The sequence below is a fragment of the uncultured Kushneria sp. genome (assembly GCF_947497025.1).
Classification (GTDB): domain Bacteria; phylum Pseudomonadota; class Gammaproteobacteria; order Pseudomonadales; family Halomonadaceae; genus Kushneria.
Window position 1 is genome coordinate 572,607 of sequence record NZ_CANMFC010000001.1, and the last position, 56,982, is coordinate 629,588.

General features: G+C 59.7%; 56 protein-coding genes (2 of these 56 running past the window's edge). 34 read left to right on the forward strand and 22 right to left on the reverse strand.

What is annotated here, in order from left to right; translation table 11 throughout:
• The 6 genes from pgi to Q0931_RS02665 all read left to right on the forward strand — a co-directional run.
• Positions 1-698, forward strand: partial view of a glucose-6-phosphate isomerase gene (pgi, locus tag Q0931_RS02640; RefSeq protein WP_299256980.1) — the end only. Its footprint begins 946 nt before the window's first position; the window shows 698 of its 1,644 coding nt (coding positions 947-1,644); its start codon lies beyond the left edge, outside the window; it ends in the stop codon at positions 696-698.
• Between the two features lie 43 nt (positions 699-741).
• Positions 742-1,365 (forward strand): YqiA/YcfP family alpha/beta fold hydrolase, encoded by a 624-nt coding sequence (locus Q0931_RS02645; RefSeq protein ID WP_299256983.1) that lies wholly within the window; start codon positions 742-744, stop codon positions 1,363-1,365.
• 143 nt (positions 1,366-1,508) lie between these two features.
• The gene (gene parE / locus Q0931_RS02650; RefSeq protein ID WP_299256985.1) at positions 1,509-3,389 is read left to right on the forward strand and encodes a DNA topoisomerase IV subunit B; all 1,881 of its coding nucleotides are present in this window, start codon (positions 1,509-1,511) and stop codon (positions 3,387-3,389) included.
• A 1-nt stretch (position 3,390) separates the two neighbouring features.
• Entirely contained in the window at positions 3,391-5,637 is a 2,247-nt protein-coding gene (gene parC / locus Q0931_RS02655; protein ID WP_299256987.1) for a DNA topoisomerase IV subunit A, read from the forward strand.
• 88 nt (positions 5,638-5,725) lie between these two features.
• Positions 5,726-6,937: a phosphoserine phosphatase SerB gene (gene serB, locus Q0931_RS02660; protein ID WP_299256989.1), complete on the forward strand. Its 1,212-nt coding sequence runs from the start codon at positions 5,726-5,728 to the stop codon at positions 6,935-6,937.
• A gap of 92 nt (positions 6,938-7,029) precedes the next feature.
• Complete coding sequence (locus Q0931_RS02665; protein ID WP_299256991.1) at positions 7,030-8,760, forward strand: HD domain-containing phosphohydrolase; 1,731 nt, start codon at positions 7,030-7,032, stop codon at positions 8,758-8,760.
• A 4-nt stretch (positions 8,761-8,764) separates the two neighbouring features.
• Here the strand turns inward: Q0931_RS02665 and Q0931_RS02670 are convergent, their stop codons facing one another.
• Positions 8,765-9,094 (reverse strand): hypothetical protein, encoded by a 330-nt coding sequence (locus Q0931_RS02670; protein WP_299256993.1) that lies wholly within the window; start codon positions 9,092-9,094, stop codon positions 8,765-8,767.
• Positions 9,095-9,149: 55 nt separating this feature from the next.
• A complete protein-coding gene (locus Q0931_RS02675) occupies positions 9,150-9,620 on the reverse strand; it encodes a DUF4385 domain-containing protein (RefSeq protein WP_299256995.1) in 471 nt (156 codons plus the stop codon).
• A gap of 199 nt (positions 9,621-9,819) precedes the next feature.
• Between Q0931_RS02675 and Q0931_RS02680 the strand changes: the two genes are divergently transcribed.
• The 3 genes from Q0931_RS02680 to Q0931_RS02690 all read left to right on the forward strand — a co-directional run bounded on the left by Q0931_RS02680 (position 9,820) and on the right by Q0931_RS02690 (position 12,727).
• Positions 9,820-11,148 (forward strand): lytic murein transglycosylase, encoded by a 1,329-nt coding sequence (locus tag Q0931_RS02680; protein ID WP_299256997.1) that lies wholly within the window; start codon positions 9,820-9,822, stop codon positions 11,146-11,148.
• Between the two features lie 212 nt (positions 11,149-11,360).
• Positions 11,361-12,404: a M4 family metallopeptidase gene (locus Q0931_RS02685; RefSeq protein ID WP_299256999.1), complete on the forward strand. Its 1,044-nt coding sequence runs from the start codon at positions 11,361-11,363 to the stop codon at positions 12,402-12,404.
• Positions 12,401-12,727 (forward strand): protealysin inhibitor emfourin, encoded by a 327-nt coding sequence (locus Q0931_RS02690; protein ID WP_299257001.1) that lies wholly within the window; start codon positions 12,401-12,403, stop codon positions 12,725-12,727. Before Q0931_RS02685 ends, Q0931_RS02690 begins: the two co-directional genes overlap by 4 nt.
• Before the next feature lie 12 nt (positions 12,728-12,739).
• Here the strand turns inward: Q0931_RS02690 and epmB are convergent, their stop codons facing one another.
• On the reverse strand, positions 12,740-13,798 hold the full coding sequence (gene epmB / locus Q0931_RS02695; protein ID WP_299257003.1) for an EF-P beta-lysylation protein EpmB: 1,059 nt from the start codon (positions 13,796-13,798) through the stop codon (positions 12,740-12,742).
• A gap of 138 nt (positions 13,799-13,936) precedes the next feature.
• On the opposite strand from epmB, the gene efp reads away from it, so the two are divergent.
• Both efp and epmA read left to right on the forward strand, forming a co-directional pair.
• On the forward strand, positions 13,937-14,503 hold the full coding sequence (efp, locus tag Q0931_RS02700) for an elongation factor P (RefSeq protein WP_299257005.1): 567 nt from the start codon (positions 13,937-13,939) through the stop codon (positions 14,501-14,503).
• 91 nt (positions 14,504-14,594) lie between these two features.
• Positions 14,595-15,578 carry an EF-P lysine aminoacylase EpmA gene (epmA, locus tag Q0931_RS02705; protein WP_299257007.1) on the forward strand — a complete coding sequence of 328 codons (984 nt, stop codon included), beginning with the start codon at positions 14,595-14,597 and terminating at the stop codon, positions 15,576-15,578.
• Positions 15,579-15,660: 82 nt separating this feature from the next.
• On the opposite strand, the gene Q0931_RS02710 is transcribed toward epmA, so the two are convergent.
• The 3 genes from Q0931_RS02710 to Q0931_RS02720 all read right to left on the reverse strand — a co-directional run bounded on the left by Q0931_RS02710 (position 15,661) and on the right by Q0931_RS02720 (position 17,832).
• On the reverse strand, positions 15,661-15,957 hold the full coding sequence (locus tag Q0931_RS02710; protein ID WP_299257009.1) for a YciI family protein: 297 nt from the start codon (positions 15,955-15,957) through the stop codon (positions 15,661-15,663).
• 81 nt (positions 15,958-16,038) lie between these two features.
• Positions 16,039-16,917 (reverse strand): archaetidylserine decarboxylase, encoded by an 879-nt coding sequence (gene asd / locus Q0931_RS02715; protein WP_299257011.1) that lies wholly within the window; start codon positions 16,915-16,917, stop codon positions 16,039-16,041.
• Between the two features lie 87 nt (positions 16,918-17,004).
• Positions 17,005-17,832, reverse strand: coding sequence for a sulfurtransferase (locus Q0931_RS02720; RefSeq protein ID WP_299257013.1), 828 nt, complete (start codon positions 17,830-17,832; stop codon positions 17,005-17,007).
• A 230-nt stretch (positions 17,833-18,062) separates the two neighbouring features.
• Between Q0931_RS02720 and Q0931_RS02725 the strand changes: the two genes are divergently transcribed.
• Entirely contained in the window at positions 18,063-19,349 is a 1,287-nt protein-coding gene (locus Q0931_RS02725) for an NCS2 family permease (protein WP_366941560.1), read from the forward strand.
• 83 nt (positions 19,350-19,432) lie between these two features.
• On the opposite strand, the gene rsgA is transcribed toward Q0931_RS02725, so the two are convergent.
• The gene (gene rsgA, locus Q0931_RS02730) at positions 19,433-20,449 is read right to left on the reverse strand and encodes a small ribosomal subunit biogenesis GTPase RsgA (protein WP_299257017.1); all 1,017 of its coding nucleotides are present in this window, start codon (positions 20,447-20,449) and stop codon (positions 19,433-19,435) included.
• 154 nt (positions 20,450-20,603) lie between these two features.
• Here rsgA and orn point away from each other — a divergent pair, with 154 nt between their 5' ends.
• Positions 20,604-21,149, forward strand: a complete 546-nt coding sequence (orn, locus tag Q0931_RS02735; RefSeq protein WP_299257019.1) for an oligoribonuclease — start codon at positions 20,604-20,606, stop codon at positions 21,147-21,149.
• A 27-nt stretch (positions 21,150-21,176) separates the two neighbouring features.
• On the opposite strand, the gene queG is transcribed toward orn, so the two are convergent.
• Positions 21,177-22,289, reverse strand: coding sequence for a tRNA epoxyqueuosine(34) reductase QueG (gene queG, locus Q0931_RS02740; RefSeq protein ID WP_299257022.1), 1,113 nt, complete (start codon positions 22,287-22,289; stop codon positions 21,177-21,179).
• A 373-nt stretch (positions 22,290-22,662) separates the two neighbouring features.
• Between queG and Q0931_RS02745 the strand changes: the two genes are divergently transcribed.
• From Q0931_RS02745 to Q0931_RS02830, 18 genes are all read left to right on the forward strand, one after another.
• Complete coding sequence (locus Q0931_RS02745) at positions 22,663-24,165, forward strand: NAD(P)H-hydrate dehydratase (protein WP_299257024.1); 1,503 nt, start codon at positions 22,663-22,665, stop codon at positions 24,163-24,165.
• Positions 24,166-24,231: 66 nt separating this feature from the next.
• Complete coding sequence (gene tsaE / locus Q0931_RS02750) at positions 24,232-24,717, forward strand: tRNA (adenosine(37)-N6)-threonylcarbamoyltransferase complex ATPase subunit type 1 TsaE (protein ID WP_299257026.1); 486 nt, start codon at positions 24,232-24,234, stop codon at positions 24,715-24,717.
• Positions 24,718-24,778: 61 nt separating this feature from the next.
• Entirely contained in the window at positions 24,779-26,251 is a 1,473-nt protein-coding gene (locus Q0931_RS02755) for an N-acetylmuramoyl-L-alanine amidase (protein ID WP_299257253.1), read from the forward strand.
• Positions 26,252-26,293: 42 nt separating this feature from the next.
• Positions 26,294-28,276 carry a DNA mismatch repair endonuclease MutL gene (mutL, locus tag Q0931_RS02760; protein WP_299257027.1) on the forward strand — a complete coding sequence of 661 codons (1,983 nt, stop codon included), beginning with the start codon at positions 26,294-26,296 and terminating at the stop codon, positions 28,274-28,276.
• 12 nt (positions 28,277-28,288) lie between these two features.
• Entirely contained in the window at positions 28,289-29,233 is a 945-nt protein-coding gene (gene miaA, locus Q0931_RS02765) for a tRNA (adenosine(37)-N6)-dimethylallyltransferase MiaA (RefSeq protein ID WP_299257029.1), read from the forward strand.
• A gap of 118 nt (positions 29,234-29,351) precedes the next feature.
• Positions 29,352-29,603, forward strand: a complete 252-nt coding sequence (hfq, locus tag Q0931_RS02770; protein WP_299257031.1) for an RNA chaperone Hfq — start codon at positions 29,352-29,354, stop codon at positions 29,601-29,603.
• A gap of 11 nt (positions 29,604-29,614) precedes the next feature.
• Positions 29,615-30,931 carry a ribosome rescue GTPase HflX gene (hflX, locus tag Q0931_RS02775; RefSeq protein WP_299257032.1) on the forward strand — a complete coding sequence of 439 codons (1,317 nt, stop codon included), beginning with the start codon at positions 29,615-29,617 and terminating at the stop codon, positions 30,929-30,931.
• A 176-nt stretch (positions 30,932-31,107) separates the two neighbouring features.
• Positions 31,108-32,355, forward strand: coding sequence for an FtsH protease activity modulator HflK (gene hflK, locus Q0931_RS02780; RefSeq protein WP_299257034.1), 1,248 nt, complete (start codon positions 31,108-31,110; stop codon positions 32,353-32,355).
• The gene (gene hflC, locus Q0931_RS02785) at positions 32,355-33,326 is read left to right on the forward strand and encodes a protease modulator HflC (protein ID WP_299257036.1); all 972 of its coding nucleotides are present in this window, start codon (positions 32,355-32,357) and stop codon (positions 33,324-33,326) included. The genes hflK and hflC overlap by 1 nt, the downstream gene beginning before the upstream one ends.
• 165 nt (positions 33,327-33,491) lie before the next feature.
• Positions 33,492-34,676: an ATP phosphoribosyltransferase regulatory subunit gene (locus Q0931_RS02790; RefSeq protein ID WP_299257039.1), complete on the forward strand. Its 1,185-nt coding sequence runs from the start codon at positions 33,492-33,494 to the stop codon at positions 34,674-34,676.
• Positions 34,677-34,732: 56 nt separating this feature from the next.
• Entirely contained in the window at positions 34,733-36,028 is a 1,296-nt protein-coding gene (locus Q0931_RS02795; RefSeq protein ID WP_299257041.1) for an adenylosuccinate synthase, read from the forward strand.
• A 175-nt stretch (positions 36,029-36,203) separates the two neighbouring features.
• Positions 36,204-36,671, forward strand: a complete 468-nt coding sequence (locus tag Q0931_RS02800; protein ID WP_299257043.1) for an SUF system Fe-S cluster assembly regulator — start codon at positions 36,204-36,206, stop codon at positions 36,669-36,671.
• A 79-nt stretch (positions 36,672-36,750) separates the two neighbouring features.
• Entirely contained in the window at positions 36,751-38,193 is a 1,443-nt protein-coding gene (sufB, locus tag Q0931_RS02805; RefSeq protein WP_299257045.1) for a Fe-S cluster assembly protein SufB, read from the forward strand.
• A gap of 94 nt (positions 38,194-38,287) precedes the next feature.
• Positions 38,288-39,040 carry a Fe-S cluster assembly ATPase SufC gene (gene sufC / locus Q0931_RS02810; protein ID WP_299257047.1) on the forward strand — a complete coding sequence of 251 codons (753 nt, stop codon included), beginning with the start codon at positions 38,288-38,290 and terminating at the stop codon, positions 39,038-39,040.
• Positions 39,037-40,359, forward strand: coding sequence for a Fe-S cluster assembly protein SufD (gene sufD, locus Q0931_RS02815; protein WP_299257049.1), 1,323 nt, complete (start codon positions 39,037-39,039; stop codon positions 40,357-40,359). The genes sufC and sufD overlap by 4 nt, the downstream gene beginning before the upstream one ends.
• Complete coding sequence (locus tag Q0931_RS02820; RefSeq protein WP_299257051.1) at positions 40,356-41,603, forward strand: cysteine desulfurase; 1,248 nt, start codon at positions 40,356-40,358, stop codon at positions 41,601-41,603. The genes sufD and Q0931_RS02820 overlap by 4 nt, the downstream gene beginning before the upstream one ends.
• A 22-nt stretch (positions 41,604-41,625) precedes the next feature.
• Positions 41,626-42,189 carry a putative Fe-S cluster assembly protein SufT gene (gene sufT, locus Q0931_RS02825; protein ID WP_299257053.1) on the forward strand — a complete coding sequence of 188 codons (564 nt, stop codon included), beginning with the start codon at positions 41,626-41,628 and terminating at the stop codon, positions 42,187-42,189.
• A gap of 138 nt (positions 42,190-42,327) precedes the next feature.
• Complete coding sequence (locus Q0931_RS02830) at positions 42,328-43,110, forward strand: ElyC/SanA/YdcF family protein (protein WP_299257055.1); 783 nt, start codon at positions 42,328-42,330, stop codon at positions 43,108-43,110.
• Positions 43,111-43,126: 16 nt separating this feature from the next.
• Here Q0931_RS02830 and Q0931_RS02835 read toward each other — a convergent pair whose 3' ends face one another.
• The 4 genes from Q0931_RS02835 to Q0931_RS02850 all read right to left on the reverse strand — a co-directional run bounded on the left by Q0931_RS02835 (position 43,127) and on the right by Q0931_RS02850 (position 46,123).
• Positions 43,127-43,570, reverse strand: a complete 444-nt coding sequence (locus Q0931_RS02835; protein ID WP_299257057.1) for a hypothetical protein — start codon at positions 43,568-43,570, stop codon at positions 43,127-43,129.
• Between the two features lie 168 nt (positions 43,571-43,738).
• Positions 43,739-44,647: a 30S ribosomal protein S6--L-glutamate ligase gene (rimK, locus tag Q0931_RS02840; RefSeq protein ID WP_299257059.1), complete on the reverse strand. Its 909-nt coding sequence runs from the start codon at positions 44,645-44,647 to the stop codon at positions 43,739-43,741.
• A gap of 23 nt (positions 44,648-44,670) precedes the next feature.
• On the reverse strand, positions 44,671-45,108 hold the full coding sequence (locus tag Q0931_RS02845) for a RimK/LysX family protein (protein WP_299257061.1): 438 nt from the start codon (positions 45,106-45,108) through the stop codon (positions 44,671-44,673).
• Complete coding sequence (locus Q0931_RS02850; protein WP_299257063.1) at positions 45,101-46,123, reverse strand: DUF3549 family protein; 1,023 nt, start codon at positions 46,121-46,123, stop codon at positions 45,101-45,103. Before Q0931_RS02850 ends, Q0931_RS02845 begins: the two co-directional genes overlap by 8 nt.
• Before the next feature lie 285 nt (positions 46,124-46,408).
• Here Q0931_RS02850 and Q0931_RS02855 point away from each other — a divergent pair, with 285 nt between their 5' ends.
• Positions 46,409-46,762 (forward strand): YqcC family protein, encoded by a 354-nt coding sequence (locus Q0931_RS02855; protein ID WP_299257065.1) that lies wholly within the window; start codon positions 46,409-46,411, stop codon positions 46,760-46,762.
• Positions 46,759-47,295: a gamma-glutamylcyclotransferase family protein gene (locus Q0931_RS02860; protein ID WP_299257067.1), complete on the forward strand. Its 537-nt coding sequence runs from the start codon at positions 46,759-46,761 to the stop codon at positions 47,293-47,295. The genes Q0931_RS02855 and Q0931_RS02860 overlap by 4 nt, the downstream gene beginning before the upstream one ends.
• Positions 47,296-47,380: 85 nt before the next feature.
• On the opposite strand, the gene Q0931_RS02865 is transcribed toward Q0931_RS02860, so the two are convergent.
• The 10 genes from Q0931_RS02865 to Q0931_RS02910 form a co-directional block, all read right to left on the reverse strand.
• Positions 47,381-47,950, reverse strand: a complete 570-nt coding sequence (locus tag Q0931_RS02865; RefSeq protein ID WP_299257069.1) for an OmpW family outer membrane protein — start codon at positions 47,948-47,950, stop codon at positions 47,381-47,383.
• A gap of 212 nt (positions 47,951-48,162) precedes the next feature.
• Positions 48,163-49,140: a lipid A deacylase LpxR family protein gene (locus Q0931_RS02870; protein ID WP_299257071.1), complete on the reverse strand. Its 978-nt coding sequence runs from the start codon at positions 49,138-49,140 to the stop codon at positions 48,163-48,165.
• A 150-nt stretch (positions 49,141-49,290) separates the two neighbouring features.
• Entirely contained in the window at positions 49,291-49,758 is a 468-nt protein-coding gene (locus Q0931_RS02875) for a glycine zipper 2TM domain-containing protein (protein ID WP_299257073.1), read from the reverse strand.
• Between the two features lie 191 nt (positions 49,759-49,949).
• On the reverse strand, positions 49,950-50,381 hold the full coding sequence (locus Q0931_RS02880) for a GNAT family N-acetyltransferase (protein WP_299257075.1): 432 nt from the start codon (positions 50,379-50,381) through the stop codon (positions 49,950-49,952).
• Positions 50,382-50,383: 2 nt separating this feature from the next.
• Positions 50,384-51,583: a cupin domain-containing protein gene (locus Q0931_RS02885; protein WP_299257077.1), complete on the reverse strand. Its 1,200-nt coding sequence runs from the start codon at positions 51,581-51,583 to the stop codon at positions 50,384-50,386.
• Positions 51,584-51,610: 27 nt separating this feature from the next.
• Positions 51,611-52,987, reverse strand: coding sequence for an adenylosuccinate lyase (gene purB, locus Q0931_RS02890; protein WP_299257079.1), 1,377 nt, complete (start codon positions 52,985-52,987; stop codon positions 51,611-51,613).
• A gap of 73 nt (positions 52,988-53,060) precedes the next feature.
• Positions 53,061-53,672: a high frequency lysogenization protein HflD gene (gene hflD / locus Q0931_RS02895; RefSeq protein WP_299257081.1), complete on the reverse strand. Its 612-nt coding sequence runs from the start codon at positions 53,670-53,672 to the stop codon at positions 53,061-53,063.
• Positions 53,669-54,811, reverse strand: coding sequence for a tRNA 2-thiouridine(34) synthase MnmA (gene mnmA, locus Q0931_RS02900; RefSeq protein ID WP_299257082.1), 1,143 nt, complete (start codon positions 54,809-54,811; stop codon positions 53,669-53,671). Before mnmA ends, hflD begins: the two co-directional genes overlap by 4 nt.
• A gap of 105 nt (positions 54,812-54,916) precedes the next feature.
• A complete protein-coding gene (locus Q0931_RS02905; protein WP_299257083.1) occupies positions 54,917-55,399 on the reverse strand; it encodes an NUDIX domain-containing protein in 483 nt (160 codons plus the stop codon).
• Complete coding sequence (locus tag Q0931_RS02910; RefSeq protein WP_299257085.1) at positions 55,396-56,004, reverse strand: pseudouridine synthase; 609 nt, start codon at positions 56,002-56,004, stop codon at positions 55,396-55,398. Before Q0931_RS02910 ends, Q0931_RS02905 begins: the two co-directional genes overlap by 4 nt.
• Positions 56,005-56,115: 111 nt before the next feature.
• On the opposite strand from Q0931_RS02910, the gene icd reads away from it, so the two are divergent.
• Positions 56,116-56,982, forward strand: the 5' portion of a protein-coding gene (icd, locus tag Q0931_RS02915) for an NADP-dependent isocitrate dehydrogenase (RefSeq protein ID WP_299257087.1). Its footprint extends 396 nt past the window's final position; the window shows 867 of its 1,263 coding nt (coding positions 1-867); the start codon lies at positions 56,116-56,118; its stop codon lies beyond the right edge, outside the window.

Genomic DNA, 56,982 nt, shown 5'->3' on the forward strand with positions numbered 1-56,982 from the left:
TGTTTGGCCTGCTGGGCATCTGGAACACCAACTTCCTCGATATCGAATCGCTGGCAGTATTGCCCTACGACGGTCGTCTCAAGCATCTGCCGGGCTATCTCCAGCAGCTCGAGATGGAATCCAACGGCAAGTCATCGACCAATGAAGGTGAGAAGGTCGACTACAACACCTGTCCGGTTCTGTGGGGCGAAATCGGGCCCAACGGCCAGCATGCCTTCTATCAGCTGCTGCACCAGGGCACGCGAGCGGTGGCGTGTGACTTCATCGCACCCATCAAGCGTTATGATCACGTGGAAAGCGCAACGGTGCGGGAAAGCCTCGAGCGTCAGCATCGCCTGTCGCTGGCCAACTGCTTTGCTCAGTCCCGTGTGCTGATGCTGGGTGATGACGCCATCAAGAGCAGTGAAACGCCGCCGGCCCACAAGCGCTATGCCGGCAACCAGCCGTCATCCACCATTTTGTTCGAGTCGCTGTCGCCTGAATCACTCGGTGCCCTGATCGCGCTCTACGAGCACAAGGTGTATGTCCAGGGCGCCATCTGGGACATCGATTCGTTCGATCAGTGGGGCGTGGAGCTTGGCAAGAAGATCGCCAATGAAACGGCGGATATCCTGGAGAGCGGGCAGGGCGCGGATCAGCTGGACGACTCAAGCCGCCATCTGATCGAGACCGTGCTGGGTCAGCGCGGCAGCGCTTAAAAATGGCTGTTTATTTATACAGTAACTGCGTTATGCTGATGTCATGAATGATCATGCCAATGCCGTCGACAACGTGCTTTATCTGCACGGTTTCAACAGCCACCCCGGTTCGGCCAAGGCCGAGCTGACCCGTCGGGCCTGCGAGCAGGCCCGGCCGCGTCCGCGCTTTATTGCCCCGGCCCTGTCGCATCATCCCGGCCCTGCCTGGCAGACGGCGCAGGAGGCGATGGGTACGCTCCAGGGGCGTACCATGGTGATCGGCAGTTCCATGGGCGGTTTTCTCGCCATGGGACTTGCCCGCACCCATGAGGTGGCGCGGGTGGTGCTCATCAATCCGGCCGTTGATCCATTGAAGATCGCGCTGGAGCGCATGGGCAGCGAGATCGAACACGTCGAAACCGGCGAGATGTTCGTGATCGATGAAAGCTATGCCGATGCCCTTCGCGAGCAGCAGGCTGAGGTGGTCAACACCGACCGGTTTCTGGTCCTTCTGGGTACCGAGGATGAGATCCTCGATTACCGGCAGGCACTGGAGATGCTGGAAGGCAGCCGGTTTGTCATCAATGAAGGTGATGATCACGGCCTGAGTCGGTATCCTGAGCTGTTGCCGACAGTGCTGGCCCACGGAGGCCTGACGCTGCCGGAAGATTTCAATCCCGTACCGTAGCCTTCGAGGCGATAGCGCTATGCCATTGATGTGACAGGCCGGCGTACGAGTCCGGCCTGTTTCAGCAGTGCTGATTGTTCCAGAGAGCCCCTTCGGCGCTTGACGATGAGCGCTTCTCGTTCATTTCTGACGCGATTTCACGTATGACCCAGTACAGTGCCAGTTCCATCGAGGTGCTTTCCGGTCTTGAGCCGGTGAGAAAGCGCCCCGGTATGTATACCGATACCACCCGACCCAATCACCTCGTACAGGAGGTGGTGGACAACAGCGTTGATGAAGCGCTGGCCGGGCATGCCCGCAAAATCAGCGTGCACCTTCGTGAGGATGGTGCCATTGAAGTGGTCGATGATGGCCGCGGGATGCCCATCGATATTCACCCTGAACACGGGGTCTCCGGGATCGAGCTGATCCTGACGCGCCTGCATGCGGGCGGCAAGTTTTCCCAGTCCAGCTATCGCTTCTCGGGCGGCCTTCACGGCGTCGGGGTGTCGGTGGTCAATGCGCTCTCCGAGCGTCTGGAAGTGGAAGTCTGCAAGGGCGGCAAGCGTTATCGCACCGCCTTTGCCTTTGGCGAAAAGGTGGAGGAGCTTGCCGTCATCGGTGACTGCCCCAAAAAGGCTACCGGTACCACGGTGCGCTTCTGGCCCGAAGTCGCCTATTTTGACAGCCCCAATGTGTCCGTGGCGCGGCTCTCGCACCTGCTGCGCGCCAAGGCCGTGCTCTGCCCGGGGCTTGAGGTCAAGCTGGTCGAAAGCAACGGCAACGTCAGCACCTGGTATTATGAGGATGGGCTGCGCGACTATCTGGCCCAGTCCACGGATGGTTTCGAGCCGCTGCCGGCGTCACCCTTTGTCGGCGCCTTTGAAGACGACGAACACAGCGTTGACTGGGCCATCCAGTGGCTGCCCGAAGGCGGCGAGGCGCTGGTCGAGTCCTACGTGAACCTGATTCCCACGACCCTGGGCGGCACTCACGTCAACGGCTTTCGTACCGGGCTGCTGGAGGCGCTGCGCGAGTTCTGTGACTACCGCAGCCTGCTGCCGCGTAACGTCAAGCTCTCGGGCGAGGACCTGTGGGAGCGGGTGGCCTTCGTGCTCTCGATCAAGATGTTCGAGCCGCAGTTTGCCGGCCAGACCAAGGAGCGCCTCTCCTCGCGTGCCGTGGCAGGGTTTGTCTCGGCGGTTGTCAAGGACGCCTTCTCGCTGTGGCTCAACGAGCATACCGCGCAGGCCGAACAGTTGGCGGAGCTGGTCATCAGCGCTGCCCAGCGTCGCCAGCGCTCCTCGAAAAAGGTCGCGCGTAAAAAGGTGACTCAGGGGCCGGCACTGCCCGGCAAGCTGGCGGACTGCTCCAGTCAGGACCCGACCGTCGGCGAGCTGTTTCTGGTCGAGGGTGACTCGGCCGGCGGCAGCGCCAAGCAGGCGCGCAACCGGGAAACCCAGGCGATCCTGCCGCTCAAGGGCAAGATCATGAACACCTGGGAAGTCGATTCCCAGGAAGTGCTGGGCTCTCAGGAGATCCATGATATTGCCGTGGCACTGGGCATGGACCCGGGCAGCGACAATCTGGAACGCCTGCGCTATCACAAGATCTGCATTCTGGCCGATGCCGACTCCGATGGCCTGCACATCGCCACGCTGCTGTGCGCGCTGTTTGTGCGTCATTTCCCGTCACTGGTAGACGCAGGCCACGTGTTCGTGGCCATGCCGCCGCTGTATCGCATCGACCTGGGCAAGGAAGTGCATTACGCCCTGGATGAGAGCGAAAAGGCCGCCGTGCTCAAGAAGCTGGCCAGTCGTCGGGGCACCCCCAACGTCCAGCGCTTCAAGGGGCTGGGGGAAATGAGCCCGGTACAGCTTCGCGAGACCACCATGGCGCCGGACACGCGTCGACTGGTGCAGCTGACCCGCGAGGCCGGGGACGACACCCTGGAGCTGATGGACATGCTGCTGGCCAAGAAGCGTGCCGGTGATCGGCGCGGCTGGCTGGAACGTTACGGCAATATGGCTGAGGTAGACGTCTGAAATGACCATGGATATTCACGTGCGCGAAGGCGATGTCGAGCGTCTGGCGCTTCGAAGCTACACCGAAAAGGCGTACCTCGACTATTCGATGTACGTCATTCTGGATCGCGCCCTGCCCAACATCGGCGATGGCCTGAAGCCGGTACAGCGCCGCATTGTCTATGCCATGCGCGAGCTGTCGCTGACGGCCAGTGCCAAGTACAAGAAGTCGGCGCGTACCGTCGGCGACGTGCTGGGCAAGTTTCACCCTCACGGCGACAGCGCCTGCTATGAAGCCATGGTGCTGATGGCGCAGCCCTTCAGCTACCGCTACCCGCTGGTGGATGGCCAGGGCAACTGGGGCAGTCCCGATGACCCCAAGTCGTTCGCGGCGATGCGCTATACCGAATCGCGTCTGACGCGCTTTTCCGAAGTGCTGCTGGCCGAGCTGGGTCAGGGCACCGTGGACTGGATTCCCAACTTCGACGGCACCATGAACGAGCCGGCGGTACTGCCGTCGCGCCTGCCACATGTGCTGCTCAACGGTGGGTCCGGCATTGCGGTCGGCATGGCCACCGATATTCCGCCCCATAACGTGACGGAGGTGGTCGAGGCCACCGTTCATCGCCTGCGCCACCCGGACTGCAGCATCGACACCCTGTGCGAGCTGCTGCCGGCCCCGGACTTTCCGACCGCCCCCGAGATCGTGACGCCGCGCGCCGACCTGCAAAAGCTCTATACCACCGGGCGCGGGTCGGTGCGCATGCGCGCCCGCTATTATCAGGACGGCAGCGATATCATCATCAATGCGCTGCCCTGGCAGGTCAGTGGGGCGCGTGTGCTGGAGCAAATGGCCGCGCAGATGCAGGCCAAAAAGCTGCCCATGGTGGCGGACCTGCGCGATGAGTCCACTCATGAAGAGCCGACGCGGCTGGTGATCGTGCCGCGTTCCAATCGCGTTGATGTCCAGGCGCTGATGGACCATCTCTTTGCCACCACCGATCTGGAAAAGAGCACGCGGGTCAACATGAACCTGATCGGGCTCGATGGTCGCCCACAGGTCATGTCGCTGGACCGCCTGCTCGATGAGTGGCTGGCGTTTCGTCGCCATACCGTGCGCCGGCGTCTGGAGCATCGTCTGGGCAAGGTCGAGGACCGCCTTCACATTCTTGAAGGCCTGCTGATTGCCTATCTCGATCTCGATGAGGTGATTCGCATCATCCGGGAAGAGGATGAGCCGAAGCCTGCCCTGATCGCCCATTTCGGCCTCAGCGAGCGTCAGGCTGATGCCATCCTCGAGCTGCGTCTGCGTCATCTGGCAAAGCTTGAAGAGATGAAGCTCAAGGGCGAGCGCGATGAGCTCGAGCGCGAGCGCAAGCAGCTCGAAAAGCTTTTGGGCAGCGAGCGGGCCATGACCAATCTGATCGAGCGCGAACTGCGCGCCGATGCGAAAGCCTATGGCGATGAGCGCCGCAGCCCGCTCATCGAGCGTCAGGAAGCGCGAGCGCTCTCCGAAGTCGATCTGCTCGGGGCTGACCCGGTTACCGTGGTGGTCTCCGAGAAGGGCTGGATTCGGGCGGCCAAGGGCCACGACATCGACCCGAAGAGTCTTTCCTACAAGGCCGGCGACAGCTTTGCCTTTGCCGCCCACGGCAAGACCAATCAGCCGCTGGTGCTGCTGGAGGACAGCGGGCGCGCCTATACGCTGGCCGCCCATCAGCTGCCTTCGGCCCGCGGCCAGGGAGAGCCGGTCTCCGGCCGGGTCAATCTGGCGGCGGGTTCAAGGCTGCGCGCTGCCATGATCGGGGCGCCGACGCAGCGCTATCTGCTGGGCAGCGACGGCGGTTACGCCTTCAGCGTGGCGCTTGAGGAGATGATCGGTCGCAGCAAGTCCGGCAAGGCAGTAGTGAGCATTCCAAAGGGGTGCGACGTGCTGATGCCGCTGGCAGTCTCGGACGAGGCGCAAAAAGTCGCCGTGGTCTCCAATGAAGGGCGTCTGCTGGTCTTCGAGGCGAGCGAGCTGCCGGCGATGAGCAAGGGCAAGGGGTCGCGCATGATGGACATTACCGGTGCGCGGGCGGCCAACCGTGAGGAGTTCGTGCGCGACTGGATCGTGCTGGATGCAGGCCAGGCGCTGGTGGTGCATGCCGGCAAGCGCAAGAAGCGGCTGGCCGGCGAAGAGCTTGCCGGCTACGCAGGCAGCGCCGGCAAGCGCGGCCTGAAACTCCCGCAGGGGTTCCAGAAGGTGGATCGCCTGGACGTCGAATAGCGTTGTCAGACGCCGTCGACTTTCATTGGCAGGGCCGGGGGCAGCCCCCGGCCCTGGGCTTTTTTTCCATGGTGTGTGAGAGAACAACATGAACCAAAGGCTGCTGGTACGTGCCACCGGTCAGGTCAGACCCCATCAGCTGGCCATGTTGAACCAGGTGCTGAGCGAGTGCGGTGTTCAGCTGCTGGACATCGATCAACGGGTCACTCTGGGCCAGGCGGTACTTGAAGCGCTGATCCTGTGTGACGAGAAGGTCTCGACCATGGCGCCGCGTCTTCATGCGGCCTGGCAGGCGGTGGAGCAGGAGACCGGCCTTGTGCTGTCGGTACACGAGATCGAGCAGAACCCGCATGAACACGGTCAGGCGTCTGATCTGGTGATGACGCTCATGGCCCCGCATCTGCCGGTGGAGCTGCTGGCGCAGCTGGACCGCAGGATCAGCGAGTGGGGCCTTGTCGTCGAGCGGATGCAGCGGCTGTCCGGCCCCTCGTCACTGATCGAACCGGCGCCTGCCGAAGGCGTCTGTCTTGAGTATCACCTGCGTGGTGAGGCGGTCGATGTCGACGCGCTGAGACAGGGGCTGCTGACGTTTGGCGCCGAGCAGGGTATCGATATTGCCCTGCAGGAGGAGAGTCTCTGGCGCCATCAGCGCCGTCTGATCTGCTTTGACATGGATTCGACCCTGATCAAGGCCGAAGTCATCGATGAGCTGGCGCGCCGCCATGGCGTCTTTGAGGCGGTCGCGGCGATTACCGAGCGGGCCATGCGCGGTGAGATCGACTTTCAGCAGAGCTTTCGCGAGCGCATGAGCATGCTCGAAGGGCTGAGCGAGTCCGTGCTAGAAGAGGTCGCCGAGGGACTTGAGCTGATGGACGGTCTTGAGCGCCTGATGGTCAATCTCCGGCGGCTGGGCTATCGCACGGCCATCCTGTCGGGCGGTTTTACCTATTTCGCCCGCTATCTACAAAAGCGACTCGGTTTTGATGAGGTTCATGCCAACGAACTGGTGATCGAGGCGGGCGTGGTTACCGGCGAGGTGCAGCTACCGATCGTGGATGCCGAGCGCAAGGCGGTGCTGTTAAGAGAGATTGCCGAGCGTCACGGCATCGCCCCGGAGCAGACCGTGGCGGTGGGCGATGGCGCCAATGACCTGAAAATGCTGGCGGCCGCCGGACTGGGCATCGCCTTTCACGCCAAGCCGCTGGTGCGCGAGAAGGCGCGCATTTCGCTGTCCATTCTGGGGCTGGATGCCATCCTGTATCTACTGGGCCACGACGAGCGCACTCTGTACTCGCAGTAACACGCAGGCCTTGGACTCTGTGCTCAAGAAAGACCCCGTCATGCCGATATCCTCCGCATTCAGGTGCTCAAGCCTGCCCGGTGGATAATCTCATGTTTCCAGATTCCAATCTTAATGCAAGCAAGGCGCGTCATCTGGACATCGGCGCGCCGGATCAAATTGTCGACACCTTCGCCGATCTGATCAGCAGTGACGCCAGATTATCGATACGTTTTGAAGGCCTTGAGGTGCAATATCCCGTGACCCTGGGCCTGCTGGACCGTGACCTGCATCAGTGTGTGCTCAGGGCCAGTGCTCTCGAGGATCTCGAGTCGCTGCTGACTCAGCGCCTTCCTTTCTATCTGGACATTCAGTACACCTCGATGACGATGACCAGCGCCATGATGCGCCCGCTCAAGATTGGCGGGCAGGGTGACTGGATCGATGTTCGCTCGGCACTGCCCGTATCGCTCAAGCTGACCCGACAGCGCAATCTGTTTCGGGCCACGCTTGAACGCGGCATGAAGGTCAATATGCTCATGACCGCCCAGCGTGGCGGCAGCGAGGTCGAAGGGCGGCTGGTGGATCTTTCCATTGGCGGTTGTCTGATTGCGGTATCGGTCAACGATGCCATCAATTTTCAGATCGGCATGCCGCTGCATCAGCTACGGGCTGTCTTCCCCAATTCAGAAGCCTTTGATGCCGCCGGCTGTGTGCGACACATGCGCTGCAGCGATGACAGCAAGGATGTGCTGGTCGGGGTGGTGTTTGATGCCAGCCTGGCCGATTTTGAACGCAAGGTATGGTTTTACGTGCGCGAAATCGAGCGCGAAGCCGTGCGTCTGGATGCCCCGGTCGAACGGTCAGTGGCGCCCTCGAGGCTTTTTAATGAAGGCGGTGCCGCCCTTGAGCTGGAGGCGATTGCCACTCCTCAGGAAGAAGCGCTGGCGGCACTGCCCCTGTTTGATAACGTCAAAAATATTGCCCGTGCGCTGGGCGTTCAGCTGATCAATCTGCAGGCCGGCATGAGTCTGGAAGCGTCGGTGCTGTGTGAGCAGGCGCGTATGCTGCTGTCGCTGCTGCAGGAGGATCGTCAGGCGCTTTTGTATGCGCTGGCCTGCGTCGAGTCACATTCCACACCGCTGGTATGCCACGGCATGTCCGTGGCCGCGCGACTGGCCGATCTGGAAAGCGGCGATCGCACCACGGAACAGGTCGTGCAGATGATGGCCTGTGCGCTGGTGCATGACTTCGGCAAGATACTGCTGCCCGAAAACGTGCGCCTGCACCAGGGCAGCATGGACGATTCGATGCTGTCGCATCTGCACGCCCACGTGGAGCTGCTGCGCTTTCGTATCGAGCGGGACGGGCTCTCCTCCGACATGCGTCGTGACGTGCTGCTCAGCATCAATGAGCGACTCGACGGCAGCGGTTATCCGCGTGCACTGGGCGGGCACTCCCTGAATCGCCTGGCCCGCATGGCCGCCGTGGTGGATGCGGTGGATGCCATGGGCAGATTGCGCTCCGATCGTCCGGCATGGCTGTCGCTGGACATCTACCGCCACATCTTTAATGCCGGCAGCCAGTTTGATACCGCCTGCGTTAATCGCTATGTCAAACGCTATGGGTTTACGCCAATCGGTTCTCTGGTGGCGTTTTCAAGCGGGTTTCAGGCCTGGGTCATGCGTCTTGATGCCAAAGGACAGCCGTGGCGGGTGCGGGTCGTGCGCGAATTGACCCATAACAACAGCATGAATCAGGTGCTTGAAGGAGCCGATCTGGTACAGCTGGGAACGCTTGAAGGCTGTGTCGGGCGTCATGACGGTGCCATGATGCCCTGGTGAGTCGCTAGCGCGAGAAGGTGTCGCGGTCGGTTTCCACCATCTCCACAGTGGCGCTCATGCGCTCGGCCAGGTGTTCGTTGAGGGTAGCCAGCAGCGCATTGGACAACGCCAGACGCTGCGCCTGCGTTCGTCCGGCAAACAGGCGTACCTGCAGCATGGCAAAGGGTTTTTTCTCACCGGCCTGACGGGGGTGGGACAAGGGCAGCGTGGCGACCTTGATTGCGCGCGCTTCAAAAAGCCCGGACGCCAGAGCACAGTGGTGCAGGGCATCCACGAGGGGGTCGAGCGTATCATCACCGAGCTCCCGGGGATGGTGGAAAAGCAGTGTCGGCATATCAATGTTCCGTGGTGAAGGCCTTTTGGCCGAGGGCCATTTCAGCTGTGGTGTTTCAACCGTAGGCGCGCTGATGGGCCTTCTTGCGTTTCAGGTAGTCCTCGTCTTCGCGTACCTGGATCCAGACCTTTTCAAAAATGGCCGCTGACTCGGCCTTTTCCTCATCGATTTGGCGCTTGCGAATCTCGCCATTTTTATCGTATTTGCGCCCGCCGGGATAGTTGGCATAGCGCCGGGCGCGGGTATGGCCCATCTGGATAAACTTGCGCGCCATGTCCATGCCGACAAAATCATCGCGGGCGCGGTAGTCTTCAAACATCGCCAGCAGCTTCTGCGATGAGGCGCGGGCATCGTCCGGCGTCTTGAATCGCCAGTGGGGCAGGAGCTCCCCCTTGTAGGGTTCCACGGTCAGCACGCCCTGTTCGCCGCGGCCCACGCGGTAGTGCTCCGGATGCTTTCGACAGTCCGTCTTGTCGCCATCCTCCTGGTGTGGCTGACCGGTCAGGGCGTCCTTTGACTGGCTCATGTCCTTCTCCTGTCATCCTTGCGTGTGGCCCGTCAGCCTGTCCATGAAGTCATGCTGAAATACCGGCACGTCACCTGCCCCGAGAGTGGTCAATGTCAGGCATTATCAGCCATGATAGTTCAGCTCATCAGACAGGAAAGCGGTAATGCCATCACGAGTTCAGGAAAAAGGATTGCCATATCGAGTCGCCGGAATGTCGGTGACGCGTGCCCGTATGCTGATGCTGACGCTGTTGCTTGGCAGTGGCGTCATGCAGGGCTGTCAGGCCGGCGCATCACCGTCTTCACAGACGTCTTCATCGACGACGCCGGCCACGACGCAAGAGACGGATAAAAACGAGGCCCAAAACACCACGAAGACTGCCGAGACGCCGGCAGCTGAAAGCGATGATCAAACGCCTGCCGAGCGGGAATCCTTTGAGCAATGGGTCAGCGAGTTTCGAGAAAGGGCGCGGGCGCAGGGCATTACCGCCGCCACGCTGGACGAGGCGCTGGCAGGGGTACGCTATCAGCCGCGCATCATCGAACTGGACCGCTCGCAGCCGGAGTTTACCCGGGCCATCTGGGAGTATCTCGACAGCGCCGTATCCTCGAGCCGGGTCGATAATGGCCGCCGGAAGCTGGCCGAGCATCGTGATGCCGCCGATCAGGCACAGCATCGCTATGGCGTGCCGGGTTCGGTCATTACGGCCATCTGGGGCATCGAAAGCAACTATGGCAGCAACTTCGGCAGTTTCTCGACCATCGATGCCTTTGCCACGCTGGGCTATGAGGGGCGACGTCACGCCTTCGCCCAGGAGCAGCTGATCGCGGCGCTGCGCATCATTCAGGAGGGTGACATTGATCGTGAGCACATGCTGGGGTCCTGGGCCGGCGCCATGGGGCACACCCAGTTCATTCCCACCAGTTTTCTCGCCTATGCCGTGGATGGCGATAACGACGGGCGGCGCGATATCTGGGGCAGCATTCCGGACGTGATGTCCTCCACCGCCCATTATCTGGCCAAAAACGGCTGGCAGCGCGGTCAGCCCTGGGGCGTTGAAGTGACCCTGCCTGAAGGCTTTGACTACACCCGTACCGAACTGTCCACGCGTCAGCCCACCTCGGCCTGGCAGGCACAGGGCGTTCGCGCGGTGCAGGGCCAGTCGCTGCCGGCATTTGATCAGGCCTCCATCATTGCCCCGGCAGGCGCTCAGGGACCTGCCTTTCTGGTCGGTCCCAACTTCCGTGTCATCATGCGTTATAACAACGCGACCAGCTATGCCCTCGCCGTGGCGCTGCTGTCGCAGCGCATTGATGGCGGGCCGGGCGTGCAGGGGGACTGGCCGCGCGGTCTGAAACCGCTGACGCGCTCGCAGACCAAAGAGATGCAGAGGCTTTTGAATCAGAAGGGCTTTGGCACCGGTACACCGGACGGCATCATGGGTCCCAACACCCGGGAAGGGCTGCGGGCGTGGCAACGCAGCGTCGGGGAAACGCCGGATGGCTTCCCCAGCAGCAGTGTGCTTGAAGAATTGCGCCAGCCGTAACCTTCTCGGGTAGTTTTGGATGGTCGGGTGGTTTTAGACAGTCAGGCGGGGTTAGACAAAAGTCGATGTGACGATTCATCACACGTAAAAGAGCCCCCCGCCCATGATCGACTAGGCTTGTTAATGGAAAGGATTCAATTACAGACAGTGACGGCCACATCACAGTGTTGTGCTGTCATTGTGGCGGGCAGTCGGACAGCCGGAGAGTCAACATGAAGGCGACGCGCAACAACCCTTACGGGGTCATTCCTCCTCATCTACTCAATTACCTGATCGAAAACGGTAACGACCGCCATCGCCGTTGTGCGTTAAACACGCTCTCGCTTGATTCGCGTTTCAGAGCCCGCACCGAACGTCATACGGCGCCTACCGATGCTCGCCGCGGTGCCCGGGGCGAGCCGCTGCGCTATATCTTTGATGCCGGCAATGCCATGGAGCTGCCGGGACGTCAGGTGCGACATGAAGGCCAGCACAGCACCGGTGATGCCGCCGTGGACGAGGCCTACAGGGATCTGGGCGCCACCTATCGCTTTTTCTGGGAAATCTTTGAACGTAATGCCATCGATGACGAAGGCGGCGCGCTGCTGGGCACCGTGCATTACGGTGAGGATTACCAGAATGCTTTCTGGAACGGCTATCAGATGGTTTTCGGCGATGGTGACGGCGAAATTTTTCTCTCCTTCACGAAAGCACTCGATGTGGTGGCGCACGTGCTGACCCACGGCATTACCGAGCGCGAGGCGGGGCTGGTGTACTACAACCAGTCCGGCGCGCTGAACGAGTCCGTCTCGGATGTCTTTGGCGTCATGGTGGCTCAGTACGATGCCAGCCAGAGCGTGGATGAGGCCGACTGGTCGATCGGCCGGGCGCTGCTGGCACCAGGGATCAACGGCACGGGGCTTCGCTCGATGTCCGAGCCGGGTACCGCCTACGATGATCCGTTGCTGGGCCGTGATCCTCAGCCGGCGCACATGCGCGATTTCGTGGAAACCAACGAGGACAATGGCGGCGTTCACATCAACTCCGGCATTCCCAATCGCGCCTTCTACCTGATGGCCATGGCCCTGGGCGGCTACAGCTGGGAGCGCGCCGGGCGGGTCTGGTATGCCACACTGACGGATGACCGGCTGGCCAATGACGCCGAGTTCGTGGACTTTGCCCGTCTGACGCTGGATAACGCCGAGCGCCTGTTTGAAGGCAGCGAGGTTCGCGATGCCGTCCGTGACGGCTGGCAGGGCGTGGGAGTCGACGTGTGAGCTATCAACACTCTCTGAACGAGCGCACACGCGTTCGTCTGGCGCGAGAGGGTGGCGTGGCCTACATGCCGGCGCTGGCCCGCCCTCGCGAGATCGCCTTTCATGACTGCTCGCTGTCACAGCGTAAAAAGGTCTGCCGGCTTCTGGATGAAGTCGAACAGCTCAAGTGCCCGGGCGATCAGGCCGGGCAGGGCGATCAGCGCTATTTTCGCATCGTTATCATGCCGGTGGGCAGCGATAGTGAGGCAATTACCCTGCATGTGCCCGAGCATCGGGCTCCGGAGTCGCTGGTCGCGCTGTGGAAAAACGGCCCCGGCGACTGAGGGGCCCGTCGATCAAAACGATGCTTGAGAAGTAGGGTAGACCTGAACCGACGTCTTGGCTTTTTCGCCCGGTACTTCCCGCACCAGGCGCGGCAGCAGAAACCCCGGCAGCCGGTCTCGAAGCGCCTCATGAAGTTGTTGGGCTTCGTGGTCCGGCACATCGAAGTGCGCCGCGCCCGCCACGGGGTCCAGCACGTGCAGGTAGTAGGGCAAGATGCCGGCTTCAAAAAGGCGCTCCGACAGCGCCCTGAGTATGTCTACGCTATCGTTGACGCCGCGCAGCAGCACGCTCTGATTGAGCAGCGTCACCCCTGCGCTTTTAAGCTTTTCACAGGCCCTGATCACGCTGTCATCGATTTCGTGGGCATGATTGATATGCAGCACCATGACTTTTTGAAGGCGCGTATTTGAAAGCCAGGCCAGCATGGTGTCATCGACCCGGTCCGGGATGACCACCGGCAGCCGCGTGTGCAGCCGAAGTCGCTTGAGATGGGGGATGGCGTCAAGCTCGCCGACCAGCCAGGCCAGTCGGGCATCGCTTGAAACCAGCGGGTCCCCGCCGGAGAGAATGGCCTCGATCAGCGAATCATCATCACGCAGGTAATCCAGCGTTTTGCTCCACTGCGCGCGCGAGGCGGCGTGATCCTCATAGGGAAAATGGCGGCGGAAGCAGTAGCGGCAGTTGATGGCGCAGGCACCGCTGGTGATCATTAAAACGCGGGTGGCGTATTTATGGATCAGTCCGGCCGCCGGAATATGATCGGCCTCTTCCAGCGGATCGTTTACGTAGCCTGCCACCGTCTGTGTTTCAGCCTCCAGTGGCAGCACCTGGCGCAGCAGCGGATCGGCAGGGTCGCCCTTCTGGATGCGAGACAGGTAGGCCTGTGGCACCCGCACCTCAAAGGATTGATGGCCGCCTTCAGCGCCCGTCAGCCAGCGCTCGTCGAGGCCGACAGCGGCCAGCAGCGCCTTCGGATCCCGAATGGCGCCGGAAAGCTGCGACTGCCAGCTCTGTTCGGAGACGCTGCCATCATCGGCGGCGGATAAGGAGATAGTCTGCACAGGCTGCATGGTTCGCGTTATCATCGCACACATTGTCATGCTCCGACGTCGATGAGCCCTGCAGGCCGGGGCGTCGAAGCTTTCTGGTGATTCACTGTCCCCGCAGTTCCCCTGGTGTCCAGGCGGCTGCGAATACAACGAGGCGTTATGGCAAGCTATTCTACCAACGAATTCAAGGGCGGTCTGAAAGTGATGCTCGACGGCGATCCCTGCAACATCGTCGAAAACGAGTTCGTCAAACCCGGCAAGGGCCAGGCCTTCAACCGCGTCAAGCTGCGCAACCTGATGACCGGCCGTACCTGGGAGCGGACCTTCAAGTCCGGCGAATCGCTGGAAGGTGCGGATGTGCTCGACATCGACATGGAGTATCTCTACAACGATGGCGAGATGTGGCACTTCATGAGAACCGATGGTTCCTTCGAGCAGTTCGCCGCCGACAAGAAGGCCGTGGGCGACACCGCCAAATGGCTCAAGGAGCAGGTGGTCTATACCATCACGCTGTGGAACGACAATCCCATCTCGGTGACGCCGCCCAACTTCATCGAACTCGAAGTGGTCGAAACCGATCCCGGCCTCAAGGGCGATACTGCCCAGGGCGGCTCCAAGCCGGCAACCCTGTCGACCGGCGCCACGGTGCGCGTTCCGCTTTTCATCAATCAGGGCGAGACGCTCAGGATTGATACCCGCAGCGGTGAGTACGTCAGCCGCGCGTAGGTCGCGTCCTGACCTGATGTGTGGCAAGCGCCGGGCCCTGTTGTGGCCCGGCGCTTGCGTCTGGCCTTCCCTGATCGATGGATAACCTGCCATGAGTGCTGATGACTGGCGCCCCGGCGCCACCATGGAAGTCCTGCGCGCGCGCGCAGGTCTAATGCGCCGCATCCGTGACTTCTTTGAGACCCGGAATGTGCTGGAAGTGGAGACCCCTGTGCTGGGGCACGCCGGCAGCAGCGACGTGCATCTGGATTCGCTCTCGCTGATGGCTCGCACGATGAAAGGTGACGAGCGGCTCTGGCTACAGACGTCGCCTGAATATCACATGAAGCGCCTGCTGGCCGCCGGCAGTGGCCCCATCTTTCAACTTTCGCGCGTGTTTCGTGACGGCGAGACAGGTCGTCGTCACAACATCGAATTTACCATGCTGGAATGGTATCGCCCCGGGTTTGCACTCGAGGCGCTGATCGAGGAAGTGGCCAGGCTGATCGAGACCGTGCTGGGCTGCCCGTTTCCAGCCGTTCGGCGGCGCGCCTATCGCGAGCTTTTCATGACGTATCTGTCGGTAGATCCGCTGCTGGAAACCGCTGACACGCTGACCATGCTGCGCCATCAGGCCGCGCGCTATGCCGGCGCTGATACGGCCGAGTGGTCACGCGATGACTGCTGTGACCTTCTGATGTCGATGGCCATTGAGCCCTGCCTTGGGCGGGACGGTCTTGATGTGGTTGTCGATTACCCGGCATCACAGGCGGCACTGGCGCGAAGGCGACAGGATCAGGACGGTGCGCTGGTGGCGTCACGCTTTGAGGTCTACCTGGAGGGCATTGAGCTGGCCAACGGTTTTGATGAACTGACCGACGCCGATGAACAGCAGGCGCGCTTTGAGGCAGACAACCAGCAGCGTCTTGCGCTGGGTAAACCACTGGTCGATGCCGATCAAACACTGATTGCGGCGCTGCGTGCCGGGATGCCTGAGGGCTGCGGTGTGGCGCTGGGCGTTGATCGTCTGATCATGCTGGCGCTGGAACTTGAGCAGATCGACAGCGCCATGGCCTTTGCCACCGCCAGATGCTGATCATGACCTCATCGATTTGTAGCCTTCGATCCCCTCAATAACTTTTGTGCCCCGCGGCAGAGCGGCTCGGAGGGGCGGAAAATCAGGCGTTCGGGTCCAGCAGTTTGATCTCGCGGATGTCGATATGCTCCCACACCCTGTCCCTGACGTAGGGCTCCGTCTCGAGCCAGGCGTCCATGGCAGCCCGGTCTTCAAACTGGAAGTGGGCATTGGAACCGATCATTTTGCCGTCATCATCCAGGATGACGCCGCCGCTGATGAAGTGCCCCTGGTGATAAAGTTCGCGCAGGGCCTTCAAGTGCTCCTCTCGGCAACCCATGCGACGCTCAAGAGCACCGTCATCGGTGTAATCCCATGCCAGCAGGGTGAATTGCGTCATGTGGTGTTCCTCTCAGAAGCCGTCGTTTCGGGCGGCGTCGGCTGAAGTGCAGCAACGGCCACCTTGTAACAGGAGCGAGACTCAGGCCAGTTCTTCCGGCGTCAGCGTATCCGTTGGAATGTTGGGATCGGGGGCCAGCTGCTGACCCAGACGAATCTTCATGCCTGGCGTGAGTGTGTTGTTAAAGGTGTAGGCCTTTGGCAGACACATGACCACGGAGGAGCCGAGATGAAAACGGCCCATTTCATCGCCCTTGCCAAGGGTAATGTCGCCTCTGGCCCAGTCATTGCTGTGCGGCTGACGCGACAGCGGGGTGACCTGGCCGGACCAGACGGTCTCGATGCCGGCGACAATCATTGCGCCCACCAGCACCAGCGCCATGGGGCCCAGCTCGGTTTCGAACAGGCACACCAGCCGCTCGTTGCGGGCAAAAAGTCCGGGGACTTCGCGGGCCGTGGCCTGATTGACCGAGAAGAGGCGACCGGGCACGTAGATGGTGCGGATCAGGCGCCCTTCAAGGGGCATATGCACGCGGTGATAATCGCGCGGCGAGAGGTAGACGGTCGCAAAACTGCCTTCACGAAGATCGGCGGCAGCCGTTTCATCGCCACCGAGCAGGGCGGTCAGCGAGTAGGCGTGGCCCTTGGCCTGCATGAGCGTGCCGTGATCGATGCGTCCGAACTGGGAGAGCACACCATCGGCCGGGGAGACGATACCCGACTCGATGGGGCGTGCGTCGGGTTTGAGCGGGCGGGTAAAGAAATCGTTGAAGCTCTTATAGCTGCCCAGGTCGGGATTGAGGGCCTCGCTCATGTCGACGTTGTAATGGCTGACAAAGCGCTGGATGAACGTGTCCCGGATCCAGGGCGTGCGCGCATCGGCAAGCTGTCCCGCCAGTCGGGAGATGGCGTGCTGAGGCAGCGGATATTGCAGCAGGGCAAACAGACGATCACGATTCAAAGGAGGCACCTGGAAACAGTAGTGAATGAAGGCAATGTTACATACCCCGGCCAGCCGCTCAAGCCTGTTGCCGGCAGGGGCGAGTGGTCAGGTTTCGATGGGAGTATCGTCGCGGTTGCCCCACTCCTGCCATGAACCGGGGTAGGCACGAATGTTGTAGCCCAGCAGGTATCCGATCATCCAGGTCAGACCGCTGCGGTGATGGCTCTGACAGTGGGTGGCGATCTCGCCTTCGGCATTAATGCCCATGGCGGCCAGGGTGGCCACCAGTTCCGACAAATCGCGCAGGCGCAGCTGACGTCCCTTGTCCATGGTGTCGGTCCATTCAAGATTGACCGCGCCCGGGATGTGGCCCAGATGCTGATTCTGACCCTTGAGACCGTCATACTCCTGGGGGCTGCGCGCATCCCAGATTGCAAGTGAGGGGTCTTCAAGCCTTTCGATCAGCTCTTCGTGACGAATGATCAGCTCCGGGCGCTCGATACGGGCATCATAATGCGATGGCGTGGGTGCTGTTTCATCAACCGTGACGGGCAGGTCTTCTCCCTTCCAGGCATGAATGCCGCCGTTGAGATAGGACCACCGATCATGACCCAGCAGAGTCAGCGTCCAGGCCAGCCGGCCCGCCCAGCCACCGCCTTCGTCGTCATAAAGGATGACGTGGGTCTGCGGCGTCAGGCCAAGCTCGGAAAAAAGGGTCGACAAAGCCGCTTCATCGGGGACGTCGTTGGCGACCGGCGGCTGGCCCGACAGCAGGCGGCGGTAATCGAGAAAAATCGCGCCCGGGACATGCCCGTCACGATAGCTCTGGGCGCTGGCGGGGACATCGATAATCAGAAGATCGGGCGCCTCGAGATGCGCTGACAACGCCTGTGGCTCGATGATGCGAGGGAACCTTGCCTCATCCTGTGACATCCTCACTCTCCTTTTGGTGACGCGAGCGGGTTAACATGGCCCCAAGCATTGCACACTCGATGGCCGCTCGCGAACGGTGGCAGTGCCGGTCTTCAGGAATCGCGGTGTTTCAACGACACCCCCTGCAATGACCTATCGACAATCAATCAGGTATCAGGACGGACCAACAGTGCAAGTGGAGAGTCAGCGTGCTCGAATCGTATTTTAAAATAACAAGCCAGGGCAGCAGCGTGCGTCGCGATATCCTGGCCGGGATCGCCACCTTTCTGGCGGCCATGTACATCATTGTGGTCAATCCGACCATCATGAGTGCCGCGGGTATTCCCTTTGCCAGTGCCCTGACGGCGACCGTGCTGGTCAGTTTTTTTGGCAGCCTGATGATGGGGCTTTATGCGCGCAACCCGATCCTGGTGGCACCGGGCATGGGCATCAATGCACTCTTTACCTACACGATGGTCGTTGGGGCGGGCATCCCCTGGCAGACAGCGCTGGGGTGTGTGTTCTGGGCCGGGATTCTCTTTGCCGTGCTGGCAGTGCTTAACGTGCGCCGCTATATCATTGACGCCATCCCGGCGCAGCTGCGCTATGCCATCTCCTGTGGCATCGGGCTTTTCATCACGGTCATCGGACTGGTCAATGCAGGCTTTCTGGTCAGCAACCCGGCCACCGTGGTGGGGCTGGGCGAGATGACCCCGACGCTGGTGACCTTTCTGATCGGTCTGGCCATCACGGCCGTTCTGGTGGCGCGCAACATGCCGGGGGCGCTGATCATCGGTATCGTGACGACCACGCTGATGGCCACGGCCATCGGCCGGCTCTGGGGCGATGCCAGCGCGTTCTCTCCCACGGGCAGCGTGACACTGGTCAATTTCAACGGCATTTTTGCCCTGCCGGATTTCAGCGCCGTGGGGCAGCTGGATCTGATCGGGGCGCTCAACATCGCCTACTGGCCGTTCATCTTCGTGGTGCTGTTCACCACGTTTTTTGATGCGCTCTCCACCTTTATGGGCGTGTGCCAGGCCGGCAAGCTGCTCGACCGCAACGGCGAACCGCGCAACATTCGCCAGTCCATGATGGTGGATGCCATGTCGGCCGTGATTTCGGCCCCATTGGGGACCAGCCCGGCCAATGCCTACGTCGAGTCGGCGGCCGGCATCAGTCAGGGCGGGCGTTCGGGGCTGGTAGCAGTGACGGCAGCACTGCTCTTTCTGCCGTTTCTCTTTTTGTCGCCGTTGTTGTCGCTGGTGCCTTCCATCGCCACGGCACCGGCGCTGATCATGGTCGGCGTGTTCATGCTCGACCCGATTCGCCACATCCACTGGTATGAGTTTGATGACGCGATTCCGGCCTTTATCGCCATGATCCTGATTCCGCTGACCTACTCGATCACTCACGGCGTGGTCTTCGGCTTTCTGGCGTTTGTGGTGGTCAAGGCAGGCGTTGGCAAGCGCCACGAGATTCACCCGACCATGTGGATTCTGGCCGCGTTGTCACTGTTGTTGCTGTTTCAGGAATAGGGTGCTTGCGCGTGCGCATTGCACGTCGTCAAGGGCCGCCTTCGGGCGGCCCTTTTTGTATGGTCGATGATGGGAGCAGTAGGCTATCGGGGCGGGGCGTTGAGTTCGTGCACGATGCGTCGGAAACTCTCCAGACGCTCGGGAAGGATCTCACCATTTTCGGCCGCGGCCAGGATGGCGCAGCCCGGTTCATGGCGATGGCGGCAGTCGCGAAAGCGGCAGTGGCCCAGATACGGGCGAAACTCGATAAAGCCGTTTTCAACCTGCTGCTCGTCGAGATGGCCCAGACCGAACTCGCGGATGCCGGGGGAGTCTATCAGGGCGCCGCTGCCCTGACTGAAGTGATAAAGGCGGGCCGTCGTGGTGGTATGACGGCCCTTGCGGCTGTCCACGGAGAGCTCGCCCACGGCCAGTGATTCATCGGGCAGCAGGGCGTCAATCAGGGAGGACTTGCCCACACCGCTCTGGCCCACGAAGACGGCCGTGGTATCGTCCATGGCGGCGATCAGATCCTCAAGGCCGCCGTCCCGCCGGGTCGAAGCGCCAATGACCGGATATCCCAGGGCGCGGTAGCGACTGGCCAGCGTGTGCAGGGCATGGTGCTCATCAAGCAGGTCCATCTTGTTGAGCACCAGCGCCGGCGCAATGCCGGTGGCCTCGGCCGCGACCAGATAACGATCAATCAGAAAGGGGTGGGGCTCGGGTTCCACGGCAAACACGATCATGATGCGATCGATGTTGGCGGCCACGCTCTTGAGCCGGCCGCGGGCATCCGGACGTTCCAGCGTCGAGTAACGCTCAAGGCGTGCCTCGACCACGCCACTGCCATCGCTGGCCTCGCGCCAGCTGACCCGGTCACCGGTGACCAGGGTGTCGAGATTGGCGCGCAAATGGCACAGGTGACGTACCCCGTCGGTGCCTTCCACTTCCATGTTGCGGCCGAAGTGGGCCACCACGCGGCCGAGCTGCTCGGGGCCGTATTCGCCCTCGGCCAGTTGGCGCTGATCGGTCTGCTCGCGCTTTTCGGCGCGTTTGACACGCTCGGCCTGGACCTTCTCGACACGCCAGCGCTGCTGGCGGGATAGCTTGCGTTGACTCATGAAACTCCCGGACTTCCGTGGACTTGCGCACCGGAGCCGATCCCGGCTGGTGGAAAGCGTCGCGCAATTGTACGCTTTAGGGCATTCGTGTTTCATCCCGGCCCCTTAAGGTGTGCCGGGAAGGATCTCCCTTCAAGTCTATCCGGAAAGTGTCATGAGTACTCAAAACGAACGTCTGATCTGGATCGATCTCGAAATGACCGGTCTGGATCCGGCACGGGATCGCATTATCGAAATCGCCACCATCGTGACCGACAGCCAGTTGAACGTGATTGCCGAAGGGCCGGTGATGGCCATCCACCAAAGCGATGAGCAGCTGGCGCTGATGGATGACTGGAACACGCGTACCCATGGCAATACGGGGCTGACTGATCGGGTGAGACAGAGCCGGGTGACCACGCAGGAAGCCGAGGAGGTCACGCTGCGCTTTCTGGAGCAGCACATCGACAAGGGCGCCTCGCCGATGTGCGGCAACAGTGTCCATCAGGATCGGCGGTTCATGCAGCACGAGATGCAGGCGCTGGAAGCCTTTTTTCACTACCGCAATCTGGATGTCTCGACGCTCAAGGAGCTGGCGCGACGCTGGAAGCCTTCCATTCTGTCCGGCCTCAGTAAAAAGGGGACGCATCTGGCACTCGATGATATCCGCGACTCCATTGAGGAGCTTCGCTACTACCGCGAACACCTGCTGGCGCTGTAGTTCTGTTTCGATCCCCGGTTTTCCCGATCAGGCCGGCTGGCGGGCGATGATGTCCTCAAAGCCTGCCTCGATCAGCGGCGCCGAAACCGCCTGCCGATTTTCGTCGCGCTTTCGATACTGCTCTGCCAGCGCCCAGCGTATGTGTTCACGCACCATGTCGCTGGGCCAGGCCAGACGCGCGCGCAGCGCCGTGATGATCTCTTCACTGAAGGGCGCGTTGCCCAGCCCCACGGCCAGATTGCGCAGCCAGCGCTCATAGCCCAGTCGGCGGATGGCGCTGCCCTGGGTGTGCTCGAGAAACTCCGGCTCGCTCCAGTTGAACAGGTCCACCAGCCGCACGCGGTCCAGGGCATGGCGCGGGGCAAAATCCTGCTCGCGGGTGGCGCGGGTAAAGCGTGTGAAGGGGCAGACAAGCTGGCAGTCATCACAGCCGAAAACGCGATTGCCCATGGCATGACGGTATTCGAGCGGAATGGGACCGTGCTTTTCGATGGTGAGGTAGGAGATGCAGCGCCGGGCATCGATGATCTTGTCGTCCACGATGGCGCCGGTGGGGCACCAGGTCTGACATCGCGTACATTTGCCACAGTGATCGCGCTCAAAGGGTTGATCCACCGGCAGGGGCAGATCGGTATAGAGCTCGCCCAGAAAGAACAGCGACCCGGCCTTCGGGTTGAGAATCATCGCATTCTTGCCAAACCAGCCGATGCCGGCCTTTTGGGCCAGCGCGCGCTCCATGACCGGTGCCGAGTCCACGAAGGCGCGAAAGCCGAAGTCACCGATCTCCTTTTGCAGCTTTTGGGCCAGCTGGGTCAGGCGTTTGCGGATCAGCTTGTGATAGTCACGCCCCAGCGCGTAACGTGCCACGTAGGCACGCTCGGGCTGAGCCAGCACGCGGGTGGTTTCGATCTCGGGCGGCAGGTAATCCATGCGCACGCTGATAATGCGCAACGTACCGGGCTCCAGTTCAGCCGGGCGGGTCCGTTTGGTACCGTGGCGCGTCATGTAGTCCATTTCGCCGTGATAGCCGGCCTCCAGCCATCGATTCAACCAGGCTTCATGGGCGTCGAGGTCGGTATCGGTGATCCCCAGCTGCTGAAAGCCCAGCTCGCGTGCCCAGAGCTTCAGCTTCTCTGCCATTTCGGCAGGATCAAGCGTCCGGCAGGCATCAGACGCTGGCGGCCCGGCGTCATCGGGTCGGGCAGTATTTGAAGCCGCAGTGTTTGAAGCAGCGGTATCTGAAGAAACAGTATCTGAAAAAACAGGGGTCATGGCATTCGAGCCTCGAGGCTCGGTATTACAGGGCACGATAAGCGCCCGTTTAATGAAAACGACAGTATGACAGTGCAGACGCCTTTGGCCAAAGAAGCGGCCTGACGCATGAGCCCATGATCGGAACCTGTCCGCGGCAGCAGGGTCACAACACTGCCTGTCTGCCCGCAGTAGACGATATATTCAGATAGCTGGCTCGATAACGCCACCATCAATGACACGGATGGTCAAGGAGAACGCCATGGCGGTGAACGCAAGACTCTACAGCGCCCAACAGGTACAGGCACTGGATCAACGCACCATCGCACAGGGCGTGCCGGGCTTTGCCCTGATGATGCAGGCCGGGCAGGCGGCTCTTGATGAGCTCATCAAACGCTGGCCCGAGGCACGGCGTCTGTGCATTCTTTGCGGCAGCGGCAACAACGCTGGAGACGGGTATGTGATGGCGGCACTGGCGCGTCAAAAGGGGCTGGCGGTGCAGGTTTTAGCGCTGCGCGCTCCGGATGAGTTGCAGGGCGAGGCGGGCGACGCCGTACGGCTGGCGCGCGAAAGCGGCGTGAGCATCAATGACTGGCACCCTGGCTTCGAGATCCCGTTTGAAACCGACGTGATCATTGATGCCCTGCTGGGCACCGGGACCCGCGGTGAGATCCGCCCGCCGTTTGATGGTGCCATTGCGCGAATCAACGCCGCCCCGCAGCCGGTGGTGGCGCTGGATATCCCATCCGGGCTGCATGCCGATACGGGGGCGCTGCTGGGCGAGACGGTCGGGGCCGATCTGACGGTGACGTTTATCGCCCGCAAGTTCGGTCTGTATACCGGTCAGGCCCCCGATGTGACCGGCGAGATCGTGCTGGCGCCCTTGAGCGTCGCCGGGGCAACGCTTTCGGAAAGTGACCATACCGGTGAGCTACTGGTGCCCGAGCGGCTTCAGATCACGCTGCTCAGGCGGCGTCCCACCACGCACAAGGGCCACTGCGGCCATCTGCTGGTGGTCGGTGGTCAGCCCGGTTTTGGTGGCTCGACCATCATGAGTGCCGAAACCGCGGCACGTCTGGGTGCCGGCCTGGTGAGTCTGGCCACGGCGAGTGTGCATATTCCGCCGGCGCTGACACGCTGCCCGGAAATGATGGTCCATGAGGCCCGCAACGGTCTGGATATCGAGGCGCTGATTGACAAGGCCACGGCCGTATTGATCGGCCCGGGGCTGGGGCAGGGCGCCTGGGGGCAGGGACTGATGCAGGCCGTCATGAACGCTTCCGGCCCTCGGCTGGTAGATGCCGACGGCCTTCATCTGCTGGCTGCAGGCTACGCCGGTGAGCGACGTGACAACTGGATACTGACGCCGCATCCGGGAGAGGCGGCGATGCTGCTGGGATGCAGTGTTGCCGAGGTGCAGGCCGATCGTTATCAGGCGGCACTGGCGCTGCAGCGTCGCTATGGCGGCGTGATTGTGCTCAAGGGCGCCGGTACCCTGGTGGTCGGCGGCGAGGGGGCTGATGCATGTTTTATCAGCCCCTTCGGCAATCCGGGCATGGCCTCCGGCGGCATGGGTGATGTGCTGGGTGGCATGATTGCCTCGCTGCTGGTACAGGGGCTCTCGCCGCTGGAAGCAGCGGCCAGCGGCGTTCTGATCCATGGACTGGCCGCCGATGATGCGGCACGTGACCAGGGGGAGCGTGGCCTGCTGGCAAGCGATCTGGCATGCTACGCGCGCCGTCGCGCTAATCCCGACAGGCGATAGAATGTCATCGGCATGACGACCTGCCGATATCGTGGCAGGTCGCTGATCAGTTTAAAGTGGGACAACGTGAGCAAGACAACCATCATCCTTGAACCCGGCGATGAAGCCGCACAGGTGGCCATCGGCCGCCAGCTGGCCGAGGCGCTGGCGTATCGCGGCATCGTGTATCTCAATGGAGAGCTGGGTGCCGGCAAGACCACCCTGGCCCGCGGCGTGCTCCGCGCGCTGGGTCATGACGGTGCGGTCAAAAGCCCGACCTACACGCTGGTGGAACCCTATGACCTGGAGACCGGTCGGGTGTATCACTTTGACCTTTATCGCCTGGGCGATCCCGAGGAGCTCGAGTTCCTGGGGGCTCGTGACATGCTGGCTGACAAGGTGCTGACGCTTGTGGAGTGGCCGGTGCGGGGTGAAGGCTGGCTGCCGGCTGCCGATGTTGTCATTACGCTGTCGCTGATGAGTCAGGGACGACGTCTGGTGCTCGAGGCCGGCAGCGACCATGGGGTACAGGCCCTGCAACGACTGGCGGTATCGACACGGGACATTTCATGATGGCTTTTAACCCCGTGTCGGAGATGTTCGCCATGAACACCAATACAGTGATAAGGCAGTGATGAAGTTTCCGGCCGCTTTTTTGACCCTTTTTGCCATGATCATGTTGAGTTTCATGGCCACCGCTGCTCAGGCCGCCCAGCTTGAGGGGCTTCGGCAGTGGACCGACAGTGACGGAACGCGTCTGGTCTTTGATCTTTCAAGCGAAGCCAAAGCCGATGTGTTCACCCTGGACAACCCGGCCCGTCTGGTCATCGATCTGACCAACACCACCCTGAACACGAATCTTGGCAACGCCGTTGACGGGCGCGGGTTGGTCAAGGACGTTCGCTCCGGCGTGCGCGATGGTTCAGACCTTCGCGTGGTCGTGGAACTGGAGCATCAGGCCACGCCCAATGCCTTCAAGCTCCCCCCGGGGGGCGGACACGGCCATCGGCTGGTGGTCGACCTGGCACCCGGGAAGGGCGGCAGCGCCTCGAAGGAATCAGGCGACGATGACGATCCCATCACGGCCATGATTCAAAGGCAGGAGCAGGCAGCACGCAGCAAGCTCGCCAGCAGTCGTCCCACGGAAAACCCGAAGGTGGCAGAGCAGGTCAGCAATGAGCCGACGGCCGAGTCACGCCAGCAGGCCAAACCGCATCCACGGCGCGATATTATCGTGGTGGTCGACCCCGGTCACGGCGGCAAGGACCCCGGTGCCTCCGGGCCCGGCGGCACCCATGAAAAGAATGTGGTGCTGCAGATTGGACGGCGGGTCAAGGCCAGGCTTGATGCCATGCCCGGATTCAAGGCCTACATGACCCGCAGCGACGATACCTTTATTCCACTGCGTGGCCGCACACGCATTGCTCGTCAGCATCACGCCGACTTTTTTGTGTCGGTGCATGCCGATGCCGGTGGTTCCAGCTCGCCGCGCGGCACGTCGGTCTATGCCCTTTCCCAGCACGGCGCGACGTCCGAGCGTGCCCGCTGGCTGGCACAGAGTGAAAACCGCTCCGATCTGATCGGGGGCGTGGATGGCGACCTGAATCTTGATGACAAGGATCAGGTGCTGCGTGGCGTGTTGCTGGATCTGAGCATGACCGCTACCGTCAATGATTCGCTGTCTGCCGGTACGGATGTGCTCAGTCGGGTGTCCAGCTTCAACAAGCTGTTCCATTCGCGTGTCGAACAGGCCGGGTTTGTGGTGCTCAAGTCGCCGGATATTCCGTCGCTGCTGGTCGAGACCGGCTTTTTGACCAATCCTTCCGAGGAGCGTTTGCTCAAGTCTCCGGCGCACCAGGAAAAGCTGGCCGATGCCATCGCCCAGGGGATTCGACAGCACTTCCTGCGCAGCCCGCCCCCTGACAGTCTGCTGGCGTGGCAGCGCGATCAGAATCGCGGTGGTGCCTCTGATGAGTATCGCGTTCAGGCCGGCGATACGCTGTCGGGGATCGCGGCACGCCAGAATGTATCACTGGCGGCGCTTCGTCGGGCTAACGGTCTGGATACCGATGTGTTGCGCCTGGGACAGGTGCTGACCATTCCCTGATGAGCACGTTCATGCCTGCGTTCACAACACCGGAGAGCGGCAATGAGTGACCTCACGACAACCGGAAGCCGTCGCATACAGGCGCTGGCCCCGCGTCTGGCCAACCAGATTGCGGCCGGCGAGGTGGTCGAGCGTCCGTCGTCGGTTGTCAAGGAACTGGTCGAAAATGCCATCGATGCGGGCAGTTCGCGTATCGAAATCGAGCTCGAGTCCGGTGGCAGTCGGCTGATTCGAGTGCGCGATAACGGCTGCGGGATCGAACACGATGATCTGGGACTGGCATTGTCTCGCCACGCCACCAGCAAGATTACGTCGCTGGATGACCTTGAGGGCGTGGCCAGTCTCGGGTTTCGCGGTGAGGCGCTGGCGGCCACCAGTGCCGTATCAAGGCTCGAGCTCTACTCCAATACCAGTGATGACCCGGTCAATGGCTGGCGTGTGGTCGCGGAAGGCCGCGAGATGGCGCCGCGCCTGTCCCCGGCGCCGCATCCGCGGGGCACCACCGTGGCAGTGCGCGATCTCTTTTTCAATACGCCGGCACGGCGCAAGTTTCTGCGTACCGAGAAGACCGAGTTCAACCACGTTGAAGAAGCCTTTCGCCGGCTGGCCCTGTCGCGTCAGGACGTGGATCTGGTCCTGCGGCACAATCAGAAAACCGTGCATCAATTGATGGGCGGTAACAGTCAGGTTGCCATGGAAAAGCGCATTGCCCAGCTTCTGGGGCGTGGCTTTCTGGACAATGCCATCCATATCGATATGGCGGCGACCGGCCTGACGCTGAAGGGGTGGGTGGGGCTGCCGTCCCATACGCGCAGTCAGGCCGATCAGCAGTATTTTTTCGTCAATGGTCGAGTGATTCGCGATCGATTGGTCGCCCACGCCGTACGCCAGGCCTATCGCGATGTGCTCTTTCACGGTCGCCATCCGGTATTTGTGCTTTATCTGGATCTGGATGCCCACGGGGTGGACGTCAATGTGCACCCCACCAAGCACGAAGTCCGCTTTCGCGATGGGCGGCTGGTACATGACTTTCTGTTTTCGAGTCTGCATCGCGCGCTGGCGGAAGTCAGGCCGCAGGGGCAGAGTATTCCGGCGCCCGAGGCCTCTTCCGCACCGCCCGCGCCTGAGCCCCGCTTTGATCAGCAGCGCATGGCGCTCAACAATGTTTCCGGCGGACAGGATGCCGCTCACACGAGTGGTGATCGCTTGCAGTCGGGGCAATATCACGGCGCAGGACGGCCGGGCGAGCAGCAGGTTCGGGAGTTCATGGCCGGCTATCGTGCGCTTCATCCGGACCACGAATCGCGGTTGTTGACGTCCCGAGCGCCGACAGAAGATAACAGTGCCGCTCAATTGTCGCCTGCGAGCACGTCATCTCACCGGGCTGGTCCGGCGCATTTCGAAGAGACGACGCTTTCGTCATCGGTCGATGCCACTCGCGCACCGCCGCTGGGCTATGCCGTGGCGCAGCTGCACGGGGTCTATATTCTGTCGCAGACCGAGCGCGGCATGGTGGTGGTGGATATGCACGCCGCACACGAGCGCATCACCTATGAGCGCATGAAGGCGCAGTATCTGGGCGGGGGCATCGATACCCAGCCGCTGCTGGTGCCGGTGTCCATGTCGGTCAGCGAGGCGCAGGTCGAGCTTGCCGAGCGCGAGCAGGCAACGATTGAGGCGATGGGGGTCACGCTGGAAGCCGCAGGGCCCGAGACGCTATTGATCCGGGAAGTACCGGCGCTTTTGAAAAATGGCAGCGTCGAGGTATTGGTGCGCGAAATGCTCGAAGAGCTCGAGCGTTACGGCCGCAGCCAGGTCGTCAAGGATCATTTGTTTGATCTGCTCTCTACCATGGCCTGTCATGGCAGCGTGCGTGCCAACCGGCGTCTGGAAATCGAGGAAATGAATGCTCTGCTGCGTGATATGGAGCGCACCGAGCGCAGCGGTCAGTGCAATCATGGCCGACCGACCTGGACGGAGATGTCGATGCGCGACCTTGATCGTCTTTTCCTGCGCGGCCAGTAGGATGACCATTTCATGAACATCACTGCACCGCGACCGCCGGTCATCATGCTGATGGGCCCCACGGCGGTCGGCAAGACCGATCTTGCCATCGAGCTGCATGAGCAGCTGGGAGTCGAGCTGGTCAGCGTCGATTCGGCCCTCGTTTACAGAGGCATGGATATCGGGACGGCCAAGCCCTCGGCACAGGAGCTTTCCCGGGCACCACATCGACTGATCGATATTCGTGACCCTTCAGAACCCTACTCGGGCATGGCCTTTCGTGACGATGCGCTCCAGTGCATCGCGGAGATTACCGCTCGGGGCCGGGTGCCGCTGCTGGTGGGCGGGACCATGCTCTATTTTCGTCTGCTGACGGAAGGGGCGGCCGACATGCCTCAGGCAGATCCCGCCATCCGTCAGGCGCTGGGGGAACTGCTCGAAAAGGGCGGCCCCCGGGCTCTGCATGATGAACTGGCCCGAGTGGATCCTGAAGCTGCCGCTCGGCTTCATCCCAACGACCCACAGCGCCTCATGCGTGCCCTGGAGGTCTATCGTGCCAGCGGGGAAACCCTGAGTGCACACTGGGCACGCCAGTCACCTGTGACGCTGCCATTTACGCCGCACCCGATTGCACTGTTGCCGGGCAACCGGAAACAGCTGCATGAGCGGATTGGTCAGCGTCTTGACAAAATGTTTGCTGATGGCTTCGTTGAAGAAGTGGAAAGGCTTCGCGCACGCGGCGATTTAAGCCCCGATTTACCTTCGATGAAAAGCGTGGGCTATCGTCAGGTGTGGGAAGGACTTGATCGCTTTGAGGATCGCCCCCAAATGGCGTTCAGGGCGCTGACGGCGACCCGGCAACTGGCCAAGCGTCAGATGACCTGGTTGCGGCGCTGGCCGGACGCCCTTCAGCTTGACCCGCAGGATGCCGGGATTGTGCAACGAGTGCTGAAAATCGTGCGCGACATCGGCACTTAGCGTAATATGATCGGTCACCAGTGAGCCTCACATGAGCCTCCGGGACGTGGATCTTTCTTGCGCTTGCAGCAAGTTAAAAACCGATAAACATACAGCAATTAATATTTGGGAGAGCCACATGTCCAAAGGACAATCCCTTCAGGATCCGTATCTTAATGTCCTGCGTAAGGAGCGTATCCCCGTCTCCATCTTTCTGGTCAACGGTATCAAGCTTCAGGGCCAGATCGAGTCCTTCGATCAATTTGTCATTTTGCTGCGCAATACCGTCAGTCAGATGGTGTACAAGCACGCCATCTCTACTGTGGTGCCTGCGCGTAACGTCCGTTTACCGGCACAGGATACTGCTGTTCCCGGTCAGGAAAGCCAATAGAGAGGCGCTGATTGTTTTTTGAACGCCCCGATTCGGGAGAAACGGCTGTCCTGGTGCATATCGATTTCCAGGACAGCACCGAGCGAGAAGACACTTCAGAATTCATGGAGCTGGTCCGCAGCGCCGGTGCCGTGCCGGCAGCGCTGCTGACAGGCAGTCGACGCTCTCCCAGCCCCAAGCTCATGATTGGTGAAGGCAAGCTCGAAGAGCTGCGTGAGATGATGACGACGCATCACGCCGAGCTTGTCATTTTCAACCACTCCCTCTCGCCCTCTCAGGAACGAAACCTTGAGCGGGCGCTGCAATGTCGCGTACTGGATCGTACCGGTCTGATTCTTGATATTTTCGCACAGCGCGCACGGACACATGAAGGCAAGCTACAGGTAGAACTCGCTCAGCTTGAGTACATGTCGACCCGTCTTGTTCGAGGCTGGACACACCTTGAGCGCCAAAAGGGCGGGATCGGTCTGCGCGGTCCGGGGGAAACCCAGCTTGAAACCGATCGACGACTGCTGCGCGGGCGTATCAAGGCGATCCACAAGCGTCTGGATCGGGTTCGCAGTCAGCGCGACCAGAACCGCCGCTCGCGTACCCGGGCAGAAATCCCCTCGGTCTCGCTGGTGGGCTACACCAATGCAGGCAAGTCAACGCTGTTCAACGCGCTGACCAACGCCGAGGTGTACGCGGCCGATCAGCTCTTTGCCACGCTGGATCCCACGCTCAGGCGTCTTGAAGTCAGTGACGTCGGCCCGATTGTCATGGCCGATACGGTAGGGTTCATTCGTCACCTGCCGCACAAGCTGGTCGAGGCCTTTCGCGCCACGCTTCAGGAAGCTGCCGAGGCCACCCTGCTGGTCCATGTCATTGATGCTGCCGATCCGCAGCGCGAGGCGCACATCGAGCAGGTCAATGCCGTTCTTGACGAGATCGGCGCCGGTGAAGTGCCAAGACTTCTTGTCATGAACAAGATCGATATGCTCGGCATGTCGCCGCGACTGGAGCGCAGTGGCGATAATGACGTGTCCACCGTCTGGCTCTCGGCGCGCGACGCAACAGGCTTTGATCTGCTGGAGCAGGCCCTTTCCGAGCGTCTTGCCACGGATCTTGTTGAAACCACGGTCATGCTGGAGCCCTCGCAGGGCTGGCTGCGTGCTCAGCTCTTTTCCCACGATGCCGTCCAGGAAGAGAGTTTTGATGACGAGGGCAGAACGCATTTGAGGATTCGACTGCCGCGTCGTGATCTGCTTCGCCTTCTTTCTCATGCCGACGAAAATCCGGATGACTATCTCTCCCGGGCAGAGCAGGGCCGGGAACAGTGGCAGGAATAATGGCCACCTTGTCATGCCAGGAAGAATTTCAGGTCTTCGGCATGACGACATGTTACAAATAGGGACGCTTCCGGCATTATCAGGATGATCGGATATTCAAGGCGCTACCGTAAGAATGGCGCGCAATGACGTTATGAGACTGGCGTTTCGCAACTCTTGCCCAGTGGAGAAGATGTATGGCCTGGAATGAGCCTGGTGGTGGCGGCAATAATAACCAGCAGGACCCCTGGAGTGGTGGTGATCGCCGCGGTGGTAATGGCGGTGGCAATAAAAACCAGGGTGGTGGACCTCCTGATATCGATGAAGTGATCAGGAAACTGCGCAACAAGCTTAATGGGTTGCTGGGTCGTCGACAGCTTCGTTCTGTCAACAACGGTGATGATAATGGCAGCAATCAGGGCGGCGGCGGTGGTCGCAGTGCTCTGTTGCTGCCCATTATTGTTCTGATTGTGGGTGTTGTGGTCTGGGCGGGATCAGGATTTCATCTGATCGACCAGTCCGAGCGAGGCGTCGTATTCCGCTTCGGCAAGTATACCAATACCATCGGACCGGGCCTGCACTGGAACCCGCCGCTGATCGATCGGGTGGAAAGCGTCAACGTGACTCGAATCCGCTCTGCCAGTCAGACAGACTCGATGCTTACACGTGATGAAAATATCGTGCGTGTCAGCATCTCGTCCCAGTATGTGGTCTCGGACCCGCATGCGTTTCTGGTCAACGTTCGCGGCCCCGAAATGACGCTGCAGAACGCCATGGACAGCGCCCTTCGTCAGGAAGTGGGTAACATGGAGCTGCAGCAGATTCTGACCACCGGTCGTGAAGAGCTGGCCGGCGATATCTACGATCGTCTGACCTCCTATCTGGAAGCTTATGGCACCGGTATTCGATTGCAAACGGTCAACATGGAGTCCACCGCACCGCCGGATCAGGTGCAGGACGCCTTTGATGATGTTATCCGTGCCCGTGAAGAGCAGCAGCGCACCATTAACCGCGCCAACGCCTATCGCGATGCCATTCTGCCGGAAGCCGAGGGTCAGCGTCAGCGCATGATCGAGGAAGCCCAGGGGTACAAGGCGGCGGTCGTTGCTGATGCACAGGGTGATGCCAACCGTTTCATCTCGCTACTGGGTGAATACGAGAAAGCGCCGGATGTCACGCGTCAGCGTCTGTATCTGGACACCATGACCGAGATTCTGTCGAATACGCCCAAGGCGCTGGTCGATCTGGGTGAAGGCAATGATGCCGTCACGGTCCTGCCGCTCAATCAGATGGGACGTGGTGACAACAGCGGCAAAAGTGACAACAGCCAGAGCAATGATGTGGATGCGCGTCAGCTTGAGCAGCTCTCTCAGCAGGTCGTCGAGCACATGAGAAGCAATCAGAAGCAAAACAACGGTCGCAGCAGCCTGCGGGAGGGACGCTAATGTTCAATAATCGCGCCCTTGTCATCGTCATCGTACTGGGCATTCTTGCCTGGGTGGGCAGTGCCAGCCTTTATACGGTCAACGAAACCGAACGAGGCATCAAGCTGCGTTTCGGTGAAATCGTGGAAAACGATATTCAGCCGGGACTTCATTTCAAGTGGCCCGTGCTCAATACGGTCCGGCTGTTTGATACCCGTGTTCTGTCAGTCGATGCCAGTGCCACACGCTATCTCACCAGCGATTCCAAGGCGGTCATCGTGGATTCGTTCGTGAAGTGGCAGATCATCAATCCGGCGCAATACTACGAAGCCACGCGCGGCAGCGAACAGGCGGCCGAGCGCCTGATTGCACCACGGACCGATGAGGCCCTGCGTAACAAGTTCGGCCAGACGACACTGACGCAGATCGTGCGCGAGCGTCCCGCGACGCAAAGCGACAATCAGGAAGTGGTCAAGAAGGTGCAACAGGAAGACAGCGATGTGGCTACCGAACGGGATGAGTTGATGGTGGATCCCATCTCTCAGCTTGATCAGGCCATGCGTCGTGAGCTTGGTGTGCGCATTCTCGATATTCGTGTCAAGCGGATCGAGCTGCCCGGTGAAGTCACCCAGGCAGTGTATGAGCGCATGAACTCGCAGCGTGAGCAGGCGGCTCGAGGCTATCGTGCCGAGGGTACACGTCAGGCAGAAGAGATTCGGGCCGATGCTGATCGCCAGCGTGAAGAGACGCTCGCCAGCGGTCGTCAGATCGCCGAGACTACCCGCGGTGAGGGCGATGCGGCAGCGGCAGCCATCTATTCGGCGGCCTATCAGCAAAATGCCGGATTCTTTGATTTCTATCGCACACTGCAGGCCTATCGTGAAAGCTTCAAGGGTCAAAATGATCTGATGGTGCTGAGCCCGTCGAGCAACCAGTTCCTGCAGCTTTTCAAGCAGGGGAATGGTGACGCTTCTTCAGCGGCGACGCCCTGACATCAGGGAAGATACCCGAGCGGGATTTCTCCGCTGACAAGTTGTGATAGTATTCTTCAACCGGGGGGCTACCCCCGGTTTTTTTGTGGCTGTCGATAGTCGTGATGTGGTGCCTGTTCCGGTGCTGTTCGGGTCACCTTTTTTACTTTTGCCAGGGCATGTTCAATGACCATTGCGGATCGCTGGCTGCTGCCGGACGGTATGGATGAAGTGCTGCCACCTCAGGCGCTGCGCATGGAGTCGCTGCGCCGTGGCCTGATGGATCTCTACTATCGCTGGGGGTATGACCTGGTCATGCCGCCGCCGGTAGAATTTCTGGACTCGCTTCTGACCGGCGCCGGCACTGACCTTGATTTACAGACGTTCAAGCTGACCGATCAGCTGACCGGTCGCCTGATGGGCGCCAGTGCTGACGTCACGCCCCAGGTGGCCCGAATGGATGCTCATTCCCTGCGGCGTCAGGGGCCGGTGCGGCTGTGCTACTGCGCTCATGTACTGCGTGCCAGAGCCGATGAGCATCAGGGTGGGCGCAGTCCCGTTCAGGCAGGTCTTGAGCTTTTTGGTCATGCCGGCATCGAGGCTGATATCGAGATCGTGAAGCTGGCCCTCGCCAGCCTGTCCTTTGCCGGGGCCCGCGATGTCCATCTGGCCATCGGGCATATCGGCATCTATCGTGCACTTGCTGAAGAGGCGCAGCTGGAAGACGACGTCGAGTCGCTGATTTTTGAGGCGCTGGAGCGCAAGGCGGTCTCGGAAGTTGATCAACTGATCGAGCAACACATCGGGGATGCCGAGCTTGCCGCCATGTTCAAGCAGCTGCCGCGTCTGCACGGCAGCGCTGACGTGCTAAAGCGCGCCCGGGACATCTTTGCCAATGGTTCGCAGGCCATTATCGAGGCGCTGGATCAGCTGACCTCGCTACATGAGGTTCTGCGCGAGGCACATAAGGAAGTCACGCTCTATTTTGATCTGGCAGAACTGCGTGGCTATCAGTATCACACGGGGCTGGTGTTTGCCGCTTACGTACCCGGCTACGGTCAGGCGCTGGTCAAGGGCGGTCGCTATGACGATACCGGTCGTGCGTTCGGGCGACCCCGTCCGGCGACTGGTTGTTCCATGGATCTCAAGCAGCTGGCGACGCTTTGCCAGCGCGCGCCGTCCCACGACGGTATCTGGGCGCCCGAGGAACAGGATGAAGCTCTGAGCCGACGCATCCATGAGCTACGTGATGCCGGTGAGCGGGTCGTTCAGCAGTTGCCGGGGCAGTCTACGGATGCACTGGCTCACTTCTGTGATCGTCAGCTCATCCGGCGGGGTGGCGCCTGGCAGCTCGAGTCGCTCGCCAACTGAATTTGACATCCGGTGTCTGCCCCTTCCGGGCAGGCCTTTGAATCAGAGATGAAACAATGGGCAAGAATGTCGTAGTACTGGGCACGCAGTGGGGTGATGAAGGCAAGGGCAAGGTCGTCGATCTGCTCACGGAATCAGCCTCTGCCGTGGTTCGCTTTCAGGGCGGCCACAACGCCGGTCATACGCTGGTCATTGATGGCAAGAAGACCATCCTGCGCCTGATTCCCTCGGGTATCCTGCGTCCGGAGGTCACCTGTGTCATCGGTAATGGCGTGGTGCTGTCGCCGGAAGCTCTGCTCAGCGAGATGGCCGAGCTCGAAGACAGCGGTGTGCCCGTGCGCGAAAGGCTGAGGCTGTCGCCTGCCTGCCCGCTGATTCTGCCCTATCACGTGGCCCTCGATGTGGCCCGTGAAAAGGCGCGTGGCGTGGCCAAGATCGGTACGACCGGCCGTGGTATCGGGCCGGCCTACGAAGACAAGGTCGCCCGTCGTGGGCTGCGACTCGGGGATATCCTCCATCGCGAGCGTTTTGCCAGCAAGCTGGGAGAAGTGCTCGACTATCACAACTTCGTGCTGACCCGCTATCACGGCGAGCCTGCCGTGGACTTCCAGGAAGTGCTGGATCATGCCATGGCCATGGCCGAAGAGCTGCGGCCGATGATCTGTGACACGGTCTCCTTCGTGCACAACCTGCGCAAGCAGGACAGGAACATCATGTTCGAAGGTGCCCAGGGGTCGCTTCTGGATATCGACCACGGTACCTATCCGTACGTGACCAGCTCCAACACCACGGCCGGCGGTACCGCTACCGGTTCTGGTGTCGGCCCGCTCTATCTTGATTATGTGCTGGGGATTACCAAGGCCTACACCACCCGTGTCGGCTCCGGGCCGTTCCCCACCGAGCTTTTCGACGAGTTCGGCCGCCATCTGGCCGAGCACGGCCATGAATTTGGCTCCAACACCGGACGCGCCCGTCGCTGTGGCTGGTTTGACGCTGTGGCGCTGCGCCATGCCGTGCAGATCAACTCGATCTCCGGCATCTGTCTGACCAAGCTCGACGTGCTGGATGGTCTGGAAAATATTCGTGTCTGCGTCGGTTATCGCACCAAGGATGGTGAGCTGATCGACAACCTGGTAGACAGTGAGGGCTATGAAGCAATCAGCCCGGAATATCACGATCTGCCGGGCTGGCGTGAATCCACGGTCGGGGCGCGCTCGCTTGATGATCTGCCTGCCAATGCCCGGGCCTACATCAGTTTTCTGGAAGAACAGATCGGTACGCCCATCGATATTATTTCGACCGGGCCGGACCGTGTTGAAACCATCGTGTTGCGCAATCCTTTCGACAGCTGAGTCGTGATGGGTGCTGACTTCCAATCCCTGATGATTCATCAGGGATTTTTAGTGTCCGGGCATGGTGCCGGGGCTTTAGAGCCTGAAGCTATCATGCTGATTGGCAAGGAAGTGGGTTCACACCGTCTGTAATGAGGACTAAAATAGTACGCAATAAGTCAGGCAAGAGGCCGACATGCTGAAGCTGTCGAAAATGAGCGATTACGGAGCGGTGGTGATGGCGCAGATTTCGCGTCATCCGGACTGCTCGCATGCGGCTGCCGATATTGCCGATCGCGTCGGACTGCCTCGACCCACCGTCAGCAAGACACTCAAGCTTTTATTGCGTGCCGGGCTTTTGACATCGCAGCGGGGTGTCAACGGCGGCTATCGGCTGGCCCGCTCGGCCAGCGCCATCACGGTGCGCGATATCATCACCGCCATTGATGGTCCGGTGGCCATGACCGAATGTAGTCACGGCCACGGAGATTGTGACCTGATGGCCAGCTGTGGCGTGGCCAGTAACTGGCAGCGCGTGTCGCTGGCCGTCCGGCAGCTGCTGGACAGTGTCACGCTGGCTGACCTGGCGCATGATGCGCCAATCAAATTGCCCGTACAGCTGCCCATACAGAGTGTGGCACTCGGTGAGGCGCGCAGGCTCTGACGGACCGCAGACGATATAACACGACGGTTCCGACCAACGACCGATGAGACGAACAGTACCCGTTTGAGGGGAGAGGATCATGGCTACCGAAGCAATGGAGCAGCTTGCTCGTCGCGAGTACAAGCAGGGGTTTGTGACCGATATCGAAAGCGATACGGTTCCCCCCGGGCTCGACGAAAGCGTTATCGCCTTTATCTCGCAGAAAAAGGGCGAGCCGCAGTGGATGCTGGACTGGCGTCTTGAGGCCTATCATCAGTGGCTCAAGATGACGTCACCTTCCTGGGCGCATCTTGATTATCCGCCGATCGATTATCAGGCAATTTCGTATTTCAGTGCGCCCAAAAAGCCGGAAGACCGTCCCCAGAGTCTGGATGAGGTCGATCCCAAACTGCTGGAAACCTACGAGAAGCTGGGTATCCCGCTGCATGAGCGAGCCGCTCTGGCCGGTGTGGCCGTGGATGCCGTCTTTGACTCGGTGTCCGTGACCACCACCTTCAGAGAAAAGCTGGCCGAGGCCGGCGTCATCTTCTGCTCGATCTCGGAAGCCATTCGTGAGTATCCCGAACTGGTGCGCCAGCATCTGGGCACGGTCGTCCCTCAGGGGGACAACTACTTTGCCGCGCTCAACTCGGCGGTCTTTACCGATGGGTCGTTTGTCTACATCCCTGAAGGCGTTACCTGCCCGATGGAGCTGTCGACCTATTTCCGCATCAATGCCGCCAATACCGGCCAGTTCGAGCGGACGCTGATTGTCTGCGACAAGCGCGCTCAGGTGTCCTACCTGGAAGGTTGCACGGCGCCGCAGCGTGACGAGAATCAGCTGCACGCCGCGGTCGTCGAGCTGGTGGCGCTGGAAGATGCCTATATCAAGTATTCCACCGTCCAGAACTGGTATCCGGGTGATGAAGACGGCAAGGGTGGCATCTATAACTTCGTGACCAAGCGTGGCGACTGCCGCGGTGACCGTTCCCGCATCAGCTGGACACAGGTCGAGACCGGTTCTGCCATCACCTGGAAGTATCCGTCCTGCCTGCTGCGCGGCAACGAGAGCAAGGGTGAGTTCTACTCGGTGGCGGTCACCAACGGTCGTCAGCAGGCCGATACCGGCACCAAGATGATCCATATCGGCAAGGACACCTCCTCGACGATCGTCTCGAAGGGGATTGCCGCCGGTAAAAGCAACCAGTCCTATCGAGGTCTGGTCAAGGTGTCGCCACGAGCCACCGGCAGCCGTAACTTTACCCAGTGCGACTCGCTGTTGATTGGCGACAAGTGCGGCGCCCATACCTTTCCCTATCAGGAAATCGGTAACAGCCGCTCTACCATCGAGCACGAGGCGACCACCTCGAAAATCGGTGACGACCAGCTCTTTTACTGCAAGAGCCGCGGTATTTCGGAAGAAGACGCGGTCAGCATGATCGTCAACGGCTTTTGCAAGGACGTCTTCCAGGAACTGCCGATGGAGTTTGCGGTAGAGGCCGAGGCGCTGCTGAGCGTTACGCTTGAAGGTTCAGTCGGCTAATAACAGTTGAGGCGGGCAGCCCCGGTGGCTGCCCGCGCTGGCAATTTCGTGTAGCCGCCCGGCGGCGCAATCATTACAGAATCAGGGTTACAACATGCTCGAGATCAAGGATCTTCACGCGACGGTGGAAGGCAACGAAATCCTCAAGGGAATCACGTTGTCCATCAAGCCCGGTGAAGTACACGCCATCATGGGCCCCAACGGTGCCGGCAAGTCGACACTGTCGGCTGTACTGGCCGGTCGTGATGGCTATGAGGTCACTCAGGGCACCATCACGTTTGATGGCAAGGATCTCATGGAAATGGAAGTGGAAGAGCGTGCGCAGGCAGGCCTTCTGATGGGCTTTCAGTATCCGGTCGAGATCCCGGGGGTCAAGAACATCTATCTGCTCAAGTCAGCGCTCAATGCACAGCGCGCAGCGCGCGGGCTTGACGAGATGCCGGCACCCGAGTTCATGAAGCTGATCAAGGAAAAGATCGCGTTCATGAAGATGGATTCAAGTTTTTTGCATCGCGCCGTCAACGAAGGGTTTTCGGGCGGCGAGAAAAAGCGTAACGAAATTCTGCAGATGCTGGTGTTGCAGCCGAAGCTGGCCCTGCTTGACGAAATTGACTCCGGCCTTGATATCGACGCCATGAAGGTCGTGGCCGAAGGTGTCAATTCTCTGCGTGACGAAAATCGCGCCATTTTGATGGTAACGCACTATCAGCGCTTGCTTGATCACATCACGCCTGATCAGGTTCACGTGCTGATTGACGGCCGTATCGCCAAATCCGGCGATCGTCATCTGGCCGAAGAGCTTGAAGCGCGCGGTTATGAATGGGTTATCGAGGAGCCGGCCGCATGAGTCTGCCTGACACACTCGTGAAGCGCCTGCATGAAGCCCCTGTCGGTGAGCCCGAGTGGCTTGCCGAAAAGCGTCGTGCCGGAGCTTTACACCTGGAAACGGTCGGCTTTCCCACCCGTCGTGATGAGGCGTGGAAGTACACTGACATGTCCCGGTTCTCCAGTCTTGAATTTGGTCAGGCTGACAGTGCAGAGCTCGATCAGGCCCGCCTTGATGCGCTCAAGCTGGATATCGATGCCTGTCGGCTGGTCTTTGTTGACGGTCTTTTCAATGCCGAGCTGTCCGACCCTGCGCCGAGCGCCGGGGTCACCGTGATGCCCTTGTCTCAGGCACTGGAAGGTGATCAGCATGCCATCAGTGAACAGCTGGGACAGCTCACCGGCATCGATTTCTCGGCCTTTACAGCACTGAATACTGCGCTGACCGGTGAAGGTGTGGTCGTGAACATCGGCAAGGGGCAGGCGATAGAAAAGCCGATTTATCTGTTGTTCATCTCGCGCAACAATTCAGCCCCTGTCATGAGCCACCCGCGTATTCTGGTGCGCTGTGGCGGTGAGAGTGAAGCCACGTTGATTGAGCATTACGTGGGCGAGCAGGACGCTGCCAACCTGACCAATGTCGTTACCGAGATCGAGATGTCACCGGCCTCCCGGCTTTCGCACTACAAGCTCCAGGAGGCGAGCCAGAGTGAATATCACGTGGCCAGCATTCAGGTGGATCAAAAGCGTGACACGAATTTCACCTCTCACAACCTGAATCTGGGTGGTGCCGTGGTGCGTAACGATATCGTGACCGATCTCAACGATGAAAATGCCACGGTGGATTTGCTGGGGCTTTTCTTCGGTCAGGATCGTCAGCACATCGATAACCACACCAAGGTCAATCACAACGCGCCGCGCACCTACTCCAACGAGAACTACAAGGGTATTCTCGATGGCCGTGCTCGGGGTGTCTTCAATGGCCGGGTGTATATCAAGCGGGATGCCCAGCAGGTGCTGGGGTATCAGAGCAACGCCAACCTGTTGCTCTCCGATCGTGCCGAGATTGATACCAAGCCCGAACTCGAGATTTACGCAGACGATGTGCAGTGCTCTCACGGCACGACCACCGGTCAGCTCGATGAGAACGCCATCTTTGCCCTGCGCGCCCGAGGCATTGATGAGCAGATGGCCCGCGGGCTTTTGACGCTGGCCTTTGCCAACGAAGTCATGCAGCGTATTCGCCATGGTGCGCTGACCGATCGTGTCGAACGTGCGGTAGCGGGCAAGCTGCCTGACCGCTTCAACCTCGAAAGTCTGGTAGAAGATACTTCGCTATGAGCATGACCGACGAACTCACGCTGGATGTTCAGGCCCTGCGCGCGGAATTTCCCGTGCTGGGCCGCAAGGTTCATGGGGACAAGGCGCTGGTCTATTTTGACAACGCTGCCACGACCCAGACCCCGAAAGCCGTGCTGGATACCTGGGTGGATTATTTTGAGCGCTACAACGCCAATATCCATCGCGGGCTGCATCGTCTGGCCGATGAAGCCACACAGGCCTATGAGCACAGCCGTGACACCGTGCGTGAGTTCGTCAATGCCGAAGATGTCCGCGAGATCATCTTTACGCGCGGTACCACCGAGGCCATCAACCTGGTGGCCCAGAGCTGGGGCCGCAGCCAGCTTGTCGAAGGCGACGAGATTCTGATCTCACGGCTGGAGCACCACTCCAACATTGTGCCGTGGCAGATGCTGGCGCAGGAGAAGGGACTCACCATCCGGGTCATTCCGGTGGATGAGCGCGGTGAGCTGAACATGGCGGCCTACCGTGCGCTTTTCACGCCGAAAACCCGTCTGGTCTGTGTGGCGCACGTCTCCAATGCGCTGGGAACGGTCAATCCTGTTGCCGAGATGGCGCGCATTGCGCATGAGCATGACGCCCGCATTCTGGTGGATGGGGCGCAGGCGGTGGCGCATACGCGTGTCGATGTGCAGGCACTGGACGCTGATTTCTACGCCTTTTCGGGGCACAAGCTCTACGGGCCGACCGGGGTTGGCGTGCTGTATGGCCGTTTGTCCCTGCTCGAAGAGATGCCGCCCTGGCAGGGCGGTGGCGAGATGATCAAGACCGTCAGTCTCGAAGAAGGTACCCGTTTTGCCGAACCGCCTCACCGGTTCGAGGCGGGTACGCCCGCGATCGCCGAAGTGATCGCGCTGGAACGGGCCATTCGCTGGGTCACCAATCTTCATTTTGAGCTTCTGGAAGACTGGGAGCAGCGCCTTTTGAAGCATGCCACCGAGCGCATGAAAGGCATTGACGGCATGCGCATCATTGGCGAGGCGCCGCACAAGGCGGCCGTGATCTCCTTTGTCGTCGAGGGGGCTCATTCCCAGGATATCGGCCTGCTGGTCGATCAGTTCGGGGTGGCCATACGCACCGGACACCACTGCGCACAGCCCTTGATGCATCACTACGGGCTCGATGCCACCTGTCGAGCGTCGTTTGCTGCCTACAATACGCTCGAAGAAGTGGACTACTTCGTCGATGCCCTGCAGCGTGTCGTGACCATGGTGCGGGATTGAGCATGTTCAGAGAGGGTTATTGATGAGTGCGATTGCATCCCTGCAAAAGGGGCACCAGCTACCGCTTCAGCGCAGTGTCGAGGCCATCTCGATCCCCTTTGGCAAGCCGGTCTGGCTTGATGAGGACGAGACGGTTCAGGTCATGCAGGCGCTTGGGACATCGGTGTCGGTGCTTTTTAGAGGCAACATGTATCTGATCGAAGGCTTTAACCTGGATGCTTTCGGCATGGAGCCCATGGAAAGGCCCCATCTACCCGATGGCGCTACCGACCAGGAGCTTGAAGACTTTGTCTGGCAACAGCTTCGTACCTGTTTTGACCCCGAGATACCGGTCGATATCGTTGAACTGGGCCTGGTCTATGGCTGTAAAATCACGACGCTGATCGATGGGCAAAAGATGGCCCAGGTCAAAATGACACTGACGGCACCCGGTTGTGGCATGGGTGAAGTTATTGCTGAAGATGCCAAACACAAGATTCTGGGTGCCGAGCAGATCAATCGGGTCAACGTTGAACTGGTTTTTGATCCCCCCTGGTCACGCGACATGATGAGTGATGAGGCAAAACTGGCACTTAACATGTTTTGACGGTTTGAAAGCTTCATGTTCAACGCCCCGAGCGCTCAGGCTTCGGGGCGTTTTCACATGGGGATTGCTCGCTCGGAGGTGGTCGCTTAAGCTGGCTGACGGTCTGTTTCGGTGATCTTCTGGCGAATGAATAGATACATGGCAGGATTGCTCAAGGGCACGGCAATCGTGGGTGCCATGGCATTGGTGCTGGTCGTTGTTGTGACGGCGAGTGCCAATTACTGGGTATGGCGAAAAACCCATGCCAGCATCACGCTTGATAGTAGTCAGTGTGTGCATGAGCCGGTGGGGCTGGTTTTTGGCACGTCCTACGGATTACGCGGCGGGGGAGAAAACCCGTGGTATCGGGCGAGGCTGGATCTTGCCGCGAGTCTCTGGAAGTCAGGGCAGGTCGATCATCTGCTGATTTCGGGGGATAACCACACGCGCTATTACAACGAACCCATCCGAATGTGGCGCGACCTTCGTCGAGAGCAGATACCGGATGCTGCCATGACGCTGGATTACGCCGGCTTCAGTACCTTTGATACCCTGGCGCGCAGCCGGGATGTTTTTGGCGTGTCACGCGTCACGCTCATTTCACAGCGCTGGCACCTGCCGCGGGCGCTTTTCATTGCTCAATATCTGGGGCTTGAGGCCACAGGGTGCGCCACCCGTGAGCGCTCCGTTTTCGATGATCGCTGGATGTGGGCGAGAGAGGTGCTGGCGCGGGCGCAGGTGATTGCCGATCTTTATCTGTTTGATCGCCACCCCTACTTTCTGGGTCCGAGCATTGTATTGCCTACTGCTGCAGAAGCACCCGGCAATATTATTCCGGTTTACCGGCGCGTACCCATGCCCATGCCTGTAGAACATGCCTTGAACGATCTGCGTATCCGCCTTGAAGCCCCTCGAGATGAGGGCTTGAAAAAGGTGCCCTGACGCGTCCTTTAGTCGGTCAGCGTTTTTTCTGGTGCTGATACTGATGCAGTACACGGATAGTGGCGCGGCAATTCTTCCATAGCCGCTCCATGACGGGCTCGATCTCTTCCGGCAGAGCATGGGTCATCATGGTGGAAAGTGCCTGCATGATGATGCGTTCCTGCTCCAGCAGTTCGTTGATCAACACATGTTCATTGTTGACCACAAAACTCTTGAGCCGGCTCCAGAGCCAGAGATAATCATCGCGTTCTACATCGGCATCGCGGGGTAGAAGGTCAAGATGTCGCCGTGCCTGTTGCTGCAATAGACGCATATCCTGGCGACGCTCTTCAAAACAGGGGTTGAGTGCCTCACGCATGTCATTACGCAGGCGGGCGACATTATCCTGATAGTAGTCAAGGCTATCGGCCAGAGCCTCGAGCAGGCCATCCATCGCCGCCTGGCGATTGTCGAGAAACATGAGGGACTATCTCCACTGATGCCAGAAGAATTGGGGAAGGAGTTGAAATTCTAACGCGCCCGGGAAATTTGTAACATCCATCAGCAGGGATTTATTAAAGAAAATGCCTGCCGATGGCTTCGCGTGGTTTCGTGAGCTTCTGAGATGAGTCACAAGCCTTTTGACTCGTCAGCCCTTCGGTCTTGGTGGTGCCTTTTTGACCGGTGCAGCATTGCGGGAAATGTGCTCGATGATCATGCCTGCGACATCCTTGCCGGTGCTGGTTTCGATGCCCTGAAGCCCGGGAGAGGAGTTGACCTCCATGATCACCGGCCCGTGATTGGAGCGCAAAAGATCAACGCCTGCTATCTGAAGCCCCATGGCCTTTGCGGCGCGAATGGCAGTAGAGCGCTCCTCAGGGGTAATTCGGATGCTGCTGGCGCTGCCCCCACGATGCAGATTGGAGCGAAATTCCCCTTCAGCCGCCTGACGCTTCATGGCCGCGACCACCTTGTCGCCGACCACGAAGCAGCGCAGATCCGCACCGCGCGCTTCCTTGATGTATTCCTGCACCATGATATTGGCATTGAGGCCCATAAAGGCCTGGATGACGCTTTCGGCTGCCTGCTGGGTTTCTGCCAGTACAACGCCGATGCCCTGGGTGCCTTCCAGCAGCTTGATGACCAGCGGAGCGCCCTTGACCATCTTGATCAGATCGGGAATATCGTCGGGTGAGTGGGCAAAGCCGGTAATCGGTAGTCCCAGACCCTTGCGCGACAGAAGCTGCAGCGAGCGCAGCTTGTCCCTTGAGCGGGTAATGCCCACCGAGTCGTTGAGCACATAGGTGCCCATCATTTCGAACTGGCGCAATACCGCTGTACCATAAAAGGTAACCGAAGCACCAATGCGCGGGATGACAGCGTCAAAGGGCTCAAGCTGTTCCCCTCGATAGTGAATCGTTGGGTGATGAGAGGCGATGTTCATGTAGCAACGCAGGGTGTCGATAACGCGCACCGTATGCCCACGTTGCTCGGCGGCCTCGATCAGTCGCCTTGTGGAATAAAGATTACGATTGCGGGACAACAGGGCGATATGCATGAAGCGGTCCTTTTGAGCTGGGCTCAGGGTGTGCCATGCAGGAAGGCGGTGCCCGGGGCGACCAGCACCCTTTTCATGGCACGACGCCCCAGCAGCATGGGATGTTTCATGGCCGCGCGATCGACCAGGGTCAGATCCAGCTCCTGGGTCAATTCTCCCAGTTGCATGGTAGTGCGAATCACATATCGCCAGCTGGCATGGCCATTGGAGCTTCTGACCTTGCGCCGATCACTGAGTGGCAGGGTAAATCGACTGTCGCCCTGCGTGTCTTCACCGCTCCAGGTGTCAAAGCTGATCCACCACTGACCCTGCTGCTCGAAGGCATGAATGTTACGGGCGTGCAGGGCAGATGTTCTGGCGCCGGTATCGATCTTGCAGGCCAAACGCAGATCAAGCTCGGGCAGGGCTACCATCTCTCGACGACCCACGATGGCTCTTGGTTTATAGGGTAGCTCATCCATGCTGTTCTCTCTGTATCGCGTCGATCTGCTGCCACAGGGCGGAGCCGGGGCTTGCCTGCTTCATGGCCATGATCATGGGCAGGCGAAGGCGCGGAATACGGGTCAGATCCTGTACCAGCACTTTGAAATCATGCGCCTCAAGCTGCGAGATACTGACAAGATAGTCGATGCTGCGTTGTTCATGCTCAAGATGGTGCCAGCCACGTGCGGCAATGGTGGCCAGTGCCGTTGTATCGAGTGAGTGCTGTAACAGGGTGCCCAGCCAGGTGCCGGCCTGATCGAGTGGGCTGGACAGTATGGCGCCCATGATCGACTGATAACGTGGATGATCTGTTGTCACGGCTTCATATTGCGCCATCATGGCATCGAGCAGCGCTTCCTGTTGTATGGGCGCATGAACAAGGCAGTCACACAGGGCCACCAGGGCCTGGTCGGACAATTGTTCCAGTCGCCGGGCCAGACGCTTTTCGTCATCATTCGTTCTGCGTACGACCAGATCGGCGATGCCCTGAAGCCCCAGTGCCTGCCATGCCTGTGGGCTGCCATCATTTAAATAATAGGATCGGGCATCGTCGTAATAGTGACTGGGCGGCAGCTCAAGATCATGAGCAATGCGCGCATGCAGCAGCGCCCTGGTGAGGTCGTTGGGCTGTAGGGCAATGGCCACGTCCTTGAGCGTTTCTGCAGCACTGTCGAGTGCCAGATTGCCATCAGGCGCGCGCTGAAAGGTGCTCATCAGCTGTTCAAGAAAGCCGTCGCGCAGTGCCGGGACCAGCATGGACTGCTCATCCAGAGGCAGCGCCAGACACCAGATGATGGGTTCGCCGCCGGGAGTGGGCGTAAAGACCAGAGCCACCTGAGCCTGTGATTGCCAGGGCTGGGGCCATGCCACCTGCTGTGTTTCAAAGGCCCTGAAGTGCTCAATGGAGCAGGGCACTACCCGACGCCCGAGATGATAGATTCGGGGCGTGATGTCGGCGTGGGTAAAAAGATCGACAAGTGTGGGCGTTAACATCAGGGCGTTTCCAGAAGGGTTCATATCAGCGCGGCCGCGCAATGTAGCGTGTTGATGGTCAGGGCGCCAGCCCAGGGCTGTGCAAAAAATAAACAATCTTCCGCAGCCTGCGAATCAACAGGGTCAGGCAAAACTATCCCGATCTTATCCACACGTTCATTCAACCTATCTGTGCAAAACACGATTGCCGGCCGATGGCAGAGCGGCATCAGGCTTCCATCATTTTATTCACTGCTCAGGGCACGCATAATGGCTGACATCATATCCTTTTAACCAGGAATCCCCATGACGCAATATGAATCGCTGAATGTTGCACTGACACGCCTTGAGGCCGCCATGCGCGCAGGTGATCTCTGGCAGAGTCAGACTCGGCCAGAGCCTGCTGCCTTTGACAGCGAGCAGCCCTTTAATGCCGATACGATGTCACTGGGCCAATGGCTGCGCTATGTTTTGATTCCTCGGCTGCAAAGCCTGATGGACGGCGAACATCCGCTGCCGTCCGATGCCAGTATTGCCCCGGCCGCTGAAGTCTATCTGCAGGCAAACCAGGCCAGCGTCCGGCTGCCCATTCTGGAAGCGCTACGCGATGTGGATAACGTGCTCGTCAACGGGGAGCTGCGTCCACAGGAGGGGCAATGAGCGATCGTGGTACCTGCTCAAGTGACGTTGAGGTACGTTACTACTTTGCCTATGGCAGCAATATGAATGCGGCCAGAATGCAGGCACGCGTCGGAGATACCCGGCGCATGCTGTCGGCACGTCTTGCAGGCTGGCAGCTGTCCTTTGACAAGGCTTCCCGTGTAGAGGGGGTAGCCCATGCCAATGTCAAAAGAGAGGAAGGGGAGCATGTTGAAGGCGTGCTTTATGAGTTGACCCATCCGACGCAAATTCAGGATATGGACCCCTTTGAAAGCCATCCTGATGAATACTGTCGTCAGGTCGAAATGGTCGATACCGCCGATGGGCCTCTGGCGGCCTGGGTCTATGTGGCCCTGCCTGAAAAAACGGGATCGGAGCGACTGCCGGCACGGGAATATCTGGGGCATCTTCTGGCGGGCAGTGCCTTTCTCAGTCATGCCTATCTCGAGCGATTAAGTGCTCAACGCTGTATAGACAGTCTCGGAGATGAGGCACTGCGATCCCTGGGGATCTCACGCACCACGCCGGGATAAGCGCTACAGACATGAAAAAGGCCACCCATCAGGGTGGCCTTTTGTATTCTGCAGCAACTCATGCAGAACCTGTTATATCCAGCTTTTAGAAGCGGAAGGAAACACCGCCACCGACAGTCAGCGGATCGATATCGCGATCGCCACCACCGTTATAATCGGCTTTCAGGTCAGTGTACTGAACAAAACCGTTAAGCGCCCAGTTGTCAGTGATCAGCAGATCGGTACCTACCTGAGCAGTCGGTGCCCACTGACGCTTTTCAAAGCTGTCAGCGCCGCCGTTGAGGCTCGAGTCATTGAAAGTCACATAGCTGGCGCCCAGACCGGCATAAGGCTGAACACGTGAATCAGTGCCGCCCAGCGGGTAGTACTGCGCCATGATGTTGTACTGCTTCATCTTGAAGCTGTCACCATTGCTGCCGTCGTAGTCATTGCTGTTGCTGCCGCTGAGTTCAACGCCCAGCTTGTCAAACGGCATGACTCCGATTGCGCCATTCCAGGTGTTTTCATCGTTGAAGCCACCGCTGGCAGTAATGTCGGATTTGACAACATCGGCACGGGCATAGACGTCACCCTGGCCATAGGCCATGGCAGACTGAGCGGCGAAAACGCTGGTGCCTACCAGAACAGTAGCTGCGAAGAGTTTGTTCAAAGTCATGATCTTCTCCTTGCTCGAAATGAAGGTATTCATATCGATGGTATTTTGTTTAAAAACGCTGTTTCCTAACTCTTGGGATCAATATAGTGAACACTGTTTTGTTTGTCACGTTATTTTTTTACAGTGTTTCTTATTGTTTTGATAATTCAAGACTATCGAAAAGGGTGACGGTTACGCGCGGTTAAAAACCACGTAATCTTTCATTGATAGAGTTATAGCCAGGTGGACAGGGTCACCACACCAAAGTAGTCATCATCGTCCTGCTGCTCGAATTCGCGCGTGCGCTTCAACGTGGTCAGGCTCAAATTGTAGCGATCCCATGAAACGGCGCCGCCAAGCTCCAGATCGCCAACCCACTGCTTTTTGTCGACACTATGGCTGTCTTCAAACGTATTGCCATCCAGCAGCATGTTACGGGCCACAAAACGTCCCTGCGCATTGCCGAAGACATACCAGTTAAAACTGCGATCACGAGAAAACATGACGTTTGATGAAGAGTAGGGCGCTGTACCGGGCGTGGTGTACTGGTTATCCAGCTGTCGACCTACACGAATGCCCAGTCCTGCCGAGGCATAATCATAAAGATTACCCAGAGCAAAGCCGGCATTGGGGCCATACTCCATGGCCAGACTCCCGAGGCTGTCGCGATATAGCCAGCTGCGCTGCATGGCCAGAGTGACAGTAGGTTCGTTGTTGAGCTGGTTATGCCATCCTTCCGGATCATCACTATCAACCAGACTATGAAAATTCTTTTGTACGTCCTTGGCGCCAGAGCCCGGACCTACAATGCCGATATCCAGCGAGACGGCATCACTGATGCGCCACTGTGGTGTCAGGTCCTGTCGATATACGGACAGGCCGCCATAGAGATAGCCGGCATAGGGGCGGTCATCCTCGATCAGATCGCTGCGATCAATATCTTCAGGCGTGTACATTTGCTGGCCGAAGCGGTAAGACGCGGCATCAACGTCATCAGCAGTCCAGCCTGGAATCCAGTCGGCCACCGAGCGCGTCCAGTGATCGCCTTGAGGCTCAAAGGTCCAGCTACCTTCAAGTCCATTGGTGTAGTAACCATCGCTGCTTCGAGCAGCGAAAAAGTCGTTGGAGAGCTTGAAGGTCAAAACGCCATCTGCCATGGCAGAAGCGGAAAAGAGCAGGCCACTGCCTACCAGTATCGCGCGACAGATCATGAATAAGGTTCCCGTTTTAATGATGCTGTTTTAATTAACAGGCTTACTTTAGACGATGATAACGAATAGTGCTCTCTCCGTGATGAATGCATCAAAAAACCGCCATCAGGGCGGTTTGCAAAATGTAGGAAGAGTAGGGTGCTGGTGCACTTATTCTGGCGCGATGCTCATGCTATTGCCGGAGCCAATGAGCCTGACGCGTTGACCGGGTTGATAGGGTGTGTCCGCCTTTTGCACGACGACCATGTCCTGACCGCTGTCAGTACGTACCTGAATTTCATAGGCGCTGACCTGGTTGGCACGGTCTTCGACCTTGCTGCCGGCAATGGCACCACCGATACCCCCTACCGCAGTAGTCAGTACACGCCCTGAACCACCCCCAAACTGGTTGCCCAGCAGGCCGCCCAAAACAGCGCCGCCGATACCACCGAGTCCCGAGTCATTCTCGTTGCCGGCCTGAATGGTGACAGGACGCACGCCAGTGACCGTGCCATAAGTCACATTGCGTGCCGTCTTGGCCTGGTTACCTGTATAGGTATTACCGGAATAGATATCGCTATTGGCGCACCCGCCAAGGGTCAGGGCGCCAAGGGCTGCAACAACAAGATAACGCTTCATGGGGAGCTCCTGCGCCGGCCTGTTACACCGACGGACTGTTTGTTCTGGAACACTGTTTGACAACCGAAAACGGGGCAGGTTTCAACTGTTCCGGCAGTAATATCATGATCCCTGTCAGGGTGAATGCCAAAAGGCATGCCTGCAACACTGTAGTCTGCATACATGCCGGCTGCCAGCGGCGCCCGGCCTGTTCAGACAAGATCCAGCATCATGTCACGATGCGGAATTCCTGCATCCATGTAAATCTCGCCTTGTGGCACAAACCCCAGTTGCTCATAAAACCCCATGGCATGGGTCTGGGCACTGAGCTCGCAATGCGTGAACCGTTGCGATCGAGCGTAGGCAATGACGTGGTACATCAGTCGTGCCCCCAGGCCAAGACCGCGATGGGTCTCAAGAATGGCAACGCGCCCGATATGGCCATCAGGGAGCAATCTTGCGGTACCGCAGGGTATCTGGCCATCACGTATCAGAAAATGCGTGCAAGCCGGATCAAGGGCGTCCAGTTCCTCGCTTTCATCCACACCCTGTTCCTGAATAAAGACGACACGCCGGATATGGCTACAGATGTCACTCAGCGTGGCCCAGTCGCCTGTTTCGATGGCAATGTCATCGTGGTGCATGGTCAGTCGTCCGTGATGTCGTTGTCATCATCAAGGTCATCGTCTTCTTCCACCCAGCGCAGACTGCCGCGATTGATCAGCGTGGCGAGCAGGGCGCCGGCGCCTTCCAGCGCCAGGATTTCCTGATCGATGATCCGGGTACTGGAGAGCCGCTTTGCCAGTGCGGTACTGCAGGAGTAGCCGTCACCATCCATAAAGAGCGTGGCCTGTTTGCCCTCTGGATGCCAGGCCAGACGCGAGCCGGGCGCCGGTTCCAGTAGATCGCCTTCTTCAAGCGCGCTACGCAGCGTTTCTTCGCTGGCCGGTGTCATGGGCGGCATCAGCTGGTCGGGGTATTTTACCTGCGTCATGGTGCGCCCGAACCACTGTGCCATCTGTTCGGGATTGTCCAGAGCAGCGAGCATCTGCTGGCGGACGCGGGCCAGTGTGACATCATCGATCAGGGCGCTGTCACCCGACGCTTCCAGATCCGGGTCGTGATAGCGCGATGATTCTTCAAGCTGTTCTCCGAGGTAATCCGCCCAGGAGGTCACCATTTCATCCATGGAAGGCGCACGAAAGCCGACCGAAAAGGTCATGCAGTCTTCACTCTGGCTGACGCCATGGTGCGCTACCCGCGGCGGCAGATACAGCATGTCGCCGGGCTCGAGCACCCAGTCCTGATCGTTGGAGACCTGAAAGTCGGCAAGAATGCGCAGGTCAATGCCATCAATGATGGACGCATCCTCGGGCATGACATCCCCCAGCTGCCAGCGGCGCTGGCCACTGGCCTGCAGGAGAAACACATCGTAATTGTCGACGTGAGCGCCGACATTGCCGCCCGGTGGGGCGAAGCTGACCATGATGTCATCCAGGCGCCAGCGCGGAATGAAGGTGAAGTGTTCCAGCAGCTCGGCCACATCCGGAACGTAGTGATCGACGGCCTGGACCAGCAGCGACCAGTCCTTGCGGCCAAGGCGGGCAAAGGTCTCGTCATCGAACGGGCCGTGAGAGACCTGCCAGGCCTTGTCCGGACCTTCCAGTTCGACCAGACGTGCCTCGACATTCTCTTCACAGGCCAGCCCTGCCAGCTCATCGGGCTCCAGCGGCGACTGAAAATCCGGGAAGGCGCCCCGAATCAGCAGCGGTTTTTTCTGCCAGTAGTCACGCAGGAAGGTTTCGGCCGACATGCCCCCCAGCGGGAGGCGCGTATGTTCTGTCATGATGGATTCCTGCCCTCGGGCGCGCTTTCAGGTGCGTGTGATGTCGTGTGCCTGCTCGGCGGCGTTACCGGTATAGCTCGCCGGTGTCATGGCCTTGAGCCTCGTCTTGACGTCTTCCGGCAATGCCAGGGTGTCGATAAATTCGGCGAAGCCTTGCTGGTCGATCTGGCGTCCACGAGTCAGGGCCTTGAGCTTTTCGTAGGGCTTTTCGATGCCATAACGGCGCATCACGGTCTGCACCGGCTCTGCCAGCACTTCCCAGCTCTGATCAAGATCGCCGTTCAGTCGTGCCGGATTGCTTTCCAGCTTGCTGATGCCCTTGAGCGTGGCCTGATAGGCGATCAGGCCATGGGCCAGGCCCACGCCCAGGTTGCGCAGGACGGTCGAATCGGTCAGGTCGCGCTGCCAGCGGGAAATCGGCAGCTTCTGGGCCAGATGCCCCAGAATGGCATTGGCCAGCCCCAGGTTGCCTTCGGAGTTTTCAAAGTCGATCGGGTTGACCTTGTGCGGCATGGTCGAGGAGCCGATTTCCCCTTCCACGGTGCGCTGCTTGAAATAGCCCAGCGAAATGTAGCCCCAGACATCACGGTCAAAGTCGATCAGGATCGTGTTGAAGCGACAGACGCTGTCAAAGAACTCGGCAATGTAGTCATGCGGCTCGATCTGGGTGGTATAGGGGTTGAAGCTCAAGCCCAGACGCTCGATGAACACGCGCGCGTTCTCTGCCCAGTCAATTTCGGGATAGGCGGCCAGGTGCGCGTTATAGTTGCCGACTGCGCCGTTGATCTTGCCCAGCATCTCGATGGACTCGATCTGTTTGAGCTGGCGGCGCAGGCGATACACCACGTTGGCCATCTCCTTGCCCAGTGTGGTGGGGCTGGCGGTCTGGCCATGGGTGCGGGACAGCATGGGCTGCTCGGCATGGGCCTGTGACAGCGTCGTGACGGCCTCGACGATCTCGCGCATGGCGGGCAACAATACGTTATCGAGACCGGCGCGCAGCATCAGGGCGTGAGACAGATTATTGATGTCTTCACTGGTGCAGGCAAAGTGCACAAACTCACTGATGGCTTCCAGTTCTGCATGGCCTTCAAACGCTTCCTTGAGGAAGTATTCAATGGCCTTGACGTCATGATTGGTGGTGCGCTCGATGGTCTTGACCCGCTCGGCCTGCTCAACGGAAAAATCGTTGATCAGCTGATCCAGAAACTGTCGCGCCGCACTCGACAGCGGCGGGACTTCCTCGATCTGCTCGTGTTCGGCCAGACGTTCCAGCCAGCGCACCTCGACAATGACACGTGCGCGAATAAGGCCGTATTCACTGAAGTGTTCACGCAGGGCCATTGTCTTGCTGCCATAGCGGCCGTCGACAGGAGAAAGAGCGGTCAGTGCAGAAAGTTCCATCGTGATTCCCGGGTCTGTGCCCAATCGTTGTGAAATTAAAGGACAGCCCGGCGAGGCACTGCCCGAAAAGCCGTTACTCGTCGAGTGACTTCAGCGCGCGTCGGATGCCGCTGCGACCGGCCACCAGTTTCCAGCGCCGCCCACCCTGTTGATGCCAGAGCAGGGCAAAGCGCACACCGGACAGCAGTATCGCTCGAACCCGTTCGGGCATCTGCCGGCTCTGCAGCAGGGAGGGATCACCCTGTACCACGATGCGGTAGCGAAAGGTGGACAGGGTGTCCTGATAGATTTCGCCAAGGCTTGCAATCACGTTCTCATGCAGCTCACCGAAATGTTCGGCCTGCGCCTGAACCCTGCCCAGGCGCTGGCCCAGCGTATTCATCATCTCGGTGTTCTTGCGCAGGCGATGCATGAGCAGGATCAGCGAAAAGCCGTAACGCATGACATTGGGAGAGACCTGCTGACGCGTCAGCACCCCATCCAGCGTCTCAATCCCCGGACGCAGGTTATTGATCTGGCCGCCGTAGATGTCCTCGAACGACGCGGGGTCGGTATCCAGCGTGGCCTTGATCAGCGTCGACCATGCACGCTCGTTGGTATGACCTGTGCGCGCAAGCTCATCGACCACACTCGCGGCCTGAAAAACGCCGGCCAGCGCCAGTGCCTGACGCGCCTCACTGTTCATGCTGCACTCTCCAGCGCCTGGCGATACGTCGTGGCAATCACCGCGCCGCCCAGACAGACATGGCCGTCATAAATGACCGCGGACTGCCCCGGGGTGACGGCGCGCTGCGGCTCATCAAAGATCAGGGTGACACTTTGATCTTCGTTGACAATGACCCGGCAGGGCTGGTCGCTCTGGCGATAGCGGATCTTGGCACTGGCGCGAAAGTCACGCTCGGCCGGTGGCTCACCGATCCAGTGCATGGCTTCGGTGGTCAGCGACTGTCGATAAAGCAGGTCGTGATGCTTGCCCTGTACCGCAATCAGCACATTGCGTTCCAGGTCCTTGTCCGCCACATACCAGGGCGCTTCAGGATAGCCGTTGATGCCGCCGATCCCCAAGCCCTGACGCTGCCCCAGGGTGTAATACATCAACCCCATGTGCTCGCCGATCTCTTCACCTTCGGGCGTCTGAATACGACCGGACTGCGCCGGCAGATACTGACGCAAAAAATCGGCAAAGCGGCGCTCGCCGATAAAGCAGATGCCGGTGGAATCCTTCTTGCGCGCCGTGGCCAGACCATGCTGCTCGGCCAGCGCCCGAACCTCGGACTTTTCCATCTCACCGATCGGGAACAGGGTGCGGCTCAGGGCCTGCTCGCTGACAGCATGAAGGAAGTAGCTCTGATCCTTGTTGCCATCAAGGCCCTTGCACAGCAGGGTGCGCCCGCCGTGATCCTCGCGGCGGACATAGTGGCCGGTCGCGATCAGTTCGGCGCCCAGCATTTCTGCGTAGTCGAGAAAGACCTTGAACTTGATTTCGCGATTGCAAAGGATGTCCGGATTGGGCGTTCGACCGGCGCGATACTCTTCAAGGAAATGCTCGAAAACGTTGTCCCAGTATTCAGCGGCAAAGTTGGCCGTGTGCAGGCGGATGCCCAGCCGATCACAAACGGCCTGGGCATCGGCCAGATCGGCCTTTGCGGTGCAGTATTCGGTGCCGTCGTCTTCATCCCAGTTCTTCATGAAAAGACCTTCCACGTGGTAGCCCTGCTCAAGCAGCAAAAGCGCCGTTACGGAAGAGTCCACACCGCCGGACATGCCGACGATGACCCTGGAAGGGGTTGCGGAAGAGGCTGTGTTGTTGACAGGAGGAGTCATGGCGTACCCGTCGTCAGAAATCATTTGGCCGACATTATACGCCAGCCGCCCCCTGCCTTGACAGGCGGGAACCAATGATCCTGACACTGCAGCCATGCTGGAGGCTCATGACGTCGTATCAGGGTGGTCAAGATCGCGGATCAGGGTCAGCGGATAGGCGTGTCCCGCAAGCGTATCCTGAATGCGTTGTGCTACCAGGGGGCTTCTAAGCCGGCCGGCCTGTTCCAGCGCCCTGATCTGCGCAGTGTCGTACCAGTCAGCCCCGGTGATGCCTTCATCGAGCGTCTCGCTGACGCGTCCTGTTGGGCGCGCCAGAAAGGTATGGCTGTGATAGACCACGCCGTTGGGGGCTGTGTTGATGTAAAGGCCCAGGTAGCCTTCCAGCGTCATTTCCCAGCCACTCTCTTCGAGCGTTTCCCGATGTGCGGCCTCGATCAGCGATTCTCCGGCTTCCAGATGGCCGGCCGGCTGGTTGAAGACCGTGGCTGTGGCGACCGGGTTGAGGCGATCGCGCTCTTCGACCAGCAAAAATCGGTCGCCGTCCATCACGACGGCGGCCACCGTCACGTGAGGTAAAAATCGGGTCATCGTGGTTTCCTGCGCGGCCTTTCGCGTGACGGGCGAGTATTTTTCGATTGGGGCGCACGCGGCATGTGAATGGTTTCCCGCCGCCATTCACCGGGCGAGAGCGAGCCCAGCGTCCATTGCCCGATGGCGGTTCGGATCAGTCTTAAGGTGGGGTGGCCCACGTGGGCGGTCATTCGACGCACCTGGCGATTGCGCCCTTCAGTGATCGATATCTCGAGCCATGTGTCAACAATGTTGGCACGCCGGCGTACCGGTGGCGTTCGTTCGGGGACTTGTGGTGAGGCTACTCGCCGGACTCTGGCTGGTCGCGTCAGGCCGTCCTTGAGGGTAATTCCCTTTGAAAGCGCCGTCAGGGCATTGTCATCAGGCTGACCTTCTACCAGCACAAGATAGGTCTTGGGCTGCTTGTGATCAGGATGCGTAATCCGATGAGCCAACATGCCGTCATCGGTGAGCAGCAGCAGTCCTTCACTATCATAATCCAGCCGGCCGGCCGGGTAGATGTCCGGGATATCGAGCCATTGGGCCAGCGTGTCACGACCCTGTGAGTCCGTGAACTGGGTAAGCACCTGAAAGGGCTTGTGAAAGAGATAAAGTAAGCTCATAAGCACGACTTGATTGTCGACAACCTCTACGCAGTGACAGGCCCTTGATGCTACATTAGGGCTCTCATTTCAGGACAGTACCTTTCGTCCTTATTACGTCGGAGTCTTCTCATGTCCAGCGGCAACATCATCATTCCCGACAGTGGCCAGATGATTACGGTCAACGACGATCTTGCGCTGTCGGTCCCGGAGCGGCCGATTATCCCCTTTATTGAGGGTGACGGGATCGGGGCAGACATTACACCGGCCATGCAGAGGGTGGTCGATGCCGCCGTGGCGAAAGCCTATGACGGGCGTCGCGAAATCCAGTGGATGGAAGTGTATGCCGGTGAGAAGGCAACGCGTGTCTATGGTGAGGACACCTGGCTGCCGCAGGAGACCCTTGATGCCGTCAGGGATTATGTGGTCTCCATCAAGGGGCCGCTGACCACGCCGGTCGGGGGCGGCATGCGTTCGCTGAACGTGACGCTTCGCCAGGCGCTGGACCTTTATGTCTGTGAGCGCCCGGTACGCTGGTTCAAGGGCGTGCCCAGTCCGGTACGTCAGCCCCAGAATGTCGACATGGTCATCTTCAGGGAAAACGCAGAAGACATTTATGCCGGTATCGAATGGCAGGCCGGGACCCCGGAAAACCAAAAGCTGATCCGATTTCTCCAGGAAGAGATGCAGGTCGACAACATTCGCTTTACCGAGCAGTGCGGGATCGGCATCAAGCCGGTCTCGGAAGAGGGCAGCAAGCGGCTGGTCCGAAAGGCGCTTCATTACGCCATTGATAATGCTCGGGCATCAGTAACACTGGTGCATAAGGGCAATATCATGAAGTTCACCGAAGGGGCCTTCAAGCAGTGGGGCTATGAGGTAGCTCGTGATGAATTCGGTGCGCAGCCGCTGGACGGCGGACCCTGGCTTTCCATGGAAAACCCGCGCGATGGCAGTACCATCATTATCAAGGATGTCATCGCTGATGCCATGCTGCAG

Bases quoted from the DNA above. Each gene is read 5' to 3' on its own strand.
- Q0931_RS02645 (WP_299256983.1), top strand. From the start codon at position 742: ATGAATGATCATGCCAATGCCGTCGACAACGTGCTTTATCTGCACGGT.
- parE (WP_299256985.1), top strand. From the start codon at position 1,509: ATGACCCAGTACAGTGCCAGTTCCATCGAGGTGCTTTCCGGTCTTGAG.
- parC (WP_299256987.1), top strand. From the start codon at position 3,391: ATGACCATGGATATTCACGTGCGCGAAGGCGATGTCGAGCGTCTGGCG.
- serB (WP_299256989.1), top strand. From the start codon at position 5,726: ATGAACCAAAGGCTGCTGGTACGTGCCACCGGTCAGGTCAGACCCCAT.
- Q0931_RS02665 (WP_299256991.1), top strand. From the start codon at position 7,030: ATGTTTCCAGATTCCAATCTTAATGCAAGCAAGGCGCGTCATCTGGAC.
- Q0931_RS02670 (WP_299256993.1), bottom strand. From the start codon at position 9,094: ATGCCGACACTGCTTTTCCACCATCCCCGGGAGCTCGGTGATGATACG.
- Q0931_RS02675 (WP_299256995.1), bottom strand. From the start codon at position 9,620: ATGAGCCAGTCAAAGGACGCCCTGACCGGTCAGCCACACCAGGAGGAT.
- Q0931_RS02685 (WP_299256999.1), top strand. From the start codon at position 11,361: ATGAAGGCGACGCGCAACAACCCTTACGGGGTCATTCCTCCTCATCTA.
- epmB (WP_299257003.1), bottom strand. From the start codon at position 13,798: ATGCAGCCTGTGCAGACTATCTCCTTATCCGCCGCCGATGATGGCAGC.
- efp (WP_299257005.1), top strand. From the start codon at position 13,937: ATGGCAAGCTATTCTACCAACGAATTCAAGGGCGGTCTGAAAGTGATG.
- epmA (WP_299257007.1), top strand. From the start codon at position 14,595: ATGAGTGCTGATGACTGGCGCCCCGGCGCCACCATGGAAGTCCTGCGC.
- Q0931_RS02710 (WP_299257009.1), bottom strand. From the start codon at position 15,957: ATGACGCAATTCACCCTGCTGGCATGGGATTACACCGATGACGGTGCT.
- Q0931_RS02720 (WP_299257013.1), bottom strand. From the start codon at position 17,832: ATGTCACAGGATGAGGCAAGGTTCCCTCGCATCATCGAGCCACAGGCG.
- rsgA (WP_299257017.1), bottom strand. From the start codon at position 20,449: ATGAGTCAACGCAAGCTATCCCGCCAGCAGCGCTGGCGTGTCGAGAAG.
- orn (WP_299257019.1), top strand. From the start codon at position 20,604: ATGAGTACTCAAAACGAACGTCTGATCTGGATCGATCTCGAAATGACC.
- queG (WP_299257022.1), bottom strand. From the start codon at position 22,289: ATGGCAGAGAAGCTGAAGCTCTGGGCACGCGAGCTGGGCTTTCAGCAG.
- Q0931_RS02745 (WP_299257024.1), top strand. From the start codon at position 22,663: ATGGCGGTGAACGCAAGACTCTACAGCGCCCAACAGGTACAGGCACTG.
- Q0931_RS02755 (WP_299257253.1), top strand. From the start codon at position 24,779: ATGAAGTTTCCGGCCGCTTTTTTGACCCTTTTTGCCATGATCATGTTG.
- mutL (WP_299257027.1), top strand. From the start codon at position 26,294: ATGAGTGACCTCACGACAACCGGAAGCCGTCGCATACAGGCGCTGGCC.
- miaA (WP_299257029.1), top strand. From the start codon at position 28,289: ATGAACATCACTGCACCGCGACCGCCGGTCATCATGCTGATGGGCCCC.
- hfq (WP_299257031.1), top strand. From the start codon at position 29,352: ATGTCCAAAGGACAATCCCTTCAGGATCCGTATCTTAATGTCCTGCGT.
- hflK (WP_299257034.1), top strand. From the start codon at position 31,108: ATGGCCTGGAATGAGCCTGGTGGTGGCGGCAATAATAACCAGCAGGAC.
- hflC (WP_299257036.1), top strand. From the start codon at position 32,355: ATGTTCAATAATCGCGCCCTTGTCATCGTCATCGTACTGGGCATTCTT.
- Q0931_RS02790 (WP_299257039.1), top strand. From the start codon at position 33,492: ATGACCATTGCGGATCGCTGGCTGCTGCCGGACGGTATGGATGAAGTG.
- Q0931_RS02795 (WP_299257041.1), top strand. From the start codon at position 34,733: ATGGGCAAGAATGTCGTAGTACTGGGCACGCAGTGGGGTGATGAAGGC.
- Q0931_RS02800 (WP_299257043.1), top strand. From the start codon at position 36,204: ATGCTGAAGCTGTCGAAAATGAGCGATTACGGAGCGGTGGTGATGGCG.
- sufB (WP_299257045.1), top strand. From the start codon at position 36,751: ATGGCTACCGAAGCAATGGAGCAGCTTGCTCGTCGCGAGTACAAGCAG.
- sufC (WP_299257047.1), top strand. From the start codon at position 38,288: ATGCTCGAGATCAAGGATCTTCACGCGACGGTGGAAGGCAACGAAATC.
- sufD (WP_299257049.1), top strand. From the start codon at position 39,037: ATGAGTCTGCCTGACACACTCGTGAAGCGCCTGCATGAAGCCCCTGTC.
- Q0931_RS02820 (WP_299257051.1), top strand. From the start codon at position 40,356: ATGAGCATGACCGACGAACTCACGCTGGATGTTCAGGCCCTGCGCGCG.
- sufT (WP_299257053.1), top strand. From the start codon at position 41,626: ATGAGTGCGATTGCATCCCTGCAAAAGGGGCACCAGCTACCGCTTCAG.
- Q0931_RS02830 (WP_299257055.1), top strand. From the start codon at position 42,328: ATGGCAGGATTGCTCAAGGGCACGGCAATCGTGGGTGCCATGGCATTG.
- Q0931_RS02835 (WP_299257057.1), bottom strand. From the start codon at position 43,570: ATGTTTCTCGACAATCGCCAGGCGGCGATGGATGGCCTGCTCGAGGCT.
- rimK (WP_299257059.1), bottom strand. From the start codon at position 44,647: ATGCATATCGCCCTGTTGTCCCGCAATCGTAATCTTTATTCCACAAGG.
- Q0931_RS02845 (WP_299257061.1), bottom strand. From the start codon at position 45,108: ATGGATGAGCTACCCTATAAACCAAGAGCCATCGTGGGTCGTCGAGAG.
- Q0931_RS02850 (WP_299257063.1), bottom strand. From the start codon at position 46,123: ATGTTAACGCCCACACTTGTCGATCTTTTTACCCACGCCGACATCACG.
- Q0931_RS02855 (WP_299257065.1), top strand. From the start codon at position 46,409: ATGACGCAATATGAATCGCTGAATGTTGCACTGACACGCCTTGAGGCC.
- Q0931_RS02860 (WP_299257067.1), top strand. From the start codon at position 46,759: ATGAGCGATCGTGGTACCTGCTCAAGTGACGTTGAGGTACGTTACTAC.
- Q0931_RS02865 (WP_299257069.1), bottom strand. From the start codon at position 47,950: ATGACTTTGAACAAACTCTTCGCAGCTACTGTTCTGGTAGGCACCAGC.
- Q0931_RS02870 (WP_299257071.1), bottom strand. From the start codon at position 49,140: ATGATCTGTCGCGCGATACTGGTAGGCAGTGGCCTGCTCTTTTCCGCT.
- Q0931_RS02875 (WP_299257073.1), bottom strand. From the start codon at position 49,758: ATGAAGCGTTATCTTGTTGTTGCAGCCCTTGGCGCCCTGACCCTTGGC.
- Q0931_RS02880 (WP_299257075.1), bottom strand. From the start codon at position 50,381: ATGCACCACGATGACATTGCCATCGAAACAGGCGACTGGGCCACGCTG.
- Q0931_RS02885 (WP_299257077.1), bottom strand. From the start codon at position 51,583: ATGACAGAACATACGCGCCTCCCGCTGGGGGGCATGTCGGCCGAAACC.
- purB (WP_299257079.1), bottom strand. From the start codon at position 52,987: ATGGAACTTTCTGCACTGACCGCTCTTTCTCCTGTCGACGGCCGCTAT.
- hflD (WP_299257081.1), bottom strand. From the start codon at position 53,672: ATGAACAGTGAGGCGCGTCAGGCACTGGCGCTGGCCGGCGTTTTTCAG.
- mnmA (WP_299257082.1), bottom strand. From the start codon at position 54,811: ATGACTCCTCCTGTCAACAACACAGCCTCTTCCGCAACCCCTTCCAGG.
- Q0931_RS02905 (WP_299257083.1), bottom strand. From the start codon at position 55,399: ATGACCCGATTTTTACCTCACGTGACGGTGGCCGCCGTCGTGATGGAC.
- Q0931_RS02910 (WP_299257085.1), bottom strand. From the start codon at position 56,004: ATGAGCTTACTTTATCTCTTTCACAAGCCCTTTCAGGTGCTTACCCAG.